The organism is Pararhizobium mangrovi (assembly GCF_006516965.1).
Taxonomy (GTDB): Bacteria; Pseudomonadota; Alphaproteobacteria; order Rhizobiales; family Rhizobiaceae; genus Pararhizobium_B; species Pararhizobium_B mangrovi.
In genome coordinates this window covers 1-41861 of sequence record NZ_VHLH01000034.1, presented here as the reverse complement: position 1 = coordinate 41861, position 41861 = coordinate 1, and the positions used below count along the sequence as shown (strand labels likewise).

The 41861-nt window shown below is 64.9% G+C and carries 38 protein-coding genes; 23 read left to right on the top strand and 15 right to left on the bottom strand.

Annotated elements, in window-relative coordinates; genetic code table 11:
* Window positions 1–305: 305 nt before the first annotated feature.
* Window positions 306–923: a TetR/AcrR family transcriptional regulator gene (locus tag FJU11_RS15765; protein WP_141168035.1), complete on the bottom strand. Its 618-nt coding sequence runs from the start codon at window positions 921–923 to the stop codon at window positions 306–308.
* Window positions 924–1095: 172 nt separating this feature from the next.
* Here FJU11_RS15765 and FJU11_RS15760 point away from each other — a divergent pair, with 172 nt between their 5' ends.
* The 7 genes from FJU11_RS15760 to FJU11_RS15730 are packed head-to-tail and all read left to right on the top strand — an operon-like array spanning window position 1096 to window position 9155.
* The gene (locus FJU11_RS15760; RefSeq protein WP_181408214.1) at window positions 1096–2673 is read left to right on the top strand and encodes an ABC transporter substrate-binding protein; all 1578 of its coding nucleotides are present in this window, start codon (window positions 1096–1098) and stop codon (window positions 2671–2673) included.
* Between the two features lie 6 nt (window positions 2674–2679).
* On the top strand, window positions 2680–3612 hold the full coding sequence (locus FJU11_RS15755; protein ID WP_141168033.1) for an ABC transporter permease: 933 nt from the start codon (window positions 2680–2682) through the stop codon (window positions 3610–3612).
* A complete protein-coding gene (locus tag FJU11_RS15750) occupies window positions 3609–4481 on the top strand; it encodes an ABC transporter permease (RefSeq protein ID WP_141168032.1) in 873 nt (290 codons plus the stop codon). The genes FJU11_RS15755 and FJU11_RS15750 overlap by 4 nt, the downstream gene beginning before the upstream one ends.
* A complete protein-coding gene (locus tag FJU11_RS15745; protein ID WP_141168031.1) occupies window positions 4482–5561 on the top strand; it encodes an ABC transporter ATP-binding protein in 1080 nt (359 codons plus the stop codon). It abuts the gene before it with no gap.
* Complete coding sequence (locus tag FJU11_RS15740) at window positions 5558–6592, top strand: ABC transporter ATP-binding protein (RefSeq protein ID WP_141168030.1); 1035 nt, start codon at window positions 5558–5560, stop codon at window positions 6590–6592. Before FJU11_RS15745 ends, FJU11_RS15740 begins: the two co-directional genes overlap by 4 nt.
* Before the next feature lies 1 nt (window position 6593).
* Window positions 6594–7958 (top strand): serine hydrolase domain-containing protein, encoded by a 1365-nt coding sequence (locus tag FJU11_RS15735; RefSeq protein ID WP_141168029.1) that lies wholly within the window; start codon window positions 6594–6596, stop codon window positions 7956–7958.
* Window positions 7959–7982: 24 nt separating this feature from the next.
* Complete coding sequence (locus FJU11_RS15730; protein ID WP_141168028.1) at window positions 7983–9155, top strand: M20 aminoacylase family protein; 1173 nt, start codon at window positions 7983–7985, stop codon at window positions 9153–9155.
* A 228-nt stretch (window positions 9156–9383) separates the two neighbouring features.
* Here FJU11_RS15730 and FJU11_RS15725 read toward each other — a convergent pair whose 3' ends face one another.
* The 4 genes from FJU11_RS15725 to FJU11_RS15710 all read right to left on the bottom strand — a co-directional run bounded on the left by FJU11_RS15725 (window position 9384) and on the right by FJU11_RS15710 (window position 13989).
* Window positions 9384–10511, bottom strand: coding sequence for an NAD(P)/FAD-dependent oxidoreductase (locus FJU11_RS15725; protein WP_141168027.1), 1128 nt, complete (start codon window positions 10509–10511; stop codon window positions 9384–9386).
* Between the two features lie 27 nt (window positions 10512–10538).
* Window positions 10539–11561, bottom strand: a complete 1023-nt coding sequence (locus FJU11_RS15720) for a Gfo/Idh/MocA family protein (protein WP_141168026.1) — start codon at window positions 11559–11561, stop codon at window positions 10539–10541.
* A gap of 24 nt (window positions 11562–11585) precedes the next feature.
* Entirely contained in the window at window positions 11586–13103 is a 1518-nt protein-coding gene (locus FJU11_RS18800; RefSeq protein ID WP_141168025.1) for an amino acid ABC transporter permease/ATP-binding protein, read from the bottom strand.
* A gap of 106 nt (window positions 13104–13209) precedes the next feature.
* Complete coding sequence (locus tag FJU11_RS15710) at window positions 13210–13989, bottom strand: ABC transporter substrate-binding protein (RefSeq protein ID WP_181408215.1); 780 nt, start codon at window positions 13987–13989, stop codon at window positions 13210–13212.
* A gap of 286 nt (window positions 13990–14275) precedes the next feature.
* Here FJU11_RS15710 and FJU11_RS15705 point away from each other — a divergent pair, with 286 nt between their 5' ends.
* Window positions 14276–15349 (top strand): LacI family DNA-binding transcriptional regulator, encoded by a 1074-nt coding sequence (locus FJU11_RS15705; RefSeq protein ID WP_141168024.1) that lies wholly within the window; start codon window positions 14276–14278, stop codon window positions 15347–15349.
* Between the two features lie 210 nt (window positions 15350–15559).
* On the opposite strand, the gene FJU11_RS15700 is transcribed toward FJU11_RS15705, so the two are convergent.
* Both FJU11_RS15700 and FJU11_RS15695 read right to left on the bottom strand, forming a co-directional pair.
* On the bottom strand, window positions 15560–16036 hold the full coding sequence (locus FJU11_RS15700) for a DUF3159 domain-containing protein (protein WP_141168023.1): 477 nt from the start codon (window positions 16034–16036) through the stop codon (window positions 15560–15562).
* A complete protein-coding gene (locus tag FJU11_RS15695; RefSeq protein WP_141168022.1) occupies window positions 16036–17568 on the bottom strand; it encodes an FAD-dependent oxidoreductase in 1533 nt (510 codons plus the stop codon). The genes FJU11_RS15700 and FJU11_RS15695 overlap by 1 nt, the downstream gene beginning before the upstream one ends.
* Before the next feature lie 67 nt (window positions 17569–17635).
* Here FJU11_RS15695 and FJU11_RS15690 point away from each other — a divergent pair, with 67 nt between their 5' ends.
* Window positions 17636–18088: a MarR family winged helix-turn-helix transcriptional regulator gene (locus FJU11_RS15690; protein ID WP_235891068.1), complete on the top strand. Its 453-nt coding sequence runs from the start codon at window positions 17636–17638 to the stop codon at window positions 18086–18088.
* Between the two features lie 129 nt (window positions 18089–18217).
* On the opposite strand, the gene FJU11_RS15685 is transcribed toward FJU11_RS15690, so the two are convergent.
* Window positions 18218–19561, bottom strand: coding sequence for a cation:proton antiporter (locus FJU11_RS15685; RefSeq protein WP_141168021.1), 1344 nt, complete (start codon window positions 19559–19561; stop codon window positions 18218–18220).
* Window positions 19562–19854: 293 nt separating this feature from the next.
* Here FJU11_RS15685 and mbfA point away from each other — a divergent pair, with 293 nt between their 5' ends.
* Window positions 19855–20838, top strand: a complete 984-nt coding sequence (gene mbfA / locus FJU11_RS15680) for an iron exporter MbfA (protein ID WP_141168020.1) — start codon at window positions 19855–19857, stop codon at window positions 20836–20838.
* A 92-nt stretch (window positions 20839–20930) separates the two neighbouring features.
* A complete protein-coding gene (locus FJU11_RS15675) occupies window positions 20931–21797 on the top strand; it encodes an NAD(P)-dependent oxidoreductase (RefSeq protein ID WP_141168019.1) in 867 nt (288 codons plus the stop codon).
* Between the two features lie 51 nt (window positions 21798–21848).
* On the opposite strand, the gene FJU11_RS15670 is transcribed toward FJU11_RS15675, so the two are convergent.
* Both FJU11_RS15670 and FJU11_RS15665 read right to left on the bottom strand, forming a co-directional pair.
* Complete coding sequence (locus tag FJU11_RS15670; RefSeq protein WP_141168018.1) at window positions 21849–22466, bottom strand: transglutaminase-like cysteine peptidase; 618 nt, start codon at window positions 22464–22466, stop codon at window positions 21849–21851.
* A 162-nt stretch (window positions 22467–22628) separates the two neighbouring features.
* Window positions 22629–23438 carry an alpha/beta hydrolase gene (locus FJU11_RS15665; protein WP_141168017.1) on the bottom strand — a complete coding sequence of 270 codons (810 nt, stop codon included), beginning with the start codon at window positions 23436–23438 and terminating at the stop codon, window positions 22629–22631.
* Between the two features lie 197 nt (window positions 23439–23635).
* Here FJU11_RS15665 and infC point away from each other — a divergent pair, with 197 nt between their 5' ends.
* Entirely contained in the window at window positions 23636–24172 is a 537-nt protein-coding gene (gene infC, locus FJU11_RS15660) for a translation initiation factor IF-3 (RefSeq protein ID WP_141168016.1), read from the top strand.
* A gap of 235 nt (window positions 24173–24407) precedes the next feature.
* Here the strand turns inward: infC and FJU11_RS18395 are convergent, their stop codons facing one another.
* Window positions 24408–24566, bottom strand: coding sequence for a hypothetical protein (locus FJU11_RS18395; RefSeq protein ID WP_181408212.1), 159 nt, complete (start codon window positions 24564–24566; stop codon window positions 24408–24410).
* Between the two features lie 204 nt (window positions 24567–24770).
* Entirely contained in the window at window positions 24771–25862 is a 1092-nt protein-coding gene (locus FJU11_RS15655) for an alkene reductase (RefSeq protein ID WP_141168015.1), read from the bottom strand.
* A gap of 383 nt (window positions 25863–26245) precedes the next feature.
* Here FJU11_RS15655 and rpmI point away from each other — a divergent pair, with 383 nt between their 5' ends.
* The 9 genes from rpmI to FJU11_RS15610 all read left to right on the top strand — a co-directional run bounded on the left by rpmI (window position 26246) and on the right by FJU11_RS15610 (window position 35163).
* Complete coding sequence (rpmI, locus tag FJU11_RS15650) at window positions 26246–26446, top strand: 50S ribosomal protein L35 (RefSeq protein WP_141168014.1); 201 nt, start codon at window positions 26246–26248, stop codon at window positions 26444–26446.
* A gap of 45 nt (window positions 26447–26491) precedes the next feature.
* Window positions 26492–26893: a 50S ribosomal protein L20 gene (rplT, locus tag FJU11_RS15645; protein WP_141168013.1), complete on the top strand. Its 402-nt coding sequence runs from the start codon at window positions 26492–26494 to the stop codon at window positions 26891–26893.
* Window positions 26894–27258: 365 nt separating this feature from the next.
* Window positions 27259–29187, top strand: a complete 1929-nt coding sequence (dxs, locus tag FJU11_RS15640) for a 1-deoxy-D-xylulose-5-phosphate synthase (RefSeq protein ID WP_141168012.1) — start codon at window positions 27259–27261, stop codon at window positions 29185–29187.
* A 7-nt stretch (window positions 29188–29194) separates the two neighbouring features.
* A complete protein-coding gene (locus FJU11_RS15635) occupies window positions 29195–29959 on the top strand; it encodes a TlyA family RNA methyltransferase (protein ID WP_235891067.1) in 765 nt (254 codons plus the stop codon).
* Complete coding sequence (locus FJU11_RS15630) at window positions 29956–31209, top strand: class I SAM-dependent RNA methyltransferase (RefSeq protein WP_141168011.1); 1254 nt, start codon at window positions 29956–29958, stop codon at window positions 31207–31209. Before FJU11_RS15635 ends, FJU11_RS15630 begins: the two co-directional genes overlap by 4 nt.
* Before the next feature lie 99 nt (window positions 31210–31308).
* A complete protein-coding gene (locus FJU11_RS15625; RefSeq protein ID WP_141168010.1) occupies window positions 31309–32283 on the top strand; it encodes an L-threonylcarbamoyladenylate synthase in 975 nt (324 codons plus the stop codon).
* A gap of 40 nt (window positions 32284–32323) precedes the next feature.
* Complete coding sequence (locus FJU11_RS15620) at window positions 32324–33757, top strand: FAD-binding oxidoreductase (RefSeq protein WP_141168009.1); 1434 nt, start codon at window positions 32324–32326, stop codon at window positions 33755–33757.
* Between the two features lie 31 nt (window positions 33758–33788).
* The gene (locus FJU11_RS15615) at window positions 33789–34229 is read left to right on the top strand and encodes a DUF3291 domain-containing protein (protein WP_141168008.1); all 441 of its coding nucleotides are present in this window, start codon (window positions 33789–33791) and stop codon (window positions 34227–34229) included.
* 367 nt (window positions 34230–34596) lie between these two features.
* Window positions 34597–35163: a DUF6101 family protein gene (locus tag FJU11_RS15610; RefSeq protein WP_141168007.1), complete on the top strand. Its 567-nt coding sequence runs from the start codon at window positions 34597–34599 to the stop codon at window positions 35161–35163.
* 168 nt (window positions 35164–35331) lie between these two features.
* Here the strand turns inward: FJU11_RS15610 and ubiA are convergent, their stop codons facing one another.
* Window positions 35332–36285 (bottom strand): 4-hydroxybenzoate octaprenyltransferase, encoded by a 954-nt coding sequence (ubiA, locus tag FJU11_RS15605; RefSeq protein ID WP_141168006.1) that lies wholly within the window; start codon window positions 36283–36285, stop codon window positions 35332–35334.
* A gap of 123 nt (window positions 36286–36408) precedes the next feature.
* On the opposite strand from ubiA, the gene purD reads away from it, so the two are divergent.
* Together purD and FJU11_RS15595 are read left to right on the top strand one after the other, a co-directional pair.
* Window positions 36409–37710 carry a phosphoribosylamine--glycine ligase gene (gene purD, locus FJU11_RS15600; RefSeq protein WP_141168005.1) on the top strand — a complete coding sequence of 434 codons (1302 nt, stop codon included), beginning with the start codon at window positions 36409–36411 and terminating at the stop codon, window positions 37708–37710.
* 134 nt (window positions 37711–37844) lie between these two features.
* Window positions 37845–38342: a plant virulence effector HPE1-like domain-containing protein gene (locus FJU11_RS15595; RefSeq protein WP_141168004.1), complete on the top strand. Its 498-nt coding sequence runs from the start codon at window positions 37845–37847 to the stop codon at window positions 38340–38342.
* A gap of 34 nt (window positions 38343–38376) precedes the next feature.
* Here FJU11_RS15595 and glyS read toward each other — a convergent pair whose 3' ends face one another.
* Together glyS and FJU11_RS15585 are read right to left on the bottom strand one after the other, a co-directional pair.
* The gene (gene glyS / locus FJU11_RS15590; protein ID WP_141168003.1) at window positions 38377–40572 is read right to left on the bottom strand and encodes a glycine--tRNA ligase subunit beta; all 2196 of its coding nucleotides are present in this window, start codon (window positions 40570–40572) and stop codon (window positions 38377–38379) included.
* 3 nt (window positions 40573–40575) lie between these two features.
* Entirely contained in the window at window positions 40576–41541 is a 966-nt protein-coding gene (locus tag FJU11_RS15585; protein ID WP_141168002.1) for a glycine--tRNA ligase subunit alpha, read from the bottom strand.
* Window positions 41542–41861 lie beyond the last annotated feature (320 nt).

Sequence of the window (41861 nt, the reverse complement as noted above, 5' to 3'; positions counted from 1 at the left end):
CGCCATGGCCGTCAGGGCTTTTTCGGGATGTTTGCCTTTTGTTTTCACCGGTAGCCCAACTTGCCGCCCCACATTTCGACCATCATCGTGATGTGGATTTCAACGAATTGCAATGGATGGCGCTGGTCAAGGGTTCAAAAACATGATACTGAAATCAAAGCGTTAATTAGACGTGTCTGGACTAGGCTGGCCGCTCGTCGGGCTGTCACCCTCTCCGCCATTTTGCTTCGTTAAGTTTCCGTCATTGAGGGTTAGGTTCTGCGCGCTGCCCTTCCAGTCCTCCGCAACTGCCTGCGACGCCACCGTTATGAAGCGATTGCCTTTTCGACCAAGGCTACTGTGAGCGCAACCTGCCGATCGATCGCAACGTTGTCGTCGGTTTCGGTGAGGCGCCAATAGCTCCAGGTCGCGTTGACGAGCGTGTAAAGGCTGATACCGAGATCGAAGAGCGCGGCCTTTTTCCAGCGTGAACCCAGGCGTTGAAGAAGGCGGACATAGGTCATCGCGAACATGCGCGAGTGATCGCGGGCGATGCACAGAAGGTCCTCGTAGTAATAGGATGCGTCGACGATGGTGCGATCGAGGCCGATTCCCAGCTGGTAGCTCCAGGTATCGCGAACGAGCCTGTCGATGCCCTCGCGCCACGTTTCAAGCGTGATCTGTTCGGCGCCTTTTTCGAGGAAGGCGCGCACCATTTCGAGCTTTTCCTCGTAGATCTCGGCAATGATCGCCTCCTTGTTCGGGAAGTAATCATAGATCGAGCCGATGCGCACGCCGGACTCTTCCGCGATCGCATTCGTCGTGATTCCCCTGATCCCGCGCTGGCGCATCACCTCGTGTGCGGCATCTTTGATGCGGGCCTTGACCTTGCGGGAGCGCACCTGAACGGGGCGGCGCTTGGTCGGCGTGGTCTTGGCAACCATGGCGTTCTCCTGTGACCCACGCGATGCCCGACACGAGCGACAAAATCAACTGCACAAAATTTGGGCTTGAATACGAAATGAACACGAGCGATCATTCGGATTAGGGCGCGACCTGCGGATGGAACTCATTGACGCGCACGCCATCGCCCTCACTCAAAAAAGGGGAACTTCGATGCTAGATCGCCGCCAATTCCTCCTCGGGTCCACGGCCGTGTTCGGTGCGCTCGCGTTAACCGGTATCGTGCCCGCTCTCGCCCAGTCCGGAAAGGTGGCGCATATGCGCCTCACCATCGATCCGGAAGGGCTCTACAACGTCCAGAGCATCTCGCTCGTCGTCAGCGACGTGCTTGGCAACTACCTTGTCGAGTCGCTCGTCTATCTGGACGAGGACGGCAAGGCGCAGCCCTGGCTCGCCAAATCGTGGAACGTCGCCGACGACGGCAAGACGGTCACTTTCAAGCTGAAGGACGGAAAGACTTTCCACGACGGTACCAAGTTCGATGCGGCGGCCGTCAAGTTCCACTTCGACACGATCATGGACCCGCAGTCCGCCTCGCCGTCCAAGGGCATGATCGAGCCACTGTCGAAGGTCGAGGCGCCCGACGGTGAAACGGTCGTCTTCCATTTCTCCAAGCCTTTCGCGCCGTTCATCAATCTCATGGCCCTTTCGTATTTCGGCTTCAATTCGCCGACGGCGGTGAAGAAGGAAGGCGATTCCTACGCGCGCAACCCGGTCGGAACCGGACCGTTCATGTTCGACAACTGGGTGCCGGGCACGCGGATCGAACTCAAGCGGTTCCCGGATTTCAAACAGTACCGCCCCGATGCGAAGAACCAGGGCCCGGCACACCTCGACGGCGTCGTTCTCGACGTGCTCGCCGAGGAAGGCGTGGTGACCTCGGCGCTACAGACCGGCGAGTTGCAGGCGGCCGAACTAACGGCCGATGCCATCCTTCCGCTGAAGGGCGATCCGCAATTCGAGATCACGACGGACAAGAACGCCAAGAACCTGATGTTCCTGGAGTTCGACTACAAGAAGCCGCCCTTCAACGATCACGATTTTCGTGACGCACTGAGCTACGCGATCGATCGCGAATCGGTTCTGGCAGCCGCTTACGGCGGAAACGGCAAGATCGCGCTCGGCCCGCTGTCGCGCGGCATTCCGGGCTACGACGACAGCGTCGCCCAGAAATACGGCACCCCCTACGATCCGGAAAAGGCGAAGAGCCTGCTCGACGCCGCCGGATGGAAGGAAGACGGGGGCGTGCGCGCCAAGGACGGCAAGAAGGCGCAGTTCTCGGTGCTGAGCTACGCCGGCAGCACGACGGAGCGTGCCCTCGCGGTGATCCAGGCGAACTTCGCCGATGTCGGCGTCAAGGTCGACGTCAGCACGTCTGACTGGGGATCGTTCTATCCACGGCTCCTGAAGCCGACCTGGGACATGGACCTCAATCGCTGGACGTGGCCGGACCCGAACGTGATGTCGCAGCTTTTCCGTTCGCCCGGCCATCGCCAGCTTCTGCGGGCCGATCCGTCGATCGACGAGCCGCTCGACAAGGCGGACACCACGCTCGATACGAAGAAGCGGATGCAGTATGTCAGCGACGCGCAGAAGGCGATCCTGGAGGATCGTAGGATCGTGCCGCTGATCACCGACTGGCCGATCACCGTCGTTCGCGAGGAGCTTGAGAACTACCGCCTCGACTTCACTGGGCGGCTCTACTCCGCCGACCTCGACATCGCGGCGTAGGACCCGATGGCCCAATATGTCGGGCGGCGCCTGCTGCTCCTGGTTCCGGTCATCCTCGGTATCCTTCTGGTGACGTTCCTGATGAAGGCGCTGATCCCGACCGATGCGGTCACGGCCATGTATCAGGGGCAGCTTTCGGGCAAGTCGGCCGAAAAGGCGATCGCGGCACTGCAGGCGAAGTATCATCTCGACCTGCCGTGGTATCGTCAGCTCTGGTTCTATCTGAGCGATCTCGCGCACGGGAACCTCGGCGAATCCGTCCGGCTCCACAAGCCGGTGAGCGCGGTGATCGGATACCGCTACCTGAATACGATCATGCTGACGGGCGCAGCTCTCGCGATCGCGCTCGTCCTCGGGCTCACGACCGGGATCGTCGCGGCCGCGAAACGCAATACCTGGCTCGACGTCACGGCGACGACGATCGGCCTTTTCGGCATCTCGATGCCGGCCTTCTTTTTCGGGCTTCTCCTGATCCTCGTCTTTTCCGTATGGCTGCGCATCCTGCCGGTCGTCCCGCACGGGCCGCTCGCGATCGTCCTGCCGGCCTTCGCGCTCGGGATCATCGAGGCGGCGCCGCTCTCGCAGGTCACGCGCAGCAGCATGATCGACGTGATGCGGCGCGACTACATCCAGGCAGCCCGGGCGCGCGGGGCAAGCGAACTCGCGCTCACCATTCGCCACGCGCTGCCGAATGCGCTGATCGTCGTTCTCACGATCGTCGGCCTGCAGATCGGCAATCTCCTCGGCGGTGCCTTCATCGTCGAGACGATCTTTTCCTGGCACGGGATCGGCGAACTCGCGGTCAACGCCATCCAGTGGCGGGACTTCGCCCTCACGCAGGCGATCATCCTCGTCAGCGCCGCGACCTATCTCATGGTCAATCTCGTTGCCGATCTTCTCTATGCCTGGCTCGATCCCCGCGTGGAGTTGACGGCATGACGGTCGCGGGCTTCGACGAAGAAATCACTGTTATTCCGCGCTGGCGACGGATCGGCGGCCATATGCTGCAAAGCCGGGCCGCCTGCGTCGGGGCAACCATCCTCCTCATCCTCTTCGTGCTCGCCCTCTTCGCACCCTGGATCGCACCCTACGATCCCTTCAAGATCGATCCGATCCACCGGTTGGCCGCACCGTCCGCCGCGCATTGGATCGGAACCGACGAGGTCGGCCGCGATCTCGCAAGCCGCATCATCTACGGCACGCGATACTTCCTGCTGATCTGCCTCGTCACCGCTGCGATCTCCTCCTCGATCGGCACGCTTCTCGGACTGCTCGCCGGTGCCGGCTCACCGCTCGTCGACGGCGTCATCATGCGCTTCATCGATATCCTGCTCGCCTTTCCGTATATCCTGATGGTGCTCGTGGTGGTGGCGGTCGCCGGTCCGAGCCTCTGGACGGGCATGGTCGCCGTCGGCATCGCCGGCATTCCGGGCTATGCGCGGCTCGTACGAAGCACGGTGCTGACCGTGCGGCAGGAGGACTACGTCACCGTCGCGCGCGCACTCGGCGCAAGCCGCCGCGAGATCCTCTTCGGAACCATTTTGCCGAACGTCCTGTCGCCGCTGATCGTCTATCTCGCCTTCGCAACGCCTCTTTCGGCGCTGATCGCCTCGGCCTTGTCCTTCGTCGGCCTCGGCGCGCAACCACCCGCACCCGAATGGGGAGCGATGCTCGTCAATTCGCGCACCTACCTCTTTTCCGCATGGTGGGCCGTCGCGGCACCGGGTCTTGCGCTTTGCATCTCGATCTTCGGGATGAACATCCTCGGCAACGGGCTGCGCGACGTTCTCGATCCGAGGAACGCATAGATGGTCACGACAACGCACGACGATCGGCATGGCACGGCTGGTTCCGCCGACGACCTTCTCGCCATTCGTGGCCTTCGAACGGAGTTCGGCACCGGCGACCGGACGGTGCGTGCCGTACGCGGCGTCGATCTCTCGATCGCACGTGGCGAGATTCTCGGTCTCGTGGGAGAATCCGGCTCGGGCAAGTCCGTCCTTGCCAGTTCGATCCTCCGGCTGATCCGCCCGCCCGGCCGGATCGCGGCCGGCGAGATCGTCTTCGACGGACGCGACGTACTGGCGATGAACACGCGCACGCTCTCGCGCTGGCGCGGCCGGGACATCGGCATCGTCTTCCAGCAGCCTCAGGGGTGCCTGAACCCGGTGCGACGGATCGGCTGGCAGGTCGCCGAGCCGCTGCGCCTGAAGAAAGGGCTCGGCCGCAGAGCCGCATGGGATGAGGCCGTCCAGCTTCTCCGCTCGGTCGGCATTCCATCTCCGGAAAGCAAGGCACGCGCCTATCCGCACCAGGTTTCCGGCGGCCAGGCGCAGCGCGTGATGATCGCGATCGCGCTTGCCCTGCGTCCCAAACTGCTGATCGCCGACGAGCCGACGACCGCGCTCGACGTGACGATCCAGGCACAGATCCTCGAACTCCTGCGCGACAGTTGCCGCACGCACGGCACATCGCTGCTCTTCGTTACGCACGATCTCGGCGTGATCGCGAAACTCGCCGATCGAGTGGCGGTCATGTATGCGGGTAATATCGTCGAAACCGGCTCGGTCGGCGGCATTCTCGAAAGCCCGCGCCACCCATATACACGCGGTTTGATGGACGCCGCGCCGCGCCTTCGAAGCAGCGAAGGCGAGCGCCTGCGCGATATCCCCGGCAGCATCCCGAACCTCGCCCGGCCGATTCCCGGCTGCCCGTTCGCACCCCGATGCGGTCTTCGCAAGGAACTGGAGCTCGACCGGTGCGACCGCGAGATGCCTCCCTTCGTCCAGTCCGCGGAGCGCCATGCGGTCCGCTGCTGGGGTCTGCCGGAGATGAGGACTGCGAATAGAACGAACGCGGCGGCGCCGGAGCGGGAGATCGTTCGATGACGACGCCACCACTACTGGACGTCGAAGGGCTGCACGTCCGCTACCCGGTCAGCCGGGACGTTTTCGGGCGGCCGACCGGCCATGTGAGCGCGGTCGACGGTGTCGACTTCACGCTGGAAAACGGCGAGACGCTCGGGCTCGTCGGAGAGTCGGGATGCGGGAAAAGCACGCTCGGTCGCGCTGTCGTCGCGTTGGAACCCGCAGCCGAAGGCACGGTCCGCTTCCGCGGCTATGATTTCGCGAGGCTGAGCGACGACGAACTGAAGCAGCAGCGCCGCTTCGGGCAGTTCATCTTCCAGAACCCGCGCACGAGCTTCGATCCCCGCCGAAGCGTCGGCGCGTCGGTGCGCATGGCGCTCGATATCCAGCGCCTGTTCCGTCCGCGTGAGCGCGACGAAGCGGTCGCCGAGATTTTTCGCAAGGTGGGGCTCGGCCCGGAGCACCGCGCGCGCTATCCGCACGAGCTTTCCGGCGGCCAGTTGCAGCGCATCGGCATCGCACGTGCGCTCGTTCTCCAGCCGCAGCTCATCGTCTGCGACGAACCGGTTTCAGCACTCGACGTCTCGGTGCAGGCGCAGATCCTCAACCTTTTGAAGGATCTGCGCGGCGAATTCGATCTGGCGCTTCTCTTCGTTTCGCACAATCTCGCGGTCGTCGAATACATCGCCGATCGTGTGGCCGTAATGTATTACGGGCGCATCGTGGAGATCACGTCGAGGCGTCGCCTGTTCGACAATCCGCTGCACCCCTATACGCACGCACTGCTCGAATCCGTGCCGTCGATGGATCTCGCCCATCGCGACGACCCGGCACCGAAGCTCGGCGACCCGCCCGATCCGACGCACCTTCCCTCCGGCTGCCGCTTCCGCAACCGGTGCCCGCGCGCCTTCGACCTGTGCCGGGAAGCGGATCCGGAAACCGTCGAGGTCGAACCCGGACACGCGGTCGCCTGCTGGGCCGTTCGCGGCGTCGACCGGGCCCGCGCCCGCGAGACATCCGCCACGATAACAAAGACCGAGGAGACGACCTGACATGGAAGACTGGCTTGAGGCAGGGCTCGCCTACGCCCATCGCTGGATGGACTACCAGCTCGCAAAGCACCAGCAGCCCGGCTGCCAGTTCGCGGTCGCCACGGCGAACGGCGAGTGCTTCGAGCGCAGCTACGGCGTCGCGGACATCGCGTCCGGCGAAGCGCTGACCGACGACCATCGCTTCCGCGTGGCCTCGCACTCCAAGACGTTCACCGCCGTCGCGATCATGAAGCTGCGCGAGGCGGGCAAACTCAATCTCGACACGGCGGTCGGAACCTATGTCGACGATCTCGACGCAGCCGTCGCCGAGACGACGCTCGGCCAGCTTCTTTCCCACACGAGCGGCCTGATGCGCGACGGCAGGCGCGCCGGGCATTGGCAGAGAACCGCGGCGTTCTTCGATGCCGAAGCGCTCGGCGCCGAACTCGCCGAGCCGCTGGTGATCGACGCGAACACGCGGTTCAAATATTCCAACATCGCTTTCGGCCTGCTTGGCCTCGTGATCGAAAGCGTGACCGGCGAACCCTATGCGGATTGGGTCATGCGCGAGGTCGTTCTTCCGAGCGGGCTCGAACGCACGGTCCCGGATGTCGGAGATCCCGCCGGGCAGCCGCTCGCAAGCGGTCATAGCGCCCGCATGCCTTTCGGCCACAAGGCGATCGACGGGGCGCAATCGACCCACGCGCTCGCCGCGGCGACCGGTTTCGTCAGCACGGCGGGCGATCTCGCACGCTTCTTCGCGAGCCTCGATCCGGAAGCCGAACGAAGCGTGCTCACGCCCGCGAGCCGGCGCGAGATGGTTCGCCGCCAGTGGCACGTCCCCCATCGCAGCGTGCCGCGCTCCTACGGCCTCGGAACGATGACGAGCACCTGGCAGGACCTGACGCTGATCGGTCATGCCGGCGCGTTCCCCGGTTTCATCAGCCGTTCCGCCTTCGTGCCGGACTGGAAGATCGCCGTCTCCGTCGTCTCGAACGCGATCGACGGCCCGGCGGAGGAATGGCTCGAGGGCATCGTCTCGATCCTGGCGAAGTTCCACGAGGAAGGCGCGCCGAAACCCGCCGTCGAAGGATGGGCCGGCCGCTGGTGGACCGTGTGGTCGCCGATCGATCTGGTTCCGATGGGCGGCAAGGTCGCCGTTTCCGCCGTCGGTGCCGCACAGCCCTTCCGGGATGCAAGCGAGCTCGAGATCACCGATGGAACGAGCGGACGGATCGCGCTGGCCAACGGCTTCGCCAACCATGGCGAACCCGTTCGCCGGACCTTCGACGAAGAAGGAAACCAGCAGCGTCTTTATCTCGGCGGAAGCGAATGGGTGACCGATCCCAACGAGCTCGCGATCTTCGACACCCCTGCCGTTGCCTGACGCCCCTCTACCGAAAGCCGAATCATGCCCGTACACGACCGCATCGAAGCCTACCGCGACGACCTGACCGCAATCCGGCACGATCTGCACCAGTATCCCGAACTCGGATTCGAGGAGCACCGGACCAGCGCGCTCGTGGCCGACAAGCTCGCGGAATGGGGCATCGAGGTCCATCGTGGCATCGGAAAGACGGGTGTCGTCGGCGTGCTCGCCGGAAAGCACGAGGGTGCCGGTCGGATCGGCCTTCGCGCCGACATGGATGCACTACCGATGGAAGAGCGCACGAACCTCGCCTATGCTTCGCGCAATCCGGGCCGCTTCCATGGCTGCGGGCATGATGGGCACACGACGATGCTCCTCGGCGCGGCGCGCTACCTCGCCGAAACGCGCGATTTCGCCGGCACGGCGATCTTCATCTTCCAGCCCGGCGAAGAGGGCTGCGGCGGCGCTCGCGCGATGATCGCCGACGGCCTGTTCGACCGCTTCCCCTGCGACGAGGTCTACGCGCTGCACAACGCACCGAACGAAACACCTCATCGCATCGGCATCAAGCCCGGCCCGGCGATGGCCGGCGCGGACTTCTTCGACATCCGCATCACCGGCTGCGGCAGCCACGCCGCGATGCCCGACAAGTCGCGCGATCCGATCGTCGTCATGGGTGCCCTCGTGCAGGCCCTCCAATCGGTCGTAAGCCGCAACGTTCGTGCGCTCGACCAGGCGGTTCTTTCGGTCACGCAGGCGCACGCCGGCAGCGCCTACAACGTCATTCCCGAAGACGCGACGGTTTCGGGAACTCTCCGCTATCTCGATGCGGAAGTTGGTACGCTTTTGCGAGACCGCGTGCGTCAGATCTGCGACGGCACGGCGCTTTCCTTCGGCGTCGAGATCGATTGCGACATCCGCAACGTCTTCGATGTGCTCGTCAACACCGAAAGTCTCGTCGATGCCTATGCCGATGCCGCCGGCGACATCGTCGGTCCGGACGCGGTCTACCGGAAGACCAAAGCCGTCATGGGCAGCGAGGACTTCGCCGACATGCTGAACATCGTCCCCGGCGTCTACTGCACGATCGGCCACGCCGGAGAAGTCCCCGTTCACAACCCCGCCTTCATCCTCGACGACGACATCCTGCCGGTCGGAGCGAGCCTGTTAGCCCGCATCACGGAACGCCGGCTTCGGCCGGACGATTCCGCTTAGCCTTCAGCTGAAATGACCGACGTCGACGATCTTGACTAGAGGCAGCTTTCAGGAATTACGCGAGAAGGTCGCGCGACTGAATTCGGGGCGCAAAGCGGATATCAATCGCTTAAAAGCTACCGATCATACGATGTATCTCTTCGATTTTCTCGAGCCGTTGCCGCCCTTCCAAGCCGCCTTCTGGATGCCTGTCGCGTTTTGACCGCAGCGGACCCCTTTTTCCGGCTTTTACTTCGACGCGAAACGTTCCGGCCGGAAGGTTTCCAAAAGTGGATGCCGCAGATCAAACGCCATTTCTTCTGCGAGGATCTCGCCGGCGACGAGGCCGAGGGTCGCACCGCTATGGCTGAATGCGACGTAGAGGCCCGGGATCGACTGTACTTGTCCGAGGACGGGTTCGCCGTCCCCGGGGATTGGCTTCGAGCCCATGTGCACGGTTTGCACTTCGAGATCGGGCTTCGGCTCCAGGACGTTGCGCGCCTCTCTCAGCAGGCCCTCGACAGTCTCGGGCCTCGCCTCATAACGACCGTCCTCGTGAACGACCACTTCTTCTTCCGACCACGCGGAATCCATGAACAGCGCACCGGTTGGCGTACGCCGGATTGCGACCCGGGGCGTGTTCAAGACGACCGCCAGCGGATGCTCGATCGGCTTCGTCTCGACGAGCAGGGCGATGGGAGAGTCGTCGTCGATTTCGATCCCCAGTCGCCGTGACATTGCCGGAACCGACGGTCCCGTCGCGAGCAGAACGGCATCGGCATGCCATGTCGAACCGTTGCTGGCACGCGCTCCGGTCGCGCGGCCGTTCTCGATCACGGGTTCCACTTCGCCCGCATCGGTTACGATCGTGCCGCCGAGATCCGTGAATTCCGCGACGAGAAGCTTGATCAGTTCCGGCAGATCGACCCATCCTTCGTTCGGGTTGAAGATCGCGCCGGGTGCGGTCACGGCAGCGGCGTCGACGCCTGAAATGCGTGCGGCAACCTTTTCCGGCGAAAGCAACTCCGCCTGATAGCCGAGGTCGCGTTCGTATCGATAGACATCCGCGATGTCGTTGTCCGTCTCGTCGTCCCAGGTCAGGCCGCCATCGAACCTCAGCCAGTCCTTCGAAGGATGGCTTTGAGCCAAAACGCGGTATCGCTCGATCCCGGCGAGGCGAAGCCTGTGGTAGGCGTCGGAACGCCGCCGCGATGAATTCAGCCAAGCGAGGGACCGCCCCGACGCGCCCTTTCCGACAGGTCCGTCGTTGACAAGGGTCACCGAGACGCCGATGCGCGCAAGCTGCACCGCGGTCGATACGCCGAGTATGCCGCCACCGATGACGATCGATGATTGGATGGTGGGCGATATGGACATCATTGGCTCCGCATTCTTTCTTTGGGTTTACGCGTGCGATGGCGTTGCCGGCGCTTCCAGGCGTCTCGTTTCGCTCGAGCGTATGAGGGCGTCGATCGCCGCGGCATTCCCGATCGAATCCTCGATCGTCGTCGAAAGCGGAGACCCCTCGCGGATCGCGGCCACGAAAGCCTCGACCATCCGCGCATATTGATCGACTGCTTCGAACGTTTCGGTCCTGGCTTTGCTGTGCAACAGGTCCTGATCGCCGACGATCGAAAGGCGGGCCGCATAGTCGCGCGGGCAGTTGAACGGAACGTCGAGCGTCAGGAAGCCGTCGCTGCCTAATAGCGTCATCTTCTGGCTGAGAGCAGACTGGGTCGCGGTCGTGAAGGTCAGGTGTCTGCCATTGGGAAAAACGGCCAGGCCGCTCGTCAGCCGGTCGGTGCCGAAAGACGGATCGCGGTGCATCTCCGCGATGACGGATTCGGGTTCGCTTTCGAAAAACCAGCGTGCTGCGTTCAGGGCGTAGCAGCCGATATCGTAAAGAGCGCCGCCACCGATATCCGCCTTGTTGCGGATATCGTCGGGATCGGAGTTTCGGTAACTGAAGAGGATCTGGATCGCATTCAGCGAACCGATCGCACCGGAATGGACGAGTTCGAAAGCGCGCTGCCATTGCGGATGATGTCGCGTCATGAACGCTTCGGCGACGATGCGGTTCGTTTCCGCGGCTTTCTTCGATATGGCGACCGCCTGTTCGACGCTCAGCGTCAACGGCTTTTCGCAAAGAACATGCTTGCCCGCTTCCAAAGCACGAAGCGTAAGCGGCGCATGCAGATGATTGGGAAGCGGATTGTAGATGACGTCGATGTCGGGTGCCTCGATCAGACTTTCGTAATCATCGTCGACACGCTCGATATTGAAGGTCTTCGCGACGTCGGCCGCCCGGCTCCGATCACGCGATGCGATGGAGACGATCCGACAATTCTGCGTCTCCAGAAGTGCGGGAATCAACGCCTTTTGGGCAATGCGGGCGGTACTGAGAATTCCCCAGCGGAGGTCGGTCATCGGGTCACCATCTTGAATTTCGGCCTACAGGATTTCGGCCAGGAAGCGTTTCAGGCGATCGGTCTTCGGTGCGTCGAACACCGTGTCCGGATCGCCGATTTCGACGATGCGGCCCTCATCCATGAAGACCACCTGATCGGCGACGCGGCGCGCGAAACCCATTTCGTGGGTGACGACGACCATCGTCATGCCCCGCTCGCCGAGGTCTTCCATGAGCGTGAGGATGCCCTTGACGAGTTCGGGATCGAGAGCGCTCGTGACTTCGTCGAATAGAACGACTTCCGGCTCCATGGCGAGCGCACGCGCGATCGCGACGCGCTGCTGCTGGCCGCCCGATAGGTTAGCCGGTCGTTGCTCGCCTCGGCCCAGCAGGCCGACGTCTGCGAGTTGCGCGTCGGCGATCTCGCGGGCCTTGCTTCGGTTGAGCTTTTTGATGCGCGTCAGCGCCAGCATGATGTTCTGGCGTGCCGTATGGTCCGGAAAGAGATTGAAATGCTGGAACACCATTCCGACCCGGGCGCGCAACCGCTCCGGTTTCATCGTCTGTACGTTGGTGCCATCGAGGGCGATCGTCCCGGCATCGATCTCCGCAAGCCGGTTGAGGGCGCGCAGTAGCGTCGATTTTCCCGATCCCGAAGGTCCGATCACGCATGTGACCGATCCCTCCGGTATGTCGAGATCGATGCCTCGCAAGACCTCGACGGGGCCGTAACTGAGATGGACGTCGCGCACCGCAAGGCTCCCGCCCTCGAACTGTCGGGACAGAGCGCCGGTGCGTTGCTTGCCGGATTCCACCTCTTCCACCTCCGCGATCCCGCTGGTCGGCTGCAGCACCGCGGGTCGTTTGCCCGTACGAAGGCGATGATCGATGTAATTGACGAGATGGGTCAGCGGAACGGTAATGACGAGATAGAAGACACCCGCGAGGAAGAGCGGGGACAGATTGCCGGTGACGACCGCCGCGTCCTGACCGACACGGAAGATCTCGCGTTCCGAGGCGAGGAGGCCGAGGAAATAGATGAGGCTCGAATCTTTGACGTTCGAAATGAATTGATTGACGAGAGCCGGCAGGACGCGTCGCACGCCTTGCGGAATGACGATGAGACGCATGCCTTCGCCGTAGCTCATCGAAAGCGCCCGGCAGGCTTCCATCTGACCGCTCGGCACACTCTGGATTCCGGAGCGGAAAATTTCGCCGATATACGCACCCGCGATCAGGCTCAAAGCGAGAATTCCGAGCGGGTAAGGCGAAGGTCCGAAGACGATACGGCCGAGCGAGGCGAACCCCTGCCCGATGAGCAGGATCGTAACGATCGCCGGAAGTCCCCGGAAGATATCCGTATAGACCCGCGCCGGAACGCGGAGCCACGCGGAGCGCGAAATGCCCATGACGGCGAGGAGCATGCCGACGCCGATGCCGATGACCGTGGAGGCGGCCGCCAGGATCAGCGTGTTCTTCAGTCCGACCGCAAGCATGATCGGCAGGATTTCCGCCATTGCATGCCAGTCGAAAAAGGTGCGTTGGAGGGTCTCCAGCCACATTCTCGGCGCTCCGGGATCAAATGCGCCGGGAAGGCGCCGGTGGTTCTACGCTGGGAGAGCGGGTTACCGACCCGCGCCGGCAACCCGCGACGTGCGCAATCGGCCGTCAGTTTTTCGGCAGGTACTGTTTGGGCATCGGCGAGCCCGGGAACCACTTCTTGTAGAGATCGCGCCACGTGCCATCCTGCATCGCGGCATGAAGCGCCTTGTTCAAGCCGTCCTTGAGCGCGTCGTTACCGGGCTTGACCGCAAAACCCGCCGGTGCGTCGAAGGAGGGAATGTTATTCTTGATCGACAGCGAGGGGTAGCGCTTGGCGTAATCCTTGGCTGCTTCGTAATCGAGGAACTGAGCGTCGATCGTCCCGTTGTTCAGCGCCGCGATGCCGGTGTTGTTGTCGGGAAACTGAACGATCTTGGCTTTCGCGAAGTGCTTCCTGGCATACTGCTCCTGCAGCGTGCCCTGGACAACGCCGAGCCGCTTGCCGGCGAGAGAGGAGGCCTTGTCGTCGATCGTGTCGTCGCCGGACAGGATGGAGAGATAACCGGCCAGATAGCCGTCGGAGAAATCGACGACCTTCTTCCGCGCGTCGGTGATGCCGATCGCCGCCGCGGCAACGTCGAAGCGACCGTTCGCTACGGAAGGCAGAAGAGCGGCAAAATCCTGGCCGGTGAACAGGATCTGATCGTTGTCGAATCCCATGCGACCGAGAACGTTCTTCAGGAATTCGACGTCGAACCCGTCGAATTGTCCCTTGGCATTCGTGAAGGCGTAGGGCTTGGCATCGCCTAGCGTGCCGACCCTTACCGTTCCGGGCTCGATGAGGTTGTAGGGGTTGTCGCTTTGGGCGAAGCCCGGCGCGATACTCATCGTGGCCATCGCAGTCATGACGGCTACAGCTTTCGTGGCCTGGCGAAGCCACCTGTTGTCCTGAAAAAGCATCACTGTCCCTCTTGGCTGTTGTTTGCTGACGCATCGAGCCGGCTCGCAATGGCGTATAAGCGCCGAAAAAGGCATTGAGACCGGTCTCAATGCGATATTTGTTCCGTGGTATCGGTGAAGAGTCAAGCTTGACGTCGGGTTTTTTCGATTATGAATTTGGTTGTTCGTCTGCAACGCAGTACGGGACGAAGCGAGCACGGGCCGATGGAGTGGAAAGCGGGATTCCCGAATCATGAATGATAAGAAGGGGAAGCCCGCAACGGTTGCCGATGTGGCTCGGCGCGCACGGGTATCGAAAGCGACGGCCGCACGCGTTCTCGGCGGTTACGGCGTCTTCAGCGAGCAGGCGCGCAATACCGTGCTGTCGGCCGCGGAAGAGCTCGGATATTACCCGAACGAGATGGCACGATCGATCAGTACCGGGCGAACGGGTCTCATCGGCATCGTCGTCGGAGACATCGAGAACGCCTTCTTCAGCTTGACCGTCCGCGGTGTTACCGACGTCGCGCGCGACCGCGGCTTCAACGTGACGATCGCGAATTCCGGCGAAAGCCTCTCGCAGGAACGCGAGATGGTTCGCGTCCTCCAAAGGCAACGCGTCGCCGGCTTGATCGTATCGCCAACCAATCTGCACCAGATCGATCACCTCCAATCGGTGATACGAGCGGGAACGCCGCTCGTTACCGTCGATCGGTACGTCGCGGGTCTGCAGGCGGACAGCGTTCGCGGCGACGATTACGAGCGAATGTCCGATATGGTCGATCGGTTGACGGCGCTCGGCCACCGCCGCATCGCCTATATCACCGCGGTCGAGCAGACCGAAGACCGAGCGATCGATCCCGACCGGGTCCCGGTCTCGACGGTGCGGGATCGCATGCTCGGCTTTCTCGAAGCGGCGTCCCGCGCGGGGATCCAGGATGCGGCCTCATGGATTTTGGATGGTGCGAACAACGACGCGGCAATCGAACGACATGTGATCGACCTTCTCGATGCCAATCCGCCCTGTAGCGCGATCCTCGCCTCGGACAGCACGATCGGCGCCCGGGTCTTTCTGTCGCTGAAGGCGCGTGGAATGGATATTCCAAGAGACGTTTCGCTCGTCTCATGGTTCGATGCGGACTGGACCCGCGTGACATCGCCCCCGGTTACCGTCGTCGATCAGCCGACCTACCTCTTCGGCAAGGTAGCGGCGAACCTCCTGATCGACCGGATCGAAGGAAGAACCGACGAGACGTCCTCCACCATCATTCCGTCCGCAATGATCGAGCGCGGAACGGTAGCGGCGCCCAGGATCAACAATACATAGCGTAGGCTAACTCATTGCTGTCCTCGACCAAGGGCCATACGGAGCGGATCCCCGTCGCGTCGGGCATGGATCATGAGCGGCCGCACGGAGTTGCGGCGATCCATCGAGTGATCCAGGGCCTTTGCTCCGAAGCGGAGCGCATTCACGCGTTTCGGATCCGTTTCACATACCATTGCGTGAAGCGCACCGCTGCCGCGAGGATCGCAAGGGTCAGGAGGACGCCGCGGCGGTCCGGCATGGTGGGTTGGCAGTCATCATGAGATCCACACCCGCCAGACCGGCGAAGGCGCAACCCCACGCGGCCGAGAGGATACCGTTGTGCCGGCGGAATCCGGCGCTCTGGACCACGGCGGCGCTGGCGATTCGCTTGCCGTGCTGCATGGTGAACGGCCGGCGTACGAGAACGCTCAAGAATACGAGGAGGGCCAGGCCGCCATCCACATAGAAGCGCACCTCCCAGACGGACCACGCGGCATGGCGGCCGAGCGCGACGAGGAGCAGGCCGGCGAACATCACGGCACTGCCCGCCTCCAAAAGGTCGACCGTGCGATGGCGGATCGCCGACCGCGAAGCGAGCACGACGGAAACCGCGAGCCCCGAAGCAAGCCCCGGCAGGATGCCGGCGAGCTTTTCCACGACGGCGAAGGCGGCGAACGGCGTGAAGCCGACGAGAACCCCGAACCCCATCACACGGCACTCCGCTGCGCATCGCGGGACATGACTCCCTCGCAATAGCGGAGGAACTTCGTATCGAGGTCGTCGTCGGTGAAGAGGGCGGCGATGTAGCCGTCCGGTCTGACGAGCACCCAATCTCCGGGTTCGAGGCCGTAGGCTTCGCCGATGTACCCGTGATCGTCGAGGAGATCCCCCCGGACATCGATGCGGTCATCAATGAAGTCGCCGATCGTCACCGTTCGCACGCCGGTGCGGGGTGCCGGCCGGCGCTTCGGTTCATAGCCGAGGAGCGTCCAGTGTGGTCCGCCGAACACCGTGAAGAGCCGCGTCGGCTGACCGGCGCGCCCAAGGCACGGCGCATCGGGTGCGCGATCGCCTGCCCGGACCTTGCGTTCGACGGCGTCATTCCATGAGAGCGACATGGAGCGGTAGCCGATATCGATCTGGCGTGCCTCGCGGTCGCGTCGGATCACGCCCTGCTTGGCTTCGTCCAGGAGGCGAGTCGACAGGCCGAGCATCGTCGCGGCGATCGGCCGGCGTTCCTCCTCGTAGGTATCGAGCAATGCGTGTGGCGCACCGCCGAGGACCGCCGCAAGCTTCCAGCCAAGATTGTAGGCATCCTGGACGCTGGTGTTCAGCCCTTGCCCCCCGGTCGGCGGATGGATGTGGGCGGCGTCTCCGGCGAGGAACACACGCCCGATGCGATAGCGGTCGGCAAGTCGGGCGTTCATCGCGTAGACCGACGACCAAGAGACCGAATGGACGACGATGTCGGATCGTTCGGTCCGCTCGCCGATCAGCGCGGTCAGGCCCGCGGCCGACAGATCCACCTCGCCGTCGAGCGCCACCGGGGCCTGAAGCTGGAACAGATCCGTTCCCGCAAGCGGACAGATCATCAGCTGGCTCGCCTGCGAACCGAACTGGAAGCGATGCCAGGCAAGGCGGTCGAGGCCGGTTAGCCGCACGTCGGCGACGAGGGCGCGAACGCCCAGCGTCTCGCCCGGAAAGCCGATTTCGAGGGCATGGCGCACGAAGCTGCGGCCGCCGTCCGTGCCCACGAGGAAGCGCGCCCGGAAATGGTGCTCGCCGTCGGCGTCGGCGATCCGGGCCGAAACGCCGTCGTCATCCTGTTCGAAGCCGGCAAGCCGCGTGCCGAAGTACGGCCGGTGCCCCAATTCGGCGAGCCGTTCGCGCATTGCGGCCTCGGTCGCGAACTGCGGCAGCATGAGCGGCGCCGCATAGGGCTCGGCCGGGCTCGCGATCGCCTCCTCGCCCGTCAACAGGGATTCCTCCATGGTCCCGTCGGACAGATGGTGGCGCATCGGAGGATAGGGATCGCCGAGGGCCGCCAGGCGATCGACGAGGCCGAGATCCTCGAACACTTCGAGCGTGCGCGGTTGAATGCCCTTCCCGCGCGATCCGTGGAAGGGCGTATCGTTCTGTTCGATCAGCATGAAGTCGACGCCGCGCCGGGCGAGATCGATCGCAAGCGCGAGGCCGGCCGCACCGGCACCGCTGATCAGGATTTCCATATCGCGAACCATTGGCATCTCCATCGAAGAATGTGTAAGACGCACATATTCTTTTCGGGGCAAAGGGGCAAGCAAAAAGGTGAATAATACACACGATCGGGAAATCCTGCGCGGCATCTACACGGCGATGATCGACCTCGTGGACGAGATCAATCGTCCGCGGCGCGACGATCGGCTCATTGAGGAAGCCGGAATTCCGCTCGATCGCGCGCTGTTCGCTGTACTGGCGCGCGTCGCTCGCCACGGCCCGATCGGCGTCGTGGATCTCGCGGACCGCACCGGGCGCGACCATACGACGATCAGCCGTCAACTGACGAAACTCGAGGAACTGGGCCTTGTCGAGCGCCAGGCGTCGGCGGCCGACAAACGCATCCGCGAGGCCATCGTCAGCGAAAAGGGCCGCAGCGCCGTCGCCGCCCTGAGTGCCGCGCGCGAACGCCTTGCAAACCGCATCCTCGAATCCTGGAGCGACGCCGAACTCGCGCAGCTGCAAACGCTCCTGCGCCGGTTCGCGGACGATCTCATGCGCTGAGACGGGAACCGGACGGTCCGTTTCACAAACGAATATGTCTTGAAGTGGGAAGTCTGCGGGTGTCGGGCTTTGCCCTTTGATGCACCAGGCAAGCGCCGTTCTGAAGGCAATGCATTCTCGACCGGACGCCTATTCGCTGCGCCCCGTCGCTTCGAACGTCGCTGGCGCGGTCGCTTCGTGTTCCTGCGCGGTTCCGGCATCGGAACCCGATCCGCTCTGTTTGGAAACCACGCGACGCACGACGGAAGACAGCGTCATGCCCTGCACGAGAACGGCGAAGACGACGATCGCATAGGTTGCCGTGACGATGATGTCGCGCTCGTGTCCGTTGGGAAGCGACAGGGCGAGCGCCACGGAGATGCCGCCTCGAATGCCGCCCCATGTCAGCACCGCGACGATGCCGTGTGAAAACCGTTCGCGCAGGCGCACGATCTGGAACGGCAGGTAGACCGACGCCAGGCGCGAAAAAAGAAGCAGCGGGATCGTGGCGAGCGCGACCAGGACATGGGTCCAATCGAAGTCGATCACCAGGAATTCGAGCCCGATCAGCATGAAGAGGACGGCGTTCAGGATGTCGTCGATCAGCGTCCAGAACCCATGGAGGTAGCGTTGGGTCGTATCGCTCATGGCGTAGGTGACGCCCCGCTCGCCGATGAGGAGACCGGCAACGACGACGGCGATCGGCCCGGACATCCCGAGGGAATGGGCGGCAGCGTAGGTGCCCATGACCAGGCCGATCGAGATCAGCACCTCGACGGGATAGTCGTCGATGGCGAGCATCATGCGATAGGCGATGTAGCCCGTGACAGCACCGAAAGCGGCACCGCCGAGCGCTTCGGTCGCGAATTCCCTAAAGGCGACGGCATAGTCGATCCCGGCCGATCCGGACGAGCCGGCCGCGGCGGCAAGCAGGATCGTGAAGACGACGACGCCGACCCCGTCGTTGAAAAGCGACTCCCCGGCCATGTCGATCTCGAGGCGTTTGGGAACGCCCTCCATGGTCTTCAAAGTGGCAAGCACCGCCACCGGGTCGGTCGGCGAGATCAGGGCACCGAAGACGAGCGCCCAGTTGAAGGCGAGCGGGATGCCGGCGAGCCGGCACAGATAGTAGAAGCCCGCCCCGCTGATCAGCGTCGAAAGGAGCACGCCCAGCGTCGCCATCAGGCCGACGGACAGGCTGCGCGACTTCAGCGCCTGCCAGTCGACATGCAGCGCCCCCGCAAAGAGAAGGAAGCCGAGCATTCCTTCCATGAGCGTCTCGTTGAAGTCGATCGATCCGATGGTTTCACGAATGTGGTTCGTGAAGGCCAGGCCCGGCACGAAGTAGGAGACGGCAATGACCAGAATCGAGGAAACGAGCGCCAGCACGAGAAGGCCCGCGTTGCTCGGCAGGCCGACATAGCGCTTGTTGAGATAGCCGAAGATGCCGGAAAGCACCATCAGGATCGCCGCCAGGTCGAACAGCGTTGGCATGGTGGGCATTGGCTCCCTGAATGAGGTCGTCGTCCGCGTTTTGCCGACGGAACACGTTAAACCGGTCCTATCGTAATTTATCGCTATTCCACGTCTCTATGGTTCGTCATGTCAGCGCCTCCCGCACGGCCTACGGGTAGCGCGTCTTCACGCAGCGATTGTCGGCCATCACATCGCTACCGTTGCGACGGACTTTTTCCGCCCGATCGGCATCGGGTTCCGTAGCGCCTTGACGACGGTTTGGCGATCGCTATTTTTAGAACCATTCTAAAAAATACTGAGACCCATCGTCTATGCTCAAACGCTTCCTCGGCCTCGGCCGCCGTTCCTTTTCGAGCCTCTCCGAGCAGGAGATCCTGGCGCTCGCCATTTCCTCGGAAGAAGACGACGCGCGCATCTTCCTCGCCTATGCCAATGCTTTTCGCGACGACTATCCGGGCTCGGCGAAGGTCTTCGAGGAGATGGCGGAAGAGGAGAACCTGCATCGCGAGGGGCTGATCGAGCGTCATCGCGAGCGGTTCGGGGAGCGCATTCCGCTGATCCGGCGCGAGCATGTGCGCGGGTTCTACGAGCGCAAGCCGGACTGGCTGGCGGCGAACCTTTCGATCGATCGCGCGCGCACGGAAGCCGAGGCGATGGAGGTGCAGGCGCATCGCTTCTATCTCGAGGCGATCAAGCACACCGAGGACGCCGAGACGCGCCAGCTTCTCGGCGATCTCGCCATCGCCGAACAGACGCACGAGGGCCTTGCCCGCCGGCTCGGCCTTAAGCACGTCGACGACGACACGCGTGCTGCCGAGGACGAGACGGCACATCGCCAGTTCGTCCTCACCTACGTGCAGCCGGGGCTTGCCGGGCTGATGGACGGGTCCGTCTCGACGCTGGCGCCGATCTTCGCCACCGCCTTCGCCACGCAGGATACCTGGACGACCTTCCTCGTCGGGCTCGCCGCCTCGCTCGGCGCCGGCATCTCCATGGGCTTCACCGAAATCGCCTCCGACGACGGCGTGATTTCCGGTCGCGGCTCGCCCGTCCGGCGCGGCCTCGTCACCGGCGCGATGACGGCGGCCGGCGGTCTCGGCCACGCGCTGCCCTACCTCATTCCGGACTTCTGGACGGCGACCGCCATCGCGTTCGTCGTCGTCTTCGTCGAACTCTGGGCGATCTCCTGGGTGCAGCACCGCTACATGGAGACCCCGTGGGTGCGCGCCCTCTTCCAGGTCGTGCTCGGCGGCGCGCTCGTCTTTGCGACCGGCATGCTGATCGGCAACGCCTGAATCCTGCGGCCTCGAAGTCCGCGTGCAACCGTGCGACCGGCCGGCGCGTTGCCCGCCCGACCTTTCCAACACCGCAAGAAGGATGCAACGAGATGGCACGCATCGCATTTCTCGGCCTCGGCGCCATGGGCGCGCGCATGGCCGCGAACTTCCTCGCCGCCGGCCATACGCTCACCGTGTGGAACCGAACTTCGGAACGAACCGAACCGCTCGTCGAAAAGGGCGCCAGCGCCATGGAGACGCCGCGCGCCGCTGTGGAGGGCGCGGATTTCGTCATGGCGATGGTCCGCGACGATGCCGCTTCCGAAGCGGTCTGGTGCGACGCGGAAACGGGGGCGCTCGCCGGCATGAAGGCCGGTGCCGTCGCCGTCGAAAGCTCGACCGTCTCGCTCGAATGGGCCCACAAGCTGGCTCGCGCGGCCGGGGATCGCGGCGTCGCCTTCGCCGATGCGCCGGTCTCCGGCTCACTCCCGCAGGCCGAATCGGGCGACCTTGTCTATCTCGTCGGCGCCGACGACGGCGCCTTCACGGCACTCGAACCCGTGCTTGCGGCCGCCGGCAAGACGGTCCGTCATTGCGGTCCCGTCGGTGCGGGCGCTTCCATGAAGCTCGCGATCAACCTGATGCTCGGCGTTCAGGGTGCCGCCATGGCCGAAGCGCTGGCGCTGGCCGAAAAGCAGGGCGTGGCGCTCGAGACCGCCGTCGACATCATCGCGAGCACGCCGGTCTGCAGCCCGGTCGCCAAGGGTGCAGCCGGCCTGATGGCGAAGGGCGACTTTTCGCCGCTCTTTCCGGTTTCCCTGATGGAGAAGGATTTCGGGTTGATCGACGCGGCCGCCCGGGCGAGCGGTGCGAAGACGCCGATCTCGGCTGCCGTGCGCACCGTCTATCGCGATGGCGTCGATGCCGGCCTCGCGGAAGAGAACTATCCGGCGATCGTCAAGCTGTTTCGTACCTGAACGCCGACGGCTCGGGGCAAGCCCGTCGGGGGACCGGTCCCGGCGGGCCCGTTACTTGACCGAGCCGACCAGCATCTCGTGGCCAGTGTCGATCTTCACCCACTGGCCCGAATCGCCGTCGGCCTGTCGCTTGAGATAGGTGTAGTGCGTGCGATCCCAGCGCTTCACCGTGTTCGCCAGATTGTCGAGCACGTAGTCGCCGTCGCCGGTGCGCACCGTCAGCACGGCATGCCCCTCGCCGTTCGGCTTGCGCACGACGGTGATCAGGAGGTCCGACGAATCGAAGCCGCGCCGTTCCAGCATGTACTGCTTGAGCAGGACGTAGTCCTCGCAGTCGCCGGCCGTCTGCGGGTAGGTCCAGTATTCCTCCTGCCCGTAGAGTTCCTCGTCGGTGACCGGCCTGATCTCGTGATTGACCTTCGCATTGACACGCACGAGCGTATTCCAGCGGCTCTTGGTGAGGCGTGAGGGGTGGGCATCGACGGAATGCGAAAGGCACTCCGAGCCATGGCGCTGGCAGAAGCGATAATGGCCGATCGGCTGCGACGTGCGCGACCCGGTCGTCATGAACGCCTGGGGGCGGCCCGAGGCCGCGTCCGCGAGCGGCGATGCCAGCAGAAAGACCAGGGTGGCCGTCAGGATACCGGTGAGCTTCCTGCCATGCTTCATGGGTTTATCGCCTCGCCGCTCTCGATGCTTAACGAAGAGTTAACCAGGCGGGGCCTTCTGTCAATATTCCGCCATATCCAGCGGTCGAACATGGTTAAGGTCGGGGGTCTCCATACGTCGGGACGAGCGGCCCGTCGCGCCGTGCGGCAGGGGCGTCCGTCGTTACCGCGCGCCTCCAAGGTCGGCGATCATCGCCGAGAGCGCGTTCGCCATGCGTGCCAGATCTTCCGGGCGCGAAAGCCGGTGGTCGCCGTCGCGCACCAGTGAAAGCACGACGTCGTCGGACGGCAGGTGCTCGACGAGGCGCAGCGCGTGCCGGTAGGGCACGTCCGGATCTTCCATGCCCTGAAGGATGTGCACGGGGCAGCCGGTGTCGATGATGCCGTCGAGCACGGCGTTGGCACGGCCGTCGTCGAGGAGCGCCTTCGTGAAAACGTTCGGCTCCGGACCGTAGGGCGTCGGCTCCTCGAAATAGCCGTCGGCCTCGAGCGCGCGACGCTGTTCTTCGTTCAACGCCGGCTCGACGAGCTCGTGCGTGAAGTCCGGCGCGGGTGCGAGAAGCAGCATGCCGCCGATGCGCTTTCCATCGCCGCGCCTTGCCAGTTCCTGCGCCATCCGGAGTGCGATCCATCCGCCCATCGACGATCCGACGAGGATCTGCGGACCGGTGGTGAAGGCGTCGAACACGGCAAGGCTTTCCTCCAGCCAGCGCGAGATCGTTCCCTCGGCAAACGCGCCTCCCGAAGCGCCATGGCCGGAATAGTCGTGGCGGGTGCAGGCGATCGACTCGCGGGCGGCATAGCGGTCGAGCTCGACGGCCTTCGTGCCCTCCATGTCGGAGCGGTAGCCGCCGAGCCAGACGAGGCCCGGTCCGCCACTTCCGCCCGGCCGGTGCCGCACGGCGATCCGCCGCACCGTCGAAGCATGCCCCACCTCGATCGTCGTCGTTTCGCCTGAGAACGGTTGAACCATCGAAAACTCCGTTATTTGTACCGCTGAGAGCCTTTTAACGGTATCCGCAGCGCTTCGCAGGGTGATTTTTTCGCCTGAACGTGGTATTGACATGCCAACGGCGATCACGACATTCGCCCCGGTGCCCGCAATGCACACGGTTACCGTGACCGTGCGCAACGCCGTCGCGCCGTCAATGGAAACAGGAGAGTACGACCATTCGCAGACCTTTCAGAGCGCCGCCCACAACGAAGGAAGGCCCCCGCGCCAATGGCGAGATACGGGTTCCACGTGTTCAGTTGATCGGTTCCGAGGGACAGAACCTTGGCATCGTACAGACGAACGAGGCGATGGAGGCCGCGCAGGATATCGGCCTCGACCTCGTCGAGATCTCGCCGAACGCCGACCCGCCGGTTTGCAAGATTCTGGATCTCGGCAAGCTCAAATACGAGAACCAGAAGAAGGCCTCGACCGCGCGCAAGAAGCAGCGGACCGTCGAGGTCAAGGAAATCAAGATGCGGCCGAACATCGACACCCACGATTACGGGGTGAAGATGAAGGCCATGAACCGCTTCTTCGACGAAGGCGACAAGGTCAAGGTCACGCTGCGCTTCCGCGGCCGTGAGATGGCCCACCAGGAACTCGGCATGAAGCTCCTGCAGCAGGTCAAGGAAGACACGCTGGAGATCGCCAAGGTCGAGGCCGAGCCCAAGCTCGAAGGACGGCAGATGATGATGGTGCTCGCTCCGCGCTGACCGGCGTCACGGCCGGTTTTCCGCGCGATCGACTGCGACCTTCAACAGAGCGCATCACTATCCGAGAAATGAAAAGGGACGGTGCCGAGCGGCCCCGTCCCTTTGTTTTTCCACGCGTGCGAAACCGATCCGGTTGCGCCGTGGCGCGCTGACTAAGCGAAATCCGAAGAGGCGTTGTCCCACGGTTCGCGCCCGCGACGAGCGCTGGCCAAGCCGGATCGCGCTTTGCGCCGGCTTACTGGTCCGGATCGATCTGCTGATCGAAATTCCGCTCGTTGACGGCCGGGTTGCCGACATTGTCCGTCTTCGCGACGCCCCTGTTCGACATGCAGCCGGTAACGGCGAAGGACGATGCGGCAAGCAGACCGCAGACGGCGAAAATACGAATGATCATAAGTTGTTCTCTCCTTACATTGCCGCAGCAAGATGGCGCCTCAGACCGACGAGGCAAGCTGCGATCACAAAATGTTGATCGTCGTGACGTTCCAGCCATACCCGGTGGTGCGCCGCGAGCCAAGATATCTTTTCCGCTCGCACGGCCGGCATGCGCACGCCGCCAGCGATCGGTGTGGCGTACGCATGCGTCCGTCGAACCCGTTCAGCCGCGACCGAGCGTTGCGAACGGGTAGTCCGTGTAGCCCTTGGCATCGCCGCCGTAATAGGTTTCGCGGTTTCCCTCGTTGAGTGCGGCGCCCTGGCGGTAGCGTTCAGGCAGGTCGGGATTGGCGATGAAGGGCTTGCCGAAGGCGACGGCGTGCGTATGGCCTTCGTCGATCTTGGCCGCCGCCATGTCGGCGTCGTACCCGCCATTGGCGATGTAGCAGCCGTGCCAGCGCGCGCGCAGGCGCTTGATCATCGCGAAGTTTTCGCTCTCGAAATCGACGCCCTGGAAACCTTCGACAACGTGCAGATAGGCGATCTCGCGTGCGTCGAGCTGCTGGTAGACATAGGTGAAGAGCGCCTCCGGATCGCTGTCGGAGACGGCGTTCGCCTCGCCGAGCGGAGACAGGCGAATGCCGATGCGGTCCGAACCGATCTCCTTGATCATGCGATCGACGATGGCGAGCGGCAGGCGTGCGCGATTTTCGATCGAACCGCCGTACTCGTCGTCGCGCTTGTTGACGCCGTCCTGCATGAACTGGTCGAGAAGGTAGCCGTTCGCGGCATGGATCTCGACGCCGTCGAAGCCCGCGCGCAGCGCCTGGTTCGCCGCATGGGCATATTGTTCGATGAGTTGGCCGACCTCGTCGTGCGTCATCGCGCGCGGTTCGGAAACGTCGGCGAAGCCGCTCTCGATAAAGGTCTTTGCATCCGCGCGCACCGCAGAAGAGGAGACCGGTTGCGCTCCGTCCGGCAGCAACGAGCTATGGCTGATGCGCCCGACATGCCAGAGCTGGCAGAAGATGCGTCCGCCATTGGCGTGAACGGCTGCCGTCGCCGGCTTCCACGCTTCCACCTGTGCGTCCGTCTGGATCGCCGGGGTATCGATGTAGCCCTTGCCCATTTCGGAGATCTGGGTCGCCTCGGAAAGGATGAGGCCCGCGGAGGCGCGCTGGCCGTAATAGGTCGCCGCCATCTCCTTCGCCCGCCCGTCGGAATGCGCACGGTTGCGGGTGAGCGGCGCCATGAAGACGCGGTTGGGAACGATGAGGTTGCCGAGCTTCAACGGCTCGAAGAGACTGGACGTCATGGAGATGACCTCTTTGTGGCTTGGGTCCGGCGTAAGCGGACGTCGTATGGAAGGGCCGCGGCCTGCGGCAGTCGGGTCCGATATGGGGCGAGCGATCACGAAGAAAAGCCGGCGGCCCGCTCGCGAGCGGTATACGCTGCGTCGCCCGGGCTGAAACGACCCGGGCCGCTGCACGATACCCGGCGCGATCGCCGTTCGCCGGCCTGCCGTTGCATTCTCGGCGCGGGATCGCTATACACCGCCCGTCGAGCGGACCGGCAGGGCATGCCGTGGCCGCTCAGGAATGCTCGAAGACCCGGCTTCTTCACCGGGAAATTCAGACAAGAACATGGACGGCCGCACGCCTTTCCGGCGCGCTCGAAGCCGTCGAAGGAGAAAGCAAAATGCCCAAGATGAAGACGAAGTCTTCCTGCAAGAAGCGATTCAAGATGACGGCGTCGGGCCGCATCAAGGTCCAGCCGGCCGGCAAGCGCCACGGCATGATCAAGCGCTCGACCAAGTTCATCCGCGACGCGCGTGGCACCAAGATCCTGTCCGAGCCGGACACGAAGATCGTCAAGGGCTTCATGCCCTACGACCGCTAAGGTTCTTCCCGTCCGTTTCATACGCTTTTTCAGGAGATCAACGCCATGGCACGCGTCAAGAGGGGCGTCACCGCCCACGCCAAGCACAAGAAGGTTCTCAAGCAGGCCAAGGGCTTCTACGGCCGCCGCAAGAACACTATCCGTACCGCGATCGCGGCCGTCGACCGCTCCAAGCAGTACGCCTATCGCGACCGCAAGAACCGCAAGCGCAATTTCCGTGCGCTGTGGGTCCAGCGTATCAACGCCGCGGTCCGCGAGCACGGCCTGACCTATGGCCGTTTCATCGACGGACTGTCGAAGGCGGGCATCGAGGTCGACCGCAAGGTCCTTTCCGATATGGCGATCCACGAGCCGGAGGCTTTCGCCTCGCTCGTCGAGGCGGCCAAGAGGGGCTTGGAATACCTCAAGGACACCACGCCGAACGCCTACGAACACGCCGTCGGCTGAGCCGCGCGCCATTCCGGCGATACCATCCCCGGGCTCGTCCCGGGGATGCCACGACGCACGGAGCCCGGAAAGCGGGTTGGATACTCGGGTTCAGGCCAAAGTATCGCGTGGAGACGGTGGTGCGCATCCACGCGCTCCACTTCCCTGCGGGATCATACGACCTTCCGTAACCGCAGCACGCACCGCGAACCTTCATTCCCCGTGACCCCACACCCCATGGTGTCATCCCCGCGGCTCGATCCCTGGATCCGACTGCGCCGCAGGACGCTGGACAGAGTGGCCAGCCCGCCCGCATCAAATGCCTTCCAACGAACCTGCAACGGGTCTAAACAGAGCCGACAGGGGCATTTCATGAGGGCATTTCCTTGACGCAGCCGCCGAAGACGCCGCTTCTCGATCAGATTCACCTGCCGGCCGATCTGCGCCGCATGGACGACAGCCGCATGCCGCAGCTCGCCGACGAGTTGCGCGCGGAGATGATCGACGCGGTCTCGCGCACCGGCGGGCATCTGGGTGCAGGCCTCGGCGTGGTCGAGCTGACGCTTGCCATCCACAAGATCTTCGACACGCCGAACGACCGGCTGATCTTCGACGTCGGACACCAGTGCTACCCCCACAAGATCCTGACGGGACGGCGCGAGCGCATCCGCACGCTGCGCCAGGAAGGCGGGCTTTCCGGCTTCACGCGGCGTGCCGAGAGCGAATACGACCCCTTCGGCGCGGCCCATTCCTCGACGTCGATCTCGTCGGGCCTCGGCATGGCCGTCGCGAGCCAGCTTTCCGGCACCAAGCGCAACGTCATCTCCGTCATCGGCGACGGTGCGCTTTCGGCCGGCATGGCCTACGAGGCGCTCAACAATGCCGGTGCGCTCGACGCCCGCCTCATCGTCATCCTCAACGACAACGACATGTCGATCGCCCCGCCGACCGGCGCGATGAGCGCCTATCTCGCACGCATGGCTTCAGGCCGCGCCTATATGGGCATCCGCGAGCGGGGCAAGCAGCTCACCTCCTATCTCGGCCGCTCCTTCGACCGTGCGATCACCCGCGCCGTCGAGCACGCGCGCGGCTACGTCACCGGCGGCACGCTCTTCGAGGAGATGGGCTTCTTCCACATCGGCCCGATCGACGGGCACAATCTCGAACACCTGTTGCCGGTGCTGCGCAACGTGCGCGATCACGCCGAAGGCCCGGTGCTGATCCACGTCGTCACCCAGAAGGGCAAGGGCTATCCGCCGGCGGAAGAAGCCGCCGACAAGTATCACGGCGTCTCGAAGTTCGACGTCGTCACCGGCACGCAGGCGAAGGCCAAGCCGAACGCGCCGAGCTACACCAATGTCTTCGCCGAAGCGCTGGTGCAGGAAGCCCGCGAGGACGACAAGATCGTCGCCGTCACCGCCGCGATGCCGGCCGGCACCGGTCTCGACACCTTCGACAGGGAATTCCCGGAACGCACCTTCGACGTCGGCATCGCCGAGCAGCACGCCGTCACCTTCTCAGCGGGGCTCGCGACGGAAGGCTACAAGCCCTTCGCCGCGATCTATTCGACCTTCCTGCAACGCGCCTACGACCAGGTCGTCCACGACGTCGCGATCCAGAACCTGCCTGTCCGCTTCGCGATCGACCGCGCCGGCTATGTCGGTGCGGACGGACCGACCCATGCCGGTTCGTTCGATGTGACTTACCTTTCCACCCTGCCGAACTTCGTCGTCATGGCTGCCGCCGACGAGGCCGAACTCAAGCACATGGTGCGCACGGCCGCCGCGCACGACACCGGCCCGATCGCCTTCCGCTACCCGCGTGGCGAGGGCGTCGGCTGCGAGTTGCCGGTGCGTGGCGAAGTCCTGGAGATCGGCAAGGGCCGCATCGTCAGGGAAGGCACGAAGGTCGCGATCCTGTCGCTCGGCACGCGCCTTGCCGACAGCCTGCTCGCCGCGGAGGACCTGGAGGCTGCCGGCCTTTCCACCACCGTAGCCGACGCCCGCTTCGCCAAGCCGCTCGACCGCGCCATGATCCTCAAGCTCGCGCGCGACCACGACGTGCTCGTCACCGTCGAGGAAGGTTCGATCGGCGGTTTCGGCAGCCATGTCATGCAGCTTCTCGCCGAAGAAGGCTTGCTCGACGGCGGGCTGCGCATGCGCTCCATGGTCATGCCGGACCATTTCGTCGAGCAGGCGAAGCCCGAAGCGATGTACGCCGCCTGCGGGCTCGACCGGAAGGGCATCGTCGACACGGTCTTCAAGGCACTCGGCACGGATGCGGGCAAAATTTCCACCGGCGCGACCAAAGCTTGAATACGCGATGACGAAGGCGATGGCCGAAGCGCCGGCACGCACGCGGCTCGATCAGCTTCTCGTCGCCCGCGGCGACTTCGAGACCCGCTCGCGCGCCCGCGATGCCATCGCCCGCGGCACGGTAAGCGTGAACGGCGCACCGGCCGCCAAGCCCGGCATGCCGGTTGCCGACGACGTCACGGTCGCGATCGCCGATCCGGCGCGCGGCTACGTCTCGCGCGCGGCCCTGAAGCTCGTCGCCGGCCTCGACGCGTTCGGCCTCGATCCAGCCGGCCGCACGGCCCTCGATGTCGGCGCCTCGACGGGTGGCTTCACGCAGGTGCTTCTCGAACGCGGTGCCGCTTCCGTCCACGCGATCGACGTCGGCCACGACCAGTTCCACCCGTCGATCGCCGGCGACCCGCGCGTCATCGGCCGCGAAGGCTTGAACGCGCGCGATCTCACATCCGACGACCTCGGCGGTGCCACGATCGACTGCATCGTCAGCGACGTCAGCTTCGTCTCGCTGAAACTGGCGCTGCCACCCGCCCTCGATCTCGCCACCGCCGGCGCATTTGCCGTCCTCCTCGTCAAGCCGCAGTTCGAGGCCGGCCGCGAGCGCATCGGTCGCGGCGGCATGCTGAAGGATACCGCACTGGCACCGGTGATCGCCGAAGAGCTGCGAAGCTGGCTCGACACATGCCCCGGCTGGACGAGCCTCGGCGTTGCCCGCTCACCCATCGAGGGCGGCGACGGCAACCGCGAATTCCTTCTCGCAGGCCGCAAGGCATGAGCGGCGAAACGCTGACCATCGACCGCCTCGGCACCCATGGCGACGGCATCGCCGAGACCGAGAAGGGCCCGGTCTACGTGCCCTTCACCCTGCCGCGGGAAACCGCGACCGTCGCGCGCGAAGGCGAAACCGGCACGCTGATCGCCCTCACGCAAGCTGCCCCCGAGCGCGCCGAACCGCCCTGCCCGCATTTCGGTCCCGATGGCGAAGGCGGCGCCTGCGGCGGCTGCAACCTCCAGCATCTCGAGACCGACGCCTACCGCGTCTGGAAGCGTGAGCAGGTCGTCCGCCCGCTTGCGATGAACGGCATCGAGACCGAAATCGCACCGCTCTACCCCTGCGAACCGGGCGCGCGCCGGCGCATGGTGCTGACGGCACGGCGCACCGAGAACGGCATGCTCGTCGGCTTCAACCAGGCCGGCAGCCACAACATCGTGCCGATCATAGGCTGCCTCGTCGGCGATCCGCGCATCGTCAAGCATCTGGCGAGCGTCCGGCGCATCGCACGAGCCGTCTGCGCGACGCGCAAGCCCTTCCGTCTTACCGTCTTCGCCAGCGAGACCGGCCTCGACATCGCCGCGGAAGGCGCAGGCCGCGTCTCCACCCGCCAGCGGCAGATGGCGATCGAGACCGCGCTTTCCATGAAGGTGCTCGCCCGGCTGACGGTCGATGGCGAAACGCTCGTCGAAGCACGCCAGCCGATCGTGCGCTTCGGCGGCATTTCCGTCGTCCCGCCACCCGGCGCCTTTCTGCAGGCGAGTGCGGCCGCCGAAGACCGCATGGCCGATCTCGTCCTCGGCCATCTCGCCGGCGCCAAGCGCATCGCCGATCTCTTCGCCGGCTGCGGCGCGTTCGCCCTCCGCCTCGCGCGCGAGGCTGCCGTCATCACCGCCGAATCCGAAGGCCCCGCGCTCGCCGCGCTCGATGCAGCCGCCCGCCACGCGACCGGCCTCAAGCCCGTCGAAATCGACCGTCGCGACCTCTTTCGCCGGCCGCTGATGGCCGCCGACCTTAAATATACTGAAGCCGTCGTCTTCGACCCGCCGCGTGCCGGCGCCGAAGCGCAGGCGCATCAACTGGCTGCATCGAAGGTCTGCCGTGTCGCGGCGGTCTCATGCAATCCGGCGACCCTCGCCCGCGACCTCGCCATCCTCGTCGAAGGCGGCTTCGCGATCGACGCCGTGCATCCGATCGACCAGTTCTTATGGTCGCCACATGTCGAAGCGGTTGCGCTGCTGACGCGGCGGTAAATCGAGGCCGTTGTGCGGCGGTAAATCGAGGCCGTTGCGCCGCGACCACCACGCTGCTACCGCCGTCGCCAACCTTCCATCGCCCAAAGCCGGACAGCCATGGCCGACGTGATCGACATCGAAGCGGACCGCGACTTCGCGCTTGCACGGGGACGAGCGCTTCTTGCCGCCGGCTTTCCGATCGCCGTTCCGACCGAAACTGTCTACGGGCTCGCGGCCGATGCGACGAATGCGCAGGCGATCGCGCGCATCTACGAGGCGAAGGTCCGGCCGCAGTTCAATCCGCTGATCTGCCACGTCTCGGATCGTGCCATGGCCGAACGGCTCGCGACCTTCGATCCCGTATCACGCCGGCTCACGGAGGCGTTCTGGCCCGGACCGCTGACAATCGTTCTTCCGCTTGCCGAAGCGAGCCCGGTCCATCCGCTGGCGACCGCCGGGCTCGAAACGGTCGGGCTGCGCATGCCCATCGGTTTCACCGCAGACCTGATCGAAGCCTTCGGCCGGCCGCTCGCGGCGCCCTCGGCCAACACCTCCGGCCGTGTGAGCCCGACGCGGGCGGCGCACGTCGCCGACGATCTGGGCTTCCTGCTCCCCACCATTCTCGACGGCGGGCCGACCGGCGTCGGCGTCGAATCGACGATCGTGAAGGTCGTCGGCGATGCGGTCCACCTCTTGCGCCCCGGCGGCGTCACGGCGGAAGCGATCACCGAGGCGATCGGCCTGCCGGTCACCCGCGGCGAAGGCGCCTCGCCGGCGATCCAGGCGCCCGGCATGCTCGCCTCGCACTACGCGCCGACCGCCAATGTGCGCCTGAATGCAACGTCCGTCGCGCCGGATGAAACGCTTCTCCGCTTCGGGCAGACGCCGGTCGAAGGGGAGAAGAGCGCCCGGGCCGTGCTCGACCTCAGCGCGGAGGGCGATCTTCGCGAGGCTGCCGCGCGCCTCTTCGACGTGCTGCGCGCCGCCGACGCGACCGGAGCGAAGACGATCGCCGTCATGCCGATCCCCGAAAGCGGCCTCGGCGAAGCGATCAACGACCGGCTTCGCCGTGCTGCCGCCGAGAGGCCCTGAACCGCTCGACCTTCCGAAAGGGGCGGGGTAGAGTGTACGCATGAACGAACAGGCACCCGTCCCTCCTTCCGAGGATCTGATCGCACGTTTCGCAGGCATCGTCGGCGAGGCCAACGCGCTGCGCGACGGCCACGACATCGCGCCCTATCTCGTCGAAAACCGCGAGCTCTACCACGGTCGCACGCCGGTCGTGCTGCGCCCGGGCACCGTGGACGAAGTCGCGGCGATCATGAAGCTCGCGAGCGAGACCGGCACGCGTGTCGTCCCGCAGGGGGGCAATTCCGGGCTCGTCGGCGCGCAGACGCCCGATCCTTCCGGCACGGAGATCGTGATCGCGCTCGGCCGGCTGAACCGCATCCGGGAAGTCGACGCCCGGGGCAACGTCATGGTCGTCGAAGCCGGTACGGTGCTTGCCACCGTCCAGCAGGCAGCCGACGAGGCGGGGCGCATGTTTCCCCTTTCGCTCGGTGCGGAAGGATCCTGCCAGATCGGCGGCAACCTTTCTTCGAATGCCGGCGGCACGGCGGTGCTCGCATTCGGCAACATGCGCAGCCTCTGCCTCGGGCTCGAGGTCGTCCTGCCGACCGGCGAGATATGGAACGGGCTGCGCAAGCTCAAGAAGGACAATACCGGCTACGACCTGCGCGACCTCTTCATCGGCGCGGAAGGCACGCTCGGCGTCATCACCGCCGCCACGCTCAAGCTCTTCGCCAAGCCGAAGGGGCACGAGGTGGTCTTTGCCGGCATCGACACGCCGGAGGTCGCGCTGACGCTCTTTCGTCTCGCCGAAGATCTCTGCGGCACGTCGCTGACGGGTTTCGAGCTGATGCCGCGCATCGGCGTCGAGTTCACGGCCAGGCACATCGAGGGCGTGCGCGATCCGCTCGCCGATCCGCATCCCTGGTACGTGCTGATCGACATCTCGTCGGGCCAGTCGCCGGAAGCCGCTCGCTCGCTGGTCGAGCACCTCTTCGAGGCGGCCTACGAGGACGGCTTGATCCGCGACGCGGTCGTCGCCGAGAGCGAGCAGCAGAAGCACGACCTCTGGCACATGCGCGAGTCCATGTCCTGGGCGCAAAAGCCAGAAGGCGGCTCGATCAAGCACGACGTGTCCGTACCGGTCGCGAGCATTCCGACCTTCCTCGATCGCGCCGGAAAAGCGGTTCTCGAAGCCGAGCCGGAAGCGCGCATCGTCGCCTTCGGCCATATCGGCGACGGCAACATCCACTACAACATCTCCCAGCCGCTCGGCGCAGACAAGGACGCGTTCCTCGCACGCTGGGAGGAGATGAACGTCATCGTCCACGGCATCGTCATGGATCTCGAAGGATCGATCTCCGCCGAGCACGGCATCGGCCAGATGAAGCGCGAGGAACTGGCACGCATTCGCCAGCCGATCGAGATCGACCTGATGAAGCGCATCAAGGCGTCGTTCGACCCGGCCGGCATCATGAATCCCGGAAAGGTTCTCTGACCGGGAAGACAAACGAGAGAACGGGAAGGTCATGGCGTTCGTCAGCGTAACCAGGCTTCGCATCCGCGCCTTGCGTTTTCTTCCGCGCTTCGTCATCCACACGCTCGGAAGCCGCAGGCAGTGCGCCCGTTCACCCGGTTTCCTCTCGGGCGCCGTCTTCGCGGGCGGCCGCCGGTCTTTCTGGACGGTTACCGCGTGGAAGGACCGCGAGAGCATGCGTGCCTACATGACCGACGGCGCACATCGCATTGCCATGCCCCACCTCCTGGAATGGTGCGACGAGGCAAGCGTCGTCCATTGGGAACAGTCGGACGATGCACTGCCGGAGGCGCACGAGGCGGAAGGCCGCATGCGTCTCGAAGGGCGCCCTTCCAAGGTACGCCATCCCAGCCCCGACCATGCCGCGCTGCGCTTCGCCAAGCTCGCGAACCCCCGCATGTTTCCGGTGCGTCCCGACAACCGCCGGGGCTGACCGCTTCGGTTCATTCCACGATCGCGATGCCGCTCTTTGTCCCCGGAAGAACGATATGCGGCTCGGCCATATCCTCGATGTATATTTTTATTAGATACTTCTCATATATTACGGCTGCTTTTCATTCGCCTTACCCTTCGCGCAAGCGACCTTCGTCCGCAGGAACGGCTCCTTTCGCCGAACGACGACTTGGCAATTCGCTAACCATCGCCACGAACAGGATTCCTTAACCGCGTCCCTTAAGCCGACCAGAACCGGGCGTAGCCTATGGTCGCTCCAGTCCAGCGAAGAGAACGGCTCAACCGTCCGCGCTGGCGACAGGGAAAGAGCAGCGATGCTCGCAAGCGACCGGAAGGCGTCCAGAATCATGGCGAACACCGTTTTCAAACCCGTCTGGGCCGGATCGGAGCTGCGGCTCGATCCGACGAGATTGCCCCAGGAGGCGAGCTTCGCGCCGCAGACGGCAGGCGGGGCGACCCGCTGCACGCTCGACGAGCGCGGCGTGGTCATGCGCAAGGATCTGCCGCAGAGCGGCCTGCCGATTTCCATCGCACTTCCCAAGCACGCCTTTCGTGGCGTGGCGGCACGCGCGATGGACGACGGCGAAGGCACCGTCACCGTGACGCTGGAACTGCTCCACGACGATCCGGACCTTTGCGTGCCGCTGCTCGTCGCCCACGATCTCGCGGAGATCGCCGCGGACTGGCAGAGCTGGTCGAGGCTCTACGGCCTGCCGATGCTGATGGTCGAGGCCGACGGCGTCGCCCGTCCGCTCGTCGACCAGGTCGGCAAGGTGACGGTGCACCGCGCGACACCACGGCGCAACAACGCCTTCTTCACCCGGCGCCGCCCGCGCCTTTCCATGCGCCGTCCGGTCGGCGACCTCGAAACGCGCATGCGCATCGACGGTCGCGAGATCATTGGTCCGCGCTGAACGGGCAACTCGCTGGAGCGCTCGGCGACCCGATTGAATCAGGTGCAGCGCTCTATCCCTTCGTTTTGCGCATTGTTCACGACGCCAGACTGGATCAGTCTGGCTGGAAAATGCTCTGGTCGGACTCCGCCCGTCGTGCGGTCGAATATGTAGGCATCGCCCGCGCCCTTACATTGCGAAGATGCCGACGACCAGTCCCACGAAGAGGACGAGCCCGAAGCGGAAATTGGACTTGAAGAGCCGGAGGCACTGGTCGGCGTCGTCGATGTCGAGCACGACGACCTGCCAGCCCATCAGGCCCGCACCGCACGCGAGCCCGACCCAGGCCGGCCACGCCGCACCGGCAAAGACGAAGGCCGTGGCGATCATGACCACGGCGAGGATGTCGATGCCGACGAGCCAGGCCTTGGTGCGCTTGCCGAAGAGGAGCGCCGTCGAGCGCACGCCGATCAGCGCGTCGTCCTCCTTGTCCTGATGCGCGTAGATCGTGTCGTAGCTGATCGTCCACAGGATCGCGCCGGCATACAGGAAGAGCGGCTCGGGCGAGAGCGCGGCGAACGCCGCCACCCAGCCCATGATCGCGCCCCAGGAAAAGGCGAGGCCGAGGAAGAATTGCGGCCAGTCGGTGAAGCGCTTGGCGAAGGGATAGATCGCCACGAAGACGAGCGAGAAGACGCCGAGACCGATCGCCACCACGTTGAACTGCACGAGAACCAGAAGGCCGACCAGCGCCTGGCAGACGATGAAGAGCTTCGCCTGGAACCGGCTGACGCGCCGCGATGGCAGCGGCCGCGAGCGCGTACGGGCGACAGAAGCGTCGATCTTGTGGTCAACGAGGTCGTTATAGGTGCACCCCGCGCCGCGCATGGCGATGGCACCGATCGTGAAGAGCACGCAGTGCCAGACGAAACGCGGCCAGAAGAGGTCGTCGAACATCGCCTGCACTTCGGCCGCAAGGGCTGCGGACCACAGGCACGGCCACAGCAGAAGCTGCCAGCCGATCGGCCGGTCCCAGCGGGCGAGCTGCGCATAGGGCCACAGCACCCGCGGCAGCATGCGATACACCCAGTTGCCCGAAGGCGCGTCGGCGACGCGCTCGCCGCTTGCATCGAGATGGCTCATGCACTCCGTGTTGGCAGCGTGAAGGGCGAAAATCAAGCGCGCGCGCCCGTTTGGGGTACTTGACCGCCAATGCCGCCTTCCCTACCGGGTACTTTCAGGGGAACGGGATCGGGGACGGGAACGATGAAGGTACTCATCATCGGCTCGGGCGGGCGCGAGCATGCGCTCGCCTGGAAGCTCGCACGCTCGCCGCTGCTCACGCGCCTTTACGCCGCGCCGGGCAATCCGGGCATCGCGCAGGAAGCGACCTGCATCGACCTTCCGGTGAAGGACCATGCGAGCGTCGTCACGTTCTGCCGCCACGAGGAGATCGACCTCGTCGTCGTCGGGCCGGAGGCGCCGCTCGTCGCCGGGCTCGCGGACGACTTGCGCGCCGCCGGCGTCGCCGTCTTCGGACCGGGCGCGGCAGCGGCACGCCTCGAAGGTTCCAAGGGTTTCACCAAGGATCTGTGCACGCGCTGCGACATTCCGACGGCCGGCTACCACCGCTTTGCCGATCTCGACAGTGCGCGTGCCTATCTTAAAAAGCGCGGCGCGCCGATCGTCGTCAAGGCGGACGGGTTGGCTGCCGGCAAAGGTGTCACCGTCGCCGCCACCGTCGGGGAGGGACTTGCGGCACTGGAAGCCTGCTTTGCCGGCACGCCGGGGGCGAGTGCTGCGGAAGTGCTGATCGAGGACTATCTCGACGGCGAGGAGGCGAGCTTCTTCTGCCTGTGCGACGGCGCGCGCGCCGTTCCGCTCGCATCCGCGCAGGACCACAAGCGCGTCGGCGAAGGCGAGACCGGCGCGAACACGGGCGGCATGGGTGCCTATTCGCCCGCACCGGTCATGAGCCCGGCGATGGTCGAGCGCGTGATGGACGAGATCGTCCGCCCGACGCTCGCCGGCATGGCCGAGATAGGCGCGCCGTTTTCCGGCGTCCTCTACGCCGGCCTGATGATCGGCGAGCGCGGACCGCAGCTCATCGAATACAATGTGCGCTTCGGCGATCCGGAAACGCAGGTGCTGATGATGCGCCTCGACGAGGACCTGCTTCCCCTTCTCGACGCGGCCGCCCACGGCACGCTCGAGGAACGGTCCTTGCGCTGGCGCGACGAGCCGGCACTGACGGTGGTGCTTGCCGCGAAGGGCTACCCCGGCGCCTACGAGAAGGGCACACCGATCCGCGATGTCGATGCGGCCGAGGCGATGGACGACGTCGTGGTGTTCCATGCCGGCACGGCGACGGGCACGCAGGACCTCGAGGCGAACGGCGGGCGCGTTCTTTCCGTGACCGCGCTCGGGCGCACGGTCGCGCAGGCGCAGGCCCGCGCCTACGAGGCCGTCGACCGGATCGACTGGCCGGAAGGCTTCTGCCGGCGCGACATCGGCTGGCGAGCCATCGAACACGAAGGCAGCGAGCCCGGCGACGGCCGCGACGCGTAACTCGCCGAGCGATCTCGTTCGACACTTCGTGTGCCAAATTGCAAACCGTTCAAATGCAACGCTTTGCCCGAACGTGGTCGTAAGATCACCTTGCTAGGGTCTCTCCCAAGAAGAAGGACAGGGAGATCCGTTTCATGCGTGCGTTGCTTCTGGCTGCCGGCCTTGTTGCCCTTGTGCCTGCGAACGCGTTCGCCGGTTCCATCACGAGCCTTGCGCCCGATGCGGGCCATGGCGAAAGCATCACGGCGCTTGCCTGCCAGGCCTGCACGGTGCCCGTGCCGACCCCGCGCCCGACCCATGTTGCGAGCACCGAAGAGGCGCCGGTGACGGAGACCGTCCGCATCGTGCGCAAGGACGGCAATGTGAACGTCTATCGCACCGATGCGTGGATGGGCGGCGACCCGGTGACGACCGTCAGCGTCGCCGACGAGGCGGATCTCGCAGCGCTCAAGCGCCGCGGTATCGACGTCGCGAGCTCGAAGCCGCAGACGCCGCGACATGAAATCCGCTTCGCCACCGGCGATCTGAAGGGCCCCGTCGGCCTCGATCGGATCGAGACGGGCTCGCTCGAAAAGGCCGATACCGCCGCGACCTTCGATCCGCAGGCGATGAAGCTGCGTCCCGCGCACTGAAACGCGGCGCCGAAGGCGTTCTTCCGGGTCCGCCCTACCCTTCGATCTTCGAAAAGTCGGCGACGGCCAACGTCGCCGTGCGGATACGGGCGAGAAGCGCCAGTCGGTTCGCCCGCACGTCCGCGTCTTCGGCATTGACCAGCACGGCATCGAAGAACGCGTCGACCGGCTCGCGCAGGGTCGCGAGCGCCGCCATCGCGCCGGCATGGTCTTCGCGCGCCACGGCCGCGATCGCCGCCGCCTCGGCCTCGTTCACCGCGGCATACAGCGCTTCTTCCTCACGCTCGGTGAACCGGTCGACGACGACCGTCGGCGCAATGGCGGTCCCCTTCTTCTCCTCCGCCGCCAGGATATTGGCGGCGCGCTTGGTCCCCACGAGAAGGTTCTGCCCGGTCTCGCTGCCGAGCAACTCGCCGAGCGCCTCCACCCGACGCACGACGGCGAGCAGGTCGTCGCTGCCGGTGGCCTCGCTGCCATCATGGGAAGCCGACAAGCGCGCTGCGAGCACGGCGTCGATCAGATCGTGCCTGGCACCCTTGTCGCGGAGGTACACCTTCAGCCTGTCATGGAAGAAGGCGAGGAGGTCGGTATCCGTAATCCCCGCAGCGGTGCGCGCACACAACGGCAGCTTCAATCCGTTCTCCAGAACGAGCCGGATAACACCGAGCGCCGCACGCCGCAGCGCGAACGGATCCTTGCTCCCGGTCGGCTTCTCGTCGATCGCCCAGAAGCCGACGAGCGTGTCGAGCTTGTCGGCGAGCGCGACGGCGATCGTCACCGGATCGCCCGGTACGGTGTCCGTCGGTCCGAGCGGCTTGTAGTGATCGGCCACGGCCACGGCGACGGCGGGATCCTCGCCCTGAAGCGCGGCGTACTTGCCGCCGATCAGCCCCTGCAGTTCGGGAAACTCGCCGACGACCTCCGTCGTCAGATCAGCTTTCGCCAACACCGCCGCACGCTCGGCAAGGTCCGCATCGGCGCCCACGAGCGGCGCCAGCTCGCGCGCCAGCCGGCGGATGCGCTGGACGCGTTCGCCCTGCGAGCCGAGCTTGGCATGGAAGGTGACGCCAAGATGGTCGAGCTTGGCCATGCGCTGGTCGAGCGGCTTGGCGAGATCGAGCCCGAACGCATCGGCCGAGGCGGAAAGCGCCGCCGCGTCCGGCAGATCCTCCTGGTCCGTCCGCCAGAAATAGACGGCGTCGGAAAGCCGCGCGCGCACCACGCGCGCATTGCCGCGCACGATTTCCGCGCCGCCGTCGGGCGCCTCGATGTTGGAGACCAGCACGAAGGTGTTCGACAGATCGCCACCCATGCGTCGGGTGACAAAGCACTTCTGGTTCTCGCGGATCGTCAGCCGGATGATCTCCTCGGGAATGGCGAGGAAGGATTCGTCGAACGCGCCCGAAAGCGTCACCGGCCATTCCACGAGATCGGCCGTCTTGGCCACCAGCCCCTCGTCCGGCACGACCTCGAGCCCGTTGGCGAAGGTGAGATTGGCCGCGTCGTGGGCGATCATGCGCCGGCGCCGCTCGGGATCGATGACGACATGCGCCTTTTCGAGCTTGTCGGCATAGTCGTCGAAACGGCGGACGGCGAAGGGTTCGGGCGCATGGAAACGATGCCCGGCCGTCTTGTTGCCGGCGACGATCCCGTCGATTTCGAAGGCGATGACGACCGGTTCCTCGGTTTCAGGCCCGAAGGTGCACAGGATCGACTGCAGCGGGCGCACCCAGCGCAGGCTCTCCGAGCCTCGGCCGGCGATGCCGCCATAGTCGAGCCCCTTCTGGCCGGACGCGGCCCCCCAGCGCATCGATTTCGGCCAGGGAAAGTCGCGCAGGATCGCCGGCATCGCCTCGCCGATGATCGTCTCGGCATCGCGCCCGGGCCTTTCGATCCGCGCGACGTAGAAGTCGCCCTTCTTCGCGTCGGACCGCACGATAGCCTCCTCGATGGAGGCAAGCCCGGCGCCGCGCACGAACCCGTCGATCGCCTTTTGCGGCGCATCGGTCCGTGGACCCTTGCGCTCCTCGTGCCGATCCGGCGAGCGCGCCGTCACACCCCTGACGTCGAGCGCGAGACGCCGAGGCGTCCAGTATTCCTGCGCCCCCTCATAGGTCAGCCCGGCTTCGACGATGGCATTCGTGACGAGCCGTTTCAGATCGCCGGCCGCCTTCTTCTGCATACGGGCGGGAATTTCTTCTGAGCGCAATTCGAGAAGGAGGTCAGGCATCGTTCACGCAGCCTCGCCGATCGAAAGGGTGGCGCCGCCGGCGTCCGTCTTTAGGAACGCCTCCCCGCAGGCCTTGGCGAGGGTGCGCACGCGCAGGATGTAGCTCTGGCGGTCGGTGACGGAGATGACGCCGCGGGCGTCGAGGAGGTTGAAGGTGTGGGAAGCCTTGATGCACTGGTCGTAGGCCGGCATCACGCAGCGATGCAGGCCGCCCGCCTCGCCCGGATCGCCGGCGGCTAGAAGCGCCGCGCATTCCGCCTCGGCTTCCGTAAAGTGATGGAAGAGGACTTCTGTGTTGGCGAACTCGAAATTGTAGCGGGAATATTCCTGTTCGGCCTGCAGGAAGACATCGGCGTAGGTGACGCGATCGTCGCCCGTACCACCGTTGAAGTTCAGGTCGTGGAAGCGCTCGACGCCCTGCACGTACATGGCGAGGCGTTCCAGCCCATAGGTCAGTTCGCCGGCGACGGGCGCGCACTCGATGCCGCAGACCTGCTGGAAATAGGTGAACTGCGAGACCTCCATGCCGTCACACCAGCACTCCCAGCCGAGCCCCCAGGAGCCGGTCGTGGGGTTTTCCCAGTCGTCCTCGACGAAGCGAACGTCGTGCAGGCGCGTGTCGATGCCGATCGCTTCGAGCGAGCCGAGATAGAGCTCCTGCAGGTCGGGCGGCGAGGGCTTCAGGAGCGTCTGGAACTGGTAGTAGTGCTGAAGTCTATTGGGGTTCTCGCCGTAGCGCCCGTCTGCGGGACGGCGCGAGGGCTGGACGTAGGCCGCGTTCCAGCGCTTCGGCCCAAGCGCGCGCAGCGTCGTCGCCGGATGCAGCGTGCCGGCACCGACCTCCATGTCGTAGGGCTGCAGGATCACGCAGCCATACCGCGCCCAGTAGTTCTGGAGCGTGAGGATCAGGCCCTGGAAGGATTTGCGCGGATCGAGATGATCCGGCAGGTCGTCGGCAGGCGTCGGCATCGGTGCATTCCGCTTGGCATGGCATGAACGGACCGGACGGGCGCACCGCGCGGCCGGCGCCAAAATGCACCATTTGAAGGACGAAGCAAGGATAGGCGGCTACGACCGCAGAACTGGATCGGCGTTTTTACGGCGGCGCGCCGGCGCGCCCGCGTCGTACGCCCTCGCATATGTGCGGCCGGGCCGTTTTCGAAATAGCACAGCCAAACCGGGACGCGCACGATGGGAAGGCTAGATGTGAGCTTTCATTAGGTTGTCCATCCGGTCCGGACCGGGGATGCTGAGGTTGTGAGACTTCAGAGTCCAGGGAGGGACCGGAT

Coding starts and splice junctions, on each gene's coding strand:
- FJU11_RS18395 (WP_181408212.1), bottom strand. CDS start 24,566: ATGATCATTCGTATTTTCGCCGTCTGCGGTCTGCTTGCCGCATCGTCC.
- FJU11_RS15630 (WP_141168011.1), top strand. CDS start 29,956: ATGAGCGGCGAAACGCTGACCATCGACCGCCTCGGCACCCATGGCGAC.
- FJU11_RS15610 (WP_141168007.1), top strand. CDS start 34,597: ATGGCGAACACCGTTTTCAAACCCGTCTGGGCCGGATCGGAGCTGCGG.
- FJU11_RS15755 (WP_141168033.1), top strand. CDS start 2,680: ATGGCCCAATATGTCGGGCGGCGCCTGCTGCTCCTGGTTCCGGTCATC.
- FJU11_RS15750 (WP_141168032.1), top strand. CDS start 3,609: ATGACGGTCGCGGGCTTCGACGAAGAAATCACTGTTATTCCGCGCTGG.
- ubiA (WP_141168006.1), bottom strand. CDS start 36,285: ATGAGCCATCTCGATGCAAGCGGCGAGCGCGTCGCCGACGCGCCTTCG.
- mbfA (WP_141168020.1), top strand. CDS start 19,855: ATGCTCAAACGCTTCCTCGGCCTCGGCCGCCGTTCCTTTTCGAGCCTC.
- FJU11_RS15760 (WP_181408214.1), top strand. CDS start 1,096: ATGCTAGATCGCCGCCAATTCCTCCTCGGGTCCACGGCCGTGTTCGGT.
- FJU11_RS15685 (WP_141168021.1), bottom strand. CDS start 19,561: ATGCCAACGCTGTTCGACCTGGCGGCGATCCTGATGGTGCTTTCCGGC.
- FJU11_RS15710 (WP_181408215.1), bottom strand. CDS start 13,989: ATGACTGCGATGGCCACGATGAGTATCGCGCCGGGCTTCGCCCAAAGC.
- FJU11_RS15675 (WP_141168019.1), top strand. CDS start 20,931: ATGGCACGCATCGCATTTCTCGGCCTCGGCGCCATGGGCGCGCGCATG.
- FJU11_RS15705 (WP_141168024.1), top strand. CDS start 14,276: ATGAATGATAAGAAGGGGAAGCCCGCAACGGTTGCCGATGTGGCTCGG.
- FJU11_RS18800 (WP_141168025.1), bottom strand. CDS start 13,103: ATGTGGCTGGAGACCCTCCAACGCACCTTTTTCGACTGGCATGCAATG.
- FJU11_RS15720 (WP_141168026.1), bottom strand. CDS start 11,561: ATGACCGACCTCCGCTGGGGAATTCTCAGTACCGCCCGCATTGCCCAA.
- FJU11_RS15725 (WP_141168027.1), bottom strand. CDS start 10,511: ATGTCCATATCGCCCACCATCCAATCATCGATCGTCATCGGTGGCGGC.
- FJU11_RS15665 (WP_141168017.1), bottom strand. CDS start 23,438: ATGGTTCAACCGTTCTCAGGCGAAACGACGACGATCGAGGTGGGGCAT.
- FJU11_RS15735 (WP_141168029.1), top strand. CDS start 6,594: ATGGAAGACTGGCTTGAGGCAGGGCTCGCCTACGCCCATCGCTGGATG.
- FJU11_RS15695 (WP_141168022.1), bottom strand. CDS start 17,568: ATGGTTCGCGATATGGAAATCCTGATCAGCGGTGCCGGTGCGGCCGGC.
- glyS (WP_141168003.1), bottom strand. CDS start 40,572: ATGCCTGACCTCCTTCTCGAATTGCGCTCAGAAGAAATTCCCGCCCGT.
- FJU11_RS15670 (WP_141168018.1), bottom strand. CDS start 22,466: ATGAAGCATGGCAGGAAGCTCACCGGTATCCTGACGGCCACCCTGGTC.
- FJU11_RS15595 (WP_141168004.1), top strand. CDS start 37,845: ATGCGTGCGTTGCTTCTGGCTGCCGGCCTTGTTGCCCTTGTGCCTGCG.
- FJU11_RS15655 (WP_141168015.1), bottom strand. CDS start 25,862: ATGACGTCCAGTCTCTTCGAGCCGTTGAAGCTCGGCAACCTCATCGTT.
- rplT (WP_141168013.1), top strand. CDS start 26,492: ATGGCACGCGTCAAGAGGGGCGTCACCGCCCACGCCAAGCACAAGAAG.
- FJU11_RS15765 (WP_141168035.1), bottom strand. CDS start 923: ATGGTTGCCAAGACCACGCCGACCAAGCGCCGCCCCGTTCAGGTGCGC.
- FJU11_RS15740 (WP_141168030.1), top strand. CDS start 5,558: ATGACGACGCCACCACTACTGGACGTCGAAGGGCTGCACGTCCGCTAC.
- FJU11_RS15620 (WP_141168009.1), top strand. CDS start 32,324: ATGAACGAACAGGCACCCGTCCCTCCTTCCGAGGATCTGATCGCACGT.
- FJU11_RS15615 (WP_141168008.1), top strand. CDS start 33,789: ATGGCGTTCGTCAGCGTAACCAGGCTTCGCATCCGCGCCTTGCGTTTT.
- FJU11_RS15730 (WP_141168028.1), top strand. CDS start 7,983: ATGCCCGTACACGACCGCATCGAAGCCTACCGCGACGACCTGACCGCA.
- FJU11_RS15700 (WP_141168023.1), bottom strand. CDS start 16,036: ATGGGGTTCGGGGTTCTCGTCGGCTTCACGCCGTTCGCCGCCTTCGCC.
- purD (WP_141168005.1), top strand. CDS start 36,409: ATGAAGGTACTCATCATCGGCTCGGGCGGGCGCGAGCATGCGCTCGCC.
- FJU11_RS15745 (WP_141168031.1), top strand. CDS start 4,482: ATGGTCACGACAACGCACGACGATCGGCATGGCACGGCTGGTTCCGCC.
- FJU11_RS15635 (WP_235891067.1), top strand. CDS start 29,195: ATGACGAAGGCGATGGCCGAAGCGCCGGCACGCACGCGGCTCGATCAG.
- FJU11_RS15625 (WP_141168010.1), top strand. CDS start 31,309: ATGGCCGACGTGATCGACATCGAAGCGGACCGCGACTTCGCGCTTGCA.
- rpmI (WP_141168014.1), top strand. CDS start 26,246: ATGCCCAAGATGAAGACGAAGTCTTCCTGCAAGAAGCGATTCAAGATG.
- FJU11_RS15585 (WP_141168002.1), bottom strand. CDS start 41,541: ATGCCGACGCCTGCCGACGACCTGCCGGATCATCTCGATCCGCGCAAA.